Genomic DNA, 57,671 nt, shown 5'->3' with positions numbered 1-57,671 from the left:
ACCGACACCGGCGCCTCGAAGGGCCGGGCCACCACCCGGGCGAGCACGTCCGCGCCGGTCAGCACGGCGGCGCCGAACAGCGCGGCGAGCAGGGTGAGCCGCCCGACCCGGGGGCCGGCGACGGCGCGGGCGAGGAAGCCGGAGAGCAGTCCGAGGAAGGCGACCGGCCCGGCCAGTGCGACCGCGGAGGCGGTCAGCAGGGTGACGGCGACGGCGACGGCGGCCCGGATGGCGCCTGGCCGGTGGCCGAGGCCGCGGGCGAGGTCGTCGCCGAGGGCGAGTGCGGTCAGCGGCCGGGTGGTGAGGGCGGCGAGCAGGAACCCGGCGCCGAGCACCGGGGCGAGCTGGCGCAGCGTCGTCCAGCCCTCCACCCCGGCCAGCGAGCCGAGCACCCATACCCGGTACCGCTCGTACGCCTCGGGGGAGTTGACGATCAGCACGTCGGTGAGCCCGCGGAAGACCGCCGCGACGGCGGAGCCGGCGAGCACCAGCCGCATCGGCGAGCCGCCGCCCCGGGTGCTGGCGACCAGCAGCACCACGGTGCTGGCGAGCACCGCGCCGCCGAAGGCGAAGGCGAGGTAGCCGAAGGAGGTCTGCACGCCGAGCACGGCGATGCCGAGCACGACGCCCAGCGAGGCGCCGGCGTTGACGCCGAGCAGCCCGGTCTCGGCCAGCGGGTTGCGGGTGACGGACTGCAGCTGCGCCCCGGCGACGCCGAGCGCGGCGCCGACCAGTAGGGCGGTGAGGGTGCGCGGCAGTCGAAGGTCGCCGACGACCAGGGCGAGCCGGCCGTCGGCGCGGGCGCCGTCGCGGTTCAGCAGGTAGTCCAGCACCCGGCCGGGGCCGACCTCGCCGGCGCCGACCGACAGCGAGAGCGCGGCCAGGGCGAGCAGCAGCACCACCACCGCTGTGACGGCCGGCCAGGTGGGGCGGGGGCCCTCCGTGCGCTGCCCGGACTGCCCGGACTGTCGGGGCCGCCCGGGCCGCCCGGGCCGCCCGGGCCGTCGGGGCTTCGGCGCGGTGGCGGGGGGCGCCGGGGGCGCCGGGTGGACGCCGACTTGCGACAATGTCATAAGGTAAGGCTAACCTAACGATCGAGCCTGTCTGTGGGGCACCCCCGCTCCGTCGAGCTGCCCGGACCTCGCTCAACTCCCTTACCAGCATTGCCCCGGAGGCCCCCATGTCGTTCGCCCGTCGCCCGCTCAGCCCCGTCCGCCGCCGTGCGGCCCAGGCGCTGGCCGTCACCGGGGCGGCCGCGCTCCTGCTCGCCGGCTGCGGCTCCTCCGGGTCCTCCTCCTCGGGCTCGTCCACGGCCGCCTCCCCGGCGGCGGACGCGGCCGGCGGCGGCAAGGGCGGCAGCGGTGACAAGCGGACCGTCAAGGACGCCACCGGCAAGGCGGTCGAGGTCCCCGCCGAGCCCAAGCGGATCGTCACCCTCACTCAGGAGGACCTGGACGCGGTGCTCGCCCTGGGCGTCAAGCCGGTCGGCATCACCAACGGCCAGGGCCTGGCCGAGCCGCCCGCGTACCTCAAGGACAAGGTGCAGGGCGTCCCGGTGGTCGGCAACCTCCTCCAGCCCGTGATGGACAAGGTGATCGCCGCCAAGCCGGACCTGATCCTGGCCGGCGACATGCAGGACGAGCAGGTGCTCAAGCAGCTGCGCGAGATCACCCCCGCCACGCTGGTCACCATGGCGCCCACCGACGACTGGAAGCTCGCCTTCCGCGGCATCGGCAACGCCGTCAACAAGCTGGACCAGGCCAACAAGGTGATCGGCGACTACGAGGCCAAGGCCGCCAGGGCGGGCGGTGAGCTCACCAGGAACAAGGGCGCCGCCGTGTCCATCGTGCGCTGGAACCCCACCGGCCCGAGCTGGATGGAGAAGAAGCAGTTCGCCAGTGGCGTCGCCCTCGACATGGGCCTGACCCGCCCGGCCGCCCAGGACAAGGACGGCAACGCGCACAGCCCGGCGCTCAGCCTGGAGAAGCTGGGCGAGATCGACGGCGACTGGCTGTTCCTCTCCACCCTCACCGACGACGGCAAGGCCGCGCTCAAGGACGTCCAGTCCAAGCCCGCCTACCAGGAACTGGGCGCGGTGAAGAACAACCACACCGTCACCGTGGACGGTTCGGTCTGGTCCACCCGGGGCGGCCCGCTCGCCGCCGACGTCGTCATCGGCGACTTCTCCAAGGCGCTGGGCGGCAACTGAGCGCGCGCCGGGCGAGGGGGAGACTGCCATGGAGTTGACGATCGAGGGTCTCAGCGCCGGCTACGGGCCGGGGCGCCCGGTGCTCGGCGGCGTCGACCTCACCGTACCGGCCGGGCAGGTGGTGGCGGTGGTCGGCCCGAACGGCTGCGGGAAGTCCACCCTGCTGCGGTCCGTCGCGAGACTGCACCGGCCGGACGGCGGACGGGTCCTGGTCGGCGGCGAGGACGTGTGGCGGCTGCGCCCGCGCCAGGCCGCCCACCGGGTCGCGCTGCTGCCGCAGAGCCCGCAGGCCCCGGAGGCGGTCACCGTGGCCGGGCTCGTCCGCTACGGCCGCCACCCGCACCAGGGACTGTTCCGCCAGTGGTCGGAGCAGGACGAGCGGCTGACCGCCGAGGCCCTGCGCGCCACCGGCGTCGAGGACCTCGCCGACCGCCGCCTCGACCGGCTCTCCGGCGGCCAGCGCCAGCGCTGCTGGCTCGCCATGGTGCTCGCCCAGGACACCCCGGTGGTGCTGCTCGACGAGCCGACCAGCGCGCTCGACCTCGGCCACGCGGTGGAGGTGCTGGAACTGGTCCGCCGGGTCGCGGCGGGCGGGCGGACGGTGGTCATGGTGCTGCACGACCTCGCGGCGGCCGCCCGCTACGCGGACCTGCTGGTCGCGCTGCGGGACGGCGCGGTGGTGGCCTGCGGGCCGCCGCGGGAGGTGGTGGACGCGCCGCTGGTGCGCGCGCTGTACGACATCGACAGCCATGTGCTCGCGGCGCCGGGCGACGGTGCGCCGGTGATCGTGCCCCGGGCGCCGCTGGGTTGAGGGGCCGGGGGCCAGGGGAGCGGGGGCCGAGGGGCCGGGGCCGGGGGCTGAAGGACGGGCGGGGCGGCTGCGTGGGGGCAGCAGCCCCGCCTTTCTCCGCTTCTTCGATCACTCGTTCGAGTGGTTTGAATTCACCATGTCAGGGCCCGGGTCACCCCGCCCGTCGCGTTGTCAGTACCCCTCGCTACGTTCCTCGCATCGCTGGTCAGCAAGGCGATCGACAGGTGTTTCCCGGTGGGAGGAGTACGGCCGTGGCATGGGTGGAGACGGGCGCGGGAGGGTACCGCGTCGCGCTCGACGGGGACGGCAGGGTGGTGTGCCGCAACGCGGCGGGCCGCGACCTCAAGTCGCTACCGTCGAAGCTCGGTGACGACCCGGTGGTCACCCAGCTCAAGCAGCTCGCGGAGTGGCTGGCCGCGCACGAGCGCGGCTGCCTGGAGGCCGTCGAGCGCTGGATGGTCCGCTCGCTGCCGGTGCCCGCCGCCGTGCTCACCGCCGTGTGGCCGGACGACGCCTGGCAGGGCGTCCTGAAGGACCTCGTGGTCACCGCCACGGACGGCTCCGTCGCCGGCTTCCTGCGCGGCGCCGACGCCGAGCGCGGCCTCGGCCTGGTCGACCTGGACGGCGACACCGTGCGCCTCACCGACGGCGAGGTCCTGATACCGCACCCCGTCCTGCTCCAGGACCTCGACGAGCTGCGCGAGTTCGCCGTCGAACTCGGCGTCTCCCAGCGCGTCCAGCAGCTCTACCGCGAGGTCTGGCACCGGCCCGCGCAGGTGCCGGCCGGCACCGAGGTCACCACCTACGCCGGCGGGCGGTACCGGGAACTGCGCGAGCTGGTCGGGCGCAGCAACCGGCTCGGCTGCCGAATCCGCGGCGGCTGCGCCGTCCAGCCGGTCACCGAGGGCGGCCGCACCGTCGAGGCCCGGGTCTGGGTCGGCGACTACTACGAGTACGACGAGTGCGAGACCGGCGCGCTCAGCTGGGCCGGCCCCGACGGCCGCGCCCTGCCGCTCACCGAGGTCGGACCGGTCGCCTGGTCCGAGGGCATGCGGATGGCCGCGGCCCTGTACGCCGGCCGCACGATCCAGGGGGACGAGACCGCATGACCACCACCGTGAACCCGACCGCCGCCACGCCCGAGGAGCTGCTCGACGCCGGGGCCGTGCTCCCGCCCGGCACGCTGCCCGACGCCGGCCGCCCCGACAGCGCCGCCGACGTGCTCACCGCCCGCACCTACACCCACCCGGCGCTCGACGGGCGCCGGATCGTCCGGCTCGTCCCCGGCTCCCTCGGGCAGGCCGAGGACCTCGCCCTCGACTTCCTCGGCCTGGCCCCCGAGGCCGCGCCCGCCGAGGTCGGCCAGGTCCGCCAGGAGGCGCTCGGCTTCCCCGCCTGGGCCCTGGTCCACGACCCGGCCAACGGCCACCACGCGCTCGCCCTGGTCAAGGAGATGGAGCGGCTCGCCCGCCAGGCCGCCGCCAAGCCCGGCGCCGCCAAGGACGGCTTCGACGAACTGGCAGTGCGCCTCGGCCGGGCCGTCCCGCACTTCCTGCCCACCTTCTGCGAGGAGGTCGGCCGGATCTTCCTCCGCCACGAGAACCGGACCTACGCCGCCGCCTGGTTCGGCAAGGCCCGCGAGGCCGAGCGCACCCACGGCCTCACCGTGGACGAGGAGCGGCTGCGCGCCGTCTTCCTGGAGTTCGCCCTCGCCGGTGCGCTCACCGTCAAGTCCCTGCGCCAGTACGTCAAGGAACTCGCCCAGCGGCTCGACCCGCTGACCGCCTGGCAGCGCTTCCGCCAGCTGTGCACCGAGCGCTCCGCGGCCGGCATGGCCCCGTACGCCGGGGTCGCCGAGGACGCCCGCGCCCTGATCAAGGCCGCCGGACTGGACCGTGCCGAGCACGAACGCGCGCTGCTCGCCGAGCTGCTGGACTCCCCGGCGGTCAACCGGGCGCCCGGCGCGTTCTGGAAGTCCTGGCACGGCGCGCTGGTCGAACTCGGCCGCGGCGACGCGGCGGTCCGCACCCGCCTGCTGGAACTGCTGCCCGACCCGGCCTCCACCGACCCGGCCCCGCACGACACCGCCTGGCTGGAGCTGCTCGCCGAGACCGGCGCCGAGGAACTGCTCACCGGCCCCCGCCCCGAGGGCGCCGAACCCGCCGCCGCCTGGCTCCAGCGCTGGTGCAACCACCACGGCCGCGGCTGGCGCAGCCGGCCCAGCTGCCCGGCCACCCTCGCGCTGGCCGGCCGGATGGCCGAGCGGCTGAAGGCCGACGCCGTCCCGGTCGACCTCCACACCGGCATCCGCGGCAGCCACACCCGGATCGACCTGCTGGACCAGCTGCTGGCCGCGGGCGTCCCGGTCGCCGACCCGCCGTCCGGCTTCGGCCTCGACCTGCGCGAGTGGGTCGCGCAGTGCGGCCCCGACAGTCCCGCCCTCACCGCCGTCGCCGCCGACGAGCGGTACCGGCCGCTGCTGCGCACCGCCACCCCGGGCGCCTGGGAGACGGCCGTCAAGCGGCGGGCACCCGCCCTGCCGGTGCTCAACGAGCTGTTCGCCGAATGGGCCGAGCAGCGCGCCGACGAACTGTCCGCCGCCCGCGGCCTGGCCGGCGCCGCCGACCTGGTCCGCTCGATCGACCAGTACCGCACGGCCGTCCGGACGGTCGCCCCGGCCGTCGCCGAGCGGATCGCCGCCCTCGACGTCACCACGCTGCTCACCGACGCCCTCCGGGCCGGCATCCTGGACGAACTCGGCTGGCCCGCCCTGGAGGAGGCGCTCGCCAAGCTCGCCGACCCGCCCGCCGCCGACGCCCCGCAGCACCCCGTCCCCAGCCTGGGCGTCGCCGGCCTGGACGAGCTGGTCATCGAGGACGCCTGGCCGCAGCTGATCCTCTCCCGCCGCGACCAGGCCGTCGTGGTCGGCCCGGAGGGCATCCTGCTGGAGCACACCCTGCGCACGCCCGGCCCGGCCGCCCGCACCAGGCTGCGCCTGGTGGACGGCGAGCTGCTGGTCGCCTGGCGGCACGAGGGCAAGCAGCTCGCCTACTGGTCCAGCCGCCCGGACGAGCAGTTCGAGCTCGAGGGCCAGACCATCACCGGCTACTACTACGGCAACCGGGATCCCCAGGCGCCGTCCCTCCAACTGCCCGGCGGCGGCCGCACCACCGGCGAGCGCCCGCTGCACGCCGGCGACACCCGGATGCCCCAGGAACACCGCGTCCTCGGCGACGGCACCGGCTACTGGACGCAGCGCCGCACCTCCGAGGGCGACGCCGTCCTGCGCGAACTCGACCCGGCCACGGGCACCCTGGGGCGCACCGCCGAACCACCGGTGATCGCCGCCACCGCCCCGGCCGGCCGACTGGTCCACCGCAGCACCTGGCTGCTGCCGCTCCAGCCCGGCCTGGAGCGGACCCCGCTCGGCACCGACGGCACCGTGCTCGGCAGCTGGGCCCGGGTCGAGCCCGGCAAGGCCGTCACCACCTTCACCGCCGACGGGCAGCACATCGTGGTGCCGCTGGGCGGCCAGCGCACGGACACCGTCCCGGTCGGCCGGCTCAGCCTGCCCGGCGGGGCCGCGCCGGTGGTCAGCCACGTCTCCGGCGACCACTTCGCGCTCAACCTGCCCGACCTCACCGGCCGCGCCGACCGCACCACCGACCTGCGCCCCTGCCGCTCCGGAGAGCTCTCCGCCGCCGGCACCCCGCTGATCCCGCCCTACCCGCACTGGCACGCCCTGCGCCCGCGCGACGAGGCGGGCTCCGAGGTGCTGCGCGCCGTCACCGCCGAACAGGCCGTCCGGCTGATCGACGCCGCCTGGCCGGTCGACGCCGAGCCGGGCCCGGAGGACGAGCGGCGCTGGCTCACCGTCCAGGGCGTGCGCCGCCCGCTCGCCCGCAACGGCGAGGCCCTGCGCTCCCTGCCCGTCCAGGCGGTCGGCGCCGCCCTGCCCGGCATCGCCCACCCGCGGCTGCTGGCCGGCGTCGCCGGGCTCGCCCGCACCGCGGCCAACCTCCTCGACCAGGTCGCCCGGTTCCTCCCGCAGCCGGAGGCCGAGCGCCCGAGCACGGCGAAGGACACCGAGTGGCGGCCCGACCACGGCCGCGACCACGAACTGCGCGACGCCGTGCGGGCCGTGCTGCCCGGGATCGACGGCCTCGGCAGCAACTGGGGCGAGTCCGAGCAGTGGGCGGTGCTCAACAACCTGCGCACCGTCAGCGCCGTGCTGGCCGCCCCGCCCGCCGCGGCCGGGGAGGGCTGGACCACCCCCGCCACCGTCACTCTGCGCAGCGCCGACGCCCACCACGGCTGGCTGGACCTGCTCGGCCGGCTGCACGCCCTCGCCTACGCGGTGGCCGCGCCGTTCACCCGGCCCGCCCACCGCTCCTCGCTGGTCCTGCTGCTCGGCGAACTGACCAGGGGCCCGCTGGCCGACCGCGGCGCCACCCTGCGCGAGATCGTCCTCGCCGAGCCGGTCCCGGCGGCCGCGAACGGTACCGGCAACCGCCAGGTCACCCGCCGCCAGGGCGAGGTGCTGCGGCACGGAGAGCGCACCGTCGTCATCCTCGGCCACCGGCGGCAGTACAACGACGGCACGGTCCACTGGCTCGCCGTCGACCACGACCCGAGCGGGGAGTTCGGCCCCGTCGCGCACTTCACCACCGTCGCGGAGCGCGGCACCGAGGAACTGGTCTCCGCCGCCTGGGCCGCCAAGTTCTGGCGGGTCGCCGCGCTGCGCCGCACCATCCCGGTGGACCCCGCCCGGGCCGAGGCCTTCAGCGCGCTCACCGGCATCGGCGCCGCCCGCGCCGCCCTGCTGCTCAGCCCGCCGTCCGGCCTGCTGCACTGGGGTTCCGTCGCAGTGCCCGCCGAACTCGGCCTCAAGACCGGCGAGTTCAAGGCCGCCAGGGCCTGGCTGTGCGGCCACGACCACGCCGGCCTGGCCGCGGTCTGGGGCGCTCTGCTGCCCGCCGACCCGAAGACCCTGTGGACGGACGGCCCCGACCTCGCCGCCGGAGCCGAGGAGTGGATCCGGCGCTTCGGACGGCTCGTCACCCTCCCGGAGGAGGCGCTGGCCACCGTCCAGGGCGTGTCCATCGACACCGTCGAGGCGGTGCTCAACCCCTCCCGCACCCCGTGGCTCACCCGACGCACCGGCTACCGGATCACCGAGGAAGGCGGGTCCGGCCCCCGGCTGGTCCCCGAGGACGCCTCCGCCCTCCCCGACAACGGCGCGTTGCGCGACACCGTCGAGGCGCTGCGCTGGCTCGCCTACCACCTGCCCGCCGACAGCCCGCTGCGCCCGCTGCTGCCCACCGCCGCCACCGCGCTGCGCGACCGGCTGGCCGACCCGGAGCTGCTGCTCGACCTCCACCTGATCAGCACCGTCAAGGGCGCCCCGCTGTCCGCCGTCCTGCGCACCCACTTCGGGCTGCCCGCCGAGGGCGGCGCCGACCAGGACGGCCTGGTCCGCTGCGGTCCTGCGCTCGTCCTGGCGCCGCACCACGAGAAGTACGAGCGGGTCTGGCTGCGCCCGGCCGCCCTCACCGGCCCGGACGACCCGCTGCTCGAACTGCTCGACGGGCTCACCGACAGCTACTGGTACTCCGTCGAGCGGCGTGCCATCGAGTCCCTGCTGCGCGGCGAGCCGGAGCAACTGGCTTCCGCCGCCACCGTGCCGGCCGACGGCGAGGGCCCGGCCTGGCTGCAGAACCCCCAGCTGTCCGTCCCCGGGCTGGTCACCGAGGTGTCCCGCACCCACGGCCTGGGCGAGGACGCGGCCACGCTCTACCTCCAGCTGCTCGCCCTGCCCGACCCGACCGACCGCAACGCCGCCCGCTGGACGGGCTGGAAGCCCGCCAGGCTGAAGAAGGCCCGCGCCGAACTCGCCGCCACCGGCCTGGTGCTGGAGGCCAAGCGCGCCCGGGCCGGCCGCAGCCTCTTCCTGCCCGGCGGCTGGCAGGAGGCCAAGGCACCCGCGCTGCCGGCCGAGACCTGGAAGGCCGCCCTGTACGACCTGCCCACCCACCGGCCCGCGCTGGTCACCCTGCCCGTCCCCGAGCTGTTCGCCCGGGCCTGGCAGCGGACCGTCGACGGCGACACCCCCGGTTACGAAGAGCTCCAGACCAGCAAGCGCAGGAAGGCCCGCCGATGAGCACGACCACCACCACCGCCCCCGCCGCCGCGGACCGGCAGACCGTTCCGCCCGAGGAGAAGTACGCCGCCGAACTGGAGTTCCTGGCCGCCCACGACAGCGGCCCGCGCCCGCCCGGCTGGCGCCTGACCCCGCGCGCCGTGGTCACCTTCGTGATGGGCAGCGGCGGCGAGAAGCTCAAGGCCGGGCGCAAGGGCCTCGTCATCGAGCCGAAGTTCGTCGGCGAGCGCGCCCTGGTCGAGCGCTGCGTCGTCACCCTCGCCGGGGAACGCGGCCTGCTCCTCGTCGGCGAGCCCGGTACCGCCAAGTCCATGCTCTCCGAACTGCTCGCCGCCGCCGTCTGCGGCACCAGCGCGCTCACCGTCCAGGGCACCGCCGGCACCACCGAGGACCAGCTCAAGTACGGCTGGAACTACGCCCTGCTGCTGGCCAAGGGGCCCAGCCGCGAGGCCCTCGTCCCCTCGCCGGTGCTCACCGCGATGACCACCGGCGCGGTCGCCCGGGTCGAGGAGGTCACCCGCTGCCTGCCCGAGGTGCAGGACGCCCTGGTCTCGCTGCTCTCGGAACGGCGCATCGCCGTCCCCGAGCTGGCCGGCACCCCGGACGGGCAGCTGCACGCCGCAGCCGGCTTCACCCTGATCGCCACCGCCAACCTGCGGGACAAGGGCGTCAGCGAGATGTCCGCGGCGCTCAAGCGGCGGTTCAACTTCGAGACGGTCGGCCCGATCGGCAGCCTCGCCGCCGAGGTCGACCTGGTCCGCCGCCAGTCCACCGCCGCCGTGGCCCGGGCCGGCGCCGCCTACGCGGTGGACGACGCCGTCCTGGAGGCCCTGGTCACCGCCTTCCGCGACCTGCGCACCGGCCGCTCCACCGAGGGCTGGGACGTCGAACGCCCGTCCACCGTGATGAGCACCGCCGAGGCGGTCTCCGTCGCCACCTCGCTCGGCGTCAGCGCCGCCTACCTGCCCGACGGAGGGGACCTGCTCGGCCGGCTGCCCGGCCAGCTCCTCGGCGTCGTCCGCAAGGACGAACCGTCCGACGCGGGCCGGCTGCTCGGCTACTGGGACGGCCCGGTCCGCCGCCGCGCCGAACAGGGCGCCGCCACCTGGCGCACCCTGTGGGACCTCCGCTCGGTGCTGGAGGCCTGATCCGATGAGCAGCGCGGAGATCCACCGCCCGGAGGACACGGACCGCGAGGTCCGGGCCGAGGCCGACCGGCTGGCCGCCTCCGGCACCGGCCGCCCCGGGCCCTACCTGATCGGCGTGCGCCACCACGCGCCGTCCCTCAGCGCGGTCGTCCCCGCGCTGCTCGACGCCGCACGGCCGCAGGCCGTCCTGGTCGAGCTGCCCGCCGAGTTCCAGCCGTGGCTCGACTGGCTCGCCGACGAGGCCACCCAGGCCCCGGTCGCCCTCGCCGCGGCCCCGGCCGGGGCCGAGTCCGGGCTCGGGGAGGTGGCCGGGCCCGCCTTCTACCCGTTCGCCGACTTCTCCCCGGAACTCGCCGCCCTGCGCTGGGCCCGGCGCAACGGAGTGGAGGCCATCGCCTGCGACCTCCCGCTCGCCCACCGCGCCGCCCGCACGGCCGAACGGCGACCCGCCGACCCCACCCCCGACGCGCCCGGAGTCGCCGACGCGCTGCGTCACCGCCTCACCGGACGGGACTCCGACGGGGACCTGTGGGACCGCCTGGTCGAGACGGCCGCCCCGGGCTCCACCCCGGAGGCCGTCCGGCGCGCCGCCCTGCTGGTCGGCTGGGCGCTGCGCCGCGACGCCGAGACCGGCCCCGGCGTCGACCCGTACGACCTGCGCCGCGAGGCCTGGATGCGAGCCCGCATCCAGGCCGCCTCGGCCGACGGGCGTCGGATCGCCGCCGTGATCGGCGCCTTCCACGCCCCCGCCCTGCTCGACGGCCCGCTCGCCACCGAGGAGCCGCCGCACCCGGACGACCCCGGGCACGTCCTGTCCCTGATCCCGTACACCTACCCGCTGCTCGACGCCCGCTCCGGCTACCCGGCGGGCATCCGCGACCCGGAGTGGCAGCACACCGTCCTGGACGCCGGCGGCGACCCGGAACGCCTCGCCCAGGCAATCACCACCACCGCCGTCCGGATCTGCGCCGCCCTGCGCACCCAGGACCACCCCAGCGGCCCGGCGGACGCCCGCGAGATCGTCCGCCTGGCCGGGGACCTCGCCCGACTGCGCGGCCACGCCGCCCCCAGCCGCGGCGAACTCGTCGAAGCGGTGCAGACCGTCCTCGCCCAGGGCGAACCCCTCGGCCGCGGCCGGGCCGTCGCCCGCGCCCTCGAGCAGGTCCTGGTCGGCACCCGCACCGGCCGTCCCACCCCCGCCGCCCCGCGCAGCGGACTCGGTCCGGCCGTCGAGACCCTCCTCGGCGACCTCGGCCTCCCGGGCCCCGCCGACCCAGGTCCGCGCGAACTGCGCCTCGACCCGCTGCGCAGCGCCCTCGACCGCCGCCGAGAGGTCCTCCTGCACCGCCTCACCGCCTGCGAGGTCCCCTACGCCGAGGCCGTCGCCACCACCGGCGCCGGCGGCACCGAGACCCTCGGCACCCGCTGGCGCCTGCACTGGACGCCCGCCACCGCCGCCATGCTCACCGTGGCCGGCACCCGCGGCGTCACCCCCGCCCAGGCCGCCGAAGGCGCCCTGCGCGCCCGGCTCAGCGACCAGCCGACCCCGCGCGAGATCATCGACGGCCTCACCGCCGCCGCCTCCTGCGCCCTCCCCACCCTCGCCGAGACCCGCCTCACCCAGCTCACCACCGTCCTCCCCACCTCCGCCACCCTCCCCGACCTCCTCGACGCCCTGGCACTCGTCGACCGCCTGACGGCGGGCCACTTCCCGGGTTGCACCCCGCGGGGAGGGGAGGTGGTGGCCGCCGCCAACGGCGGTGCCGTCGCGGCCGCAGACGGCGGGACGGCTTCGGCGCCCGCCGCCCCTGCCCGCCCCGCCCTCCGGGAGCAGCCCGGCCGCGCCCCGGTCGACGGGGGCGCCACGGACGGGAACGGCACGGTGGTTGGTGCACCCGGCCCCGGTGGCACCGAACCGGCGGGCAGTGCTGGGAAGGCCGCCGGAGGTGGTGGCGACACCGCTCTTCGCGGCTCCGCCCCGGCCCCTGCCGGAACGGGCGCGACCACTGCCGGCGGCCGTCACGCCCCTGCGGGAGACGCTCACCCGGGCACCGGGCCCGGCGCGCCGTCCGCACCGACGGGCCGGCCCGTGCTCGCCGCGGCCGGAGAGGTGCTCACCGTCGCCGCCATCCGGCAGTTGGAGGGGCTGGGCGGGTCGGACGACCCACTGGACGCTCGGGCGCTGGTGGAACTGGTGCGGCGGGCGGACCGACTCGGTGGGGTGCGGCTGGCGTACGTGCTGGCCGAACTCGCCGAGCGGGGGAGCCCGTTGGTGCGGGCTGCGGCCGGTGCGGTGCGGGTGCTGCTCGGGCAGGAGCCGGCCGAGGCCCTGGGCGGCCGGGCCGCCTCCTGGGTGGACGGTGCGACCGGTCCGGAGGCACGCCACGCGCTCGGGCGGTCACTGGTCGGTCTGCTGACGGCTGCGGAGAGCCTGTTCGACTCCGCGCCGCAGGCGCTGGAACCGGTGCTGGAGCGGGTCACCTCGCTGCCCGACGAGGCCTTCCTGGACCGGCTGCCCGCACTGCGCGGCGGGTTCGACACCCTCAGCCCGGCCGCCCGAGACCGGCTGCTGGCCCTGGTCGAGGAGCGCCTGGGCACCCGGCTCGCCGCTCTCCCCGAGGAGGCCGGCCCCGCCGTGCTCGCCGGCTGGGTACGCGCGGACCTCGCGGCGCGTGCGGCACTCGCCCGTCGCGGCCTCCTGCCCCCGACACCCGTGGAGCCCCCGACGTCCGCGGAGCCTCCGGTCGCTGCGCCGCCGCCCCCGGCCACGCCGCCCCCGGCCACGGAGCTGCCGGCCACCCGGCCTCCTGCCGTGACCACCCCGCCGCGCACCCTCGCCCCCGCCGAGCGCTGGCGGCTGCTCCTCGGCCGCCCGGGCAGCGGCGGCCTGACCGGCCGTGGCGCCCGACTCGCCACCGCCCTGGACGAGTTGTACGGCAGCGGCCACGGCGAGGGTTCCGGCCCGGGCGTGGACAGCCGGGGCGGCAAGGGCGGCCGCGAGGCCCCGTACCCCGGTGTGCGGGAGTGGGCCGAGGAGTTGGAGTCCCTGTTCGGCCCCGGCGTGCGGGAGGAGGTGCTGGCGGCCGCCGTCGCGCAGGGTCGTACCGACGTCCTGGAGGCGATCGACCCGTCCGCCGTCCGCCCGTCCGTCGACCTGCTGCGCACCGTGCTGGACCACGCGGGCGGTCTGCCCGAGGCCCGGGTGGCCCGGCTGCGCCCGCTGGTGCGGCGCCTGGTGGACGAGTTGAGCCGGGAGCTGGCCACCAGGCTGCGCCCGGCCCTGACCGGGATCGCCGTGCCGCGCCCGTCCCGCCGCCCGGGCGGCGGGCTGGACCTGGACCGGACCATCCGGGCCAACCTCGCCACCGCCCGTCCCGCGCCGGACGGCGGCACCCTGATCGTGCCCGAGCGCCCGGTCTTCCGGACCAGGGCGCGGCAGGCCAACGACTGGCGGCTGATCCTGGTCGTGGACGTCTCCGGGTCGATGGAGGCCTCCACGGTGTGGGCCGCGCTGACGGCCTCGATCCTGGCCGGGGTGCCCTCGCTGAGCACCCACTTCGTGGCGTTCTCCACCGAGGTCCTGGACCTCACGGAGCGGGTGGACGATCCGCTGAGCCTGCTGCTGGAGGTGAGGGTCGGCGGCGGCACCAGCATCGCGAAGGGGCTGCGCTACGCGCGGGAGCTGGTGACGGTGCCGTCCCGCACGCTGATCGCGGTGGTCAGCGACTTCGAGGAGGGCGGCCCGGTCGGCGGGCTGCTGGCCCAGACCCGGGCGCTGGTGGACTCCGGCGTGCACCTTCTCGGCTGCGCGGCGCTGGACGACACCGGGACGGCCCGTTACTCGAAGGCGGTCGCGGGCCAACTGGTCGCGGCCGGAATGCCCGTGGCGGCGTTGAGCCCGCTGGAACTGGCCCGCTGGGTGGGGGAGAAGGTGCGATGAGTGTGACGGCACGGACGAGCGACTGGCCGGGCGTGCGGCCCGAGGTGGTCGCCGAGGTGGTGGCCGGGCTGAGCGCCCGGCTGCAGAAGCGGCTGGACGGCGCGGCGGCGAAGCTGGCGGAGCGGCCGGTGGTCCGAGAGGGCGACGAGTGGCGGGTGGAGGTGGACGAGGAGACGGTGCTCGTGCTGCACGCCCCGGGCGGGGTGGTCACCGGGGAAGCCGGCGTCCGCTGCGGCTGCCTGCTCGCCCCGGCCTGCGTGCACCGGGCCGCCGCGGTCACCCTCTGCCCGCTTGCCGAGGCCGAGCCCGAGCCGGCGCCCGGGCCCGCCTCCGAGTCCGGGGCCGAAACCGGGTCCGAGCCCGGGCCGGCGCCCGAGCCCGGGGGCGGCACTGCGACGGCACCCACGGCGGCGGCCGCCGAGTCGGCCGACCGGCCGGCCCCCACCCCGCTCACCGCCGTCGAGCTCGAAGCCGTCCACCACCTCCACCGGGCCGCGGCCGCCGTGCTGGCCGCCGGGGTCAGCGGGGCGGGCGCTGTCGCCCAGGCCGAACTGCTGCGCGCGGCCCACCGGGTGCGGCTGGTGGGCCTGCACCGCCCGGCAGCGGCCGCCGTCACCGTCGTGACCCGGGTCCGGGCGGCGCGTTCCGGCGCGCCCGACCACCGGCTGGTCGACCTGGTGGCAGGTCTGCGCGAACTGCTCGGCCTCACCACCGCCCTGGCCGCCGGTGCCGCCCCGGTCGTCGAGCTGCGCGGCACCGCGCGCCAGGCCTACCGGGAGGAGGGCGGGCTGCGGCTCTACGGCCTGTTCGCCGAGCCGGTGCTGACGGCCACCCATGCGGGCGCGGTCAGCTGGGCGGTGGACGCCAACGGGCGTCTCAGCACGATCGCCGAGGTGATGCCGCATGACGACGCGGCGGCCGCCGCCCCGCAGGCGGTCGGGGCCGGCAACCGGACGGTCCGGCTGGGCGACGCCGCGCTGAGCCACCGCGAGTTCAGCCGCGCCGGGCTGGCCGTCCAGGGCGCGACCAGGTCCACCGGCGGACGGCTGGGCGCCGGCGCCTCGGTCCGGGCGGTCCGGGCGGCGGGCACGGCGTGGACGGCGGAGCCGGCCGCCCGGCTCTGGGCCGAACCGGTGCCCGCTCAGGTGGCCCGGGCGCTCGCGGCGCAGGAGCTGCCGTACGAGAGCCGCCCGGCCGGGAGCGACCTGCTCTTCCTGGACGTCACCCTGCTGGGCACCGCCCCCACCGGTCCGGGCGGGACGTCGCAGCTGCTGGCGCGCTGCACGACGGGGGCGCCGGCGGGCGGGCCGGCGGACGGGCCGCTGGGTGGCCCGGTGGTCGTCCTGCGCCCGGCGCACGAGCACCCCGACCTCCCCTTCCGGGCGAACCTCGCGCTGCTCGCCACCACGCCCGGCCTGCGGCTGCGGGTGATCGGCCGTCTGGAGCGCGCGGACCGTCCCGAGCTGCGCCTGCTCGCGATCGGCACGCCCCCGGACGACCCCGGCCCGCTCTCCCGGCCCGTGGAGCGGGCGGGCCGGGTCAACCTCGGCCTCGAACGCCTCCAGACCGCCGACCTCGCCGCGCCCGCGAAGGCCTCCGCCACTCAGGCCGACCCGACAGCCGACGACCGGGTGGACGCATCGACGGCTCAGCGGACGGCCCAGCCGACGGCCCCGGCAGCGGGCCCGGCGCCGTACGGCCCGCCCGTGCATGTGCTCGCCCGACGGGTCGAGCAGACGGTCACCACGGGGCGGCACGCCCTCGCGCCGAGCGAGGCCTCGGCAGCGGCCGACCGCGCACTGCTGCGCGCCGCCGGGCTGGCCACCGCCGCCGAACTCCTCGACGGCCTCCGGGCCGGCGCGGCCCACCGGCAGCGCGACGTCTTCGGCCGGATCGTCACGGACGACCACGGGGCCTTCGCCATCGCCTGGTTGACGGCGGCTTCCTACACCGAGGAACTGGCCACGGCGCTGTGTGCGGCGGCCTGGTCCGGGGAGGAGGCGGCCGGGGTATAAGCCGAACTATTTGCACAGAACGGTATTCCGCGCCAACTGGCATACTTGTCAGCGGAAGACGAGGAGACGCGGAACGAGACCTCGTACGACACCGCGCACGGGCCTCGTCGGGCACAGGGTACGAGCAGCGCGACGGAAGGGTAGGCGAGTCATGGGAATCCGCGACGATGCGGCCGAGATCCGGGCCCGCGGCTGGCGGACGCTCGCCGCGCTGCACGGCATGATCGACACCGCGCTGGAGAAGGCGCTCCAGGCCGAGTTCAAGCTCTCGGTGGTCGAGTACACGGTGCTGGAGGCGCTCTCCCGCCAGGACGGCTGGCACATGCGGATGCAGCAGCTGGCCCGCGCGGCGGCGCTCAGCAGCAGCGCGACCACCCGACTCGTCAGCCGCCTGGAGGACCGGGGCCTGCTCGGCCGTTACCTCTGCGCGGACGACCGGCGCGGCATCTACACCGAGTTGACGCCCGAGGGGCGCGACCTGCTGACGGCCGCCCGCCCGGTGCACGACGCCGCGCTGGAGGCGACGCTGGCCGAGGCCACCGAGGTCCCCGAACTGGCGCCGCTGGTCGAGTCGCTCGCCGACCTGCACCCGCTCCACGCCGACGCCTGAGCCCGGCGCGGGCCGCCCGTAGAGACGGCCCGTCCCGCCCAGACCGTCCCGCCCGGCGGTACCCGGACCGCGCTCATCGGCAGGGCCGGGGCGGCCACGGTCCGCCGGGGCGTCACTGCGGGCCCTCGGACTCCCGGACGGCGGGGGCTTCCCCGAAGGCTTCCCCGGGGGCTCGCGGCGGGGTCGAAGGTGCGGGGAGCGCCCCGTGCACCGGCGCGGTGGCGCCGTGGCCCACGGTGGGGCCGCCCGACAGGTCGTACATGCGGGGCGGCACGGGCCGGGGAACGACCACGGCGCCGGGCAGTCCGGGGATCTCGGCGCCGACCGGCAGGCCCCCGTTGTCGGGTGCATCGGCCCGCACGACGTCGACAGCGCCGGTCCCGCCGCCGTCCGTGGCGTACGGGACGGCGGGAGCCCCCGGGGCGCCGAAGGGCCCCGGAGCTGCCTGGCCCCCGTCCCGCCTTCCGCCCGTTCCCACGGCCGTCGCGCCCGACGGATCCCGCCCGAGGCCGTCGTGCCCCGAACCCGACCCCGCCTCCGAACCAGACCCCGTACCCGACCCCGCCCCCGAACTCGAACCGGAAGCCGACCCCCAACCGGAACCCGAACCGACACCAGCCCCGGCTCCAGGACCGGCCCCGGACCCGACTCCAGGCCGGAAGCCGCCTCCCGCACTGGCGTCCCCCGCACTGGCGTCCCCCACATTGGCGTCCCCCGCACTGCCACCCCCAGCACTGCCACCCCCCGCCCCCGGACGCGCGTCGGACGCCGGGACCCGGGTGATCCGGGCCCCCGACGGCAGCCCCGGCACCGCGGCCGACTGCGGCGGCTGCCCGGCCCGCTCCAGCAGCGCCGAGGGCACCAGCACCACGGCCCGGGTGCCGCCGTACGGGGACGGCCGCAGGGAGACCCGGACGTCGTGCCGGGCGGCCAGGCGCGCGACGACGAACAGGCCGAGCCGCAGGTCGTCGCCGAGCGCGGAGACGTCCAGCTCGGGAGGGGCGGCCAGGTAATCGTTGAGCCGCCGGTGCTCCTCCTCGGTCATGCCGAGCCCGCGGTCCTCGACCTCGACGGCCAGGCCCGTGGGAACCTCCTGCGCGGAGACCTGCACCTGGGTGTACGGCGGGGAGAAGGTGGTGCCGTTCTCGATCAGCTCGGCGACCAGGTGGATGACGTCGGCGACGGCCTGCCCGTCGAGCGAGACGCGCGGCACGCCCTGGACGACGACCCGGGAGTAGCTCTCGGTCTCCGAGACGGCGCTGCGCAGCACGTTGACCACGGGCACGGCGGTCCGCCAGCGTCGGGCGGGCAGGGCGCCGCCGAGGATGACCAGGTTCTCGGCGTTGCGCCGCATCCTGGTGGCCAGGTGGTCGACGGCGAACAGTTCGCGCAGCAGTTCCGGGTCCTCGTGCTCGCGTTCCAGCGCGTCCAGCATGCTGATCTGCCGGTGGATCAGGATCTGGGTGCGCCGGGCGATGTTGAGGAAGACCTTCTTCGTCCCCTCGCGGCCCTGGGCCTGATGGATGATGGCGGCGACCGCGGCCTGCCGGGCGGTGGCCAGGCCCTCCGAGGCCTGCTGGAGGTCGTCGCCGCCGCGCCGGGAGGGTGCCCAGGCGGTCGGGGCGGCCACCTGCTCTCCGGCGCGCAGCCGTTCGACGACCTCGGGGATCTCCTGCCGGGCGAGCGCGACGGTGTCGGCCCGTAGGTCGGACAGCCGCGCCGACAGCGTCCAGGCGGTTCGGATGCCGCGGAACAGGCTGATCAGCACCACCGCGGCGACGGCCGCGCTGCCGGCCAGCAGCGCGGTGCGCTGTCCGGAGTCGCGCAGCAGGTGGACGGCGTAGCCCCAGGCGGCCGCGAGGCCCAGGCTGGGGACCAGCGCGAGGGAGAGGAGCCGGCCGCGGAGCGAGCCGGACCGGCCGGCGCGGTGGCCCGTGCGGCGGGCCGGTATGCCTGGCATCTGATTCCTTGCTGCAGGGCCGCGTCGCGGGAACCGGGACGCCGGTCCGGACCGGTGGGTCCGGGCGGCGGTTCGACCCCGCACGGAGCGGCCGGGCTTCGGGGCGTCGAGGCCTGGGCTGCCGGAGCCGGTGACGTGCTGTCACTGGCCCGGCGGGGTGCAGCGCGGCCGCCGACGGCACGGAACGCTATCAGCCCGAGTGTCGTCGATGAACATCAACTGGCCGGGTACGAGGGCCTGATGGCGCTGTGGCGGCGCTCGTGCCGCACGCTCCGCCGACGTGACGCCGCAGCTCACGGCCCTCGGCCGGGTCGAAGCGGCGGTCCCCGGAGGTCGGGTGAGGCCCCGGGGAGAGGCCGCCAGGAACAGGTCAAGTACCGCTCGTGGCGGGGCGGGCGGACGGGTCTCAGCCCGCGAGTGGCATCGGCAGCACCCGTCCGCCCCGTCCCGGCGGCTTCTCCGCCGGGGCGTCCCGCTGGGCGGCGAGTTCGCTCCAGGCCCAGCTGGTCAGGTCGGACAGCTCCGCCGACCACTGCTTGCCGTACGTGCCCGAGGCGAACTGCCCGAGCCGCAGCCGCTGGACGTCGGAGGTGCCGGCCGGCGGGTAGACGTGGGTGGCGTCCCTCAGGTAGCGCTCGATGCCGAACTCGGGCTGGAGTCCGCGGGCGGCGTGGATCTCCATGGCGTTGCGTGCGGAGTCCAGCGCGTACTCGGTGTTGATGAGCTTGGCGTTCATCAGCTCGGCGTCGCAGGCGCGGCCGTGGTCGAGCAGGTGGGAGGCGTGGTAGGCGGCGAGTCTGGCGGTCATCAGCCGGGACTGCATCTCGCCCAACTTGAGCATGATGTTGGGAAGTTGGTTGATCGGCCGACCGTACAGGACGCGCCCCTCGGCGAACCGGACGGTGTCCTCGACGACCGCGGTGTGGATGCCGAGCGCGACGGCGGCGAGGTTGATCCGGCCGTAGAGGGTGGAGGAGGAGTAGGCGACGTCCAGGCCCTGCCCCTCCCGGCCGAGCCGGTTGGCGGCCGGAACGCGGCAGTCCTCCAGGAGGATCTCGCCGAAGCTGAAGCCGTGCAGCCCGCTCTGCGACCCGGGGGAGCCGGTGCGGAACCCCACGCGGTCGCTCTCGACCAGGAAGGCGGACAGGCCCCGGCTGCCCCGGCCGGTGCGCAGGACCACGCCGTGCACGTCCCCGATGTGGGAGTTGCCGACGAAGCACTTGCGGCCGTTGAGCACGTACTCGTCGCCGTCGCGGACCGCGGTGCCGGTCATCCCGAGCACGTGCCCGCCGGACTCCGGCTCGGTGACGGCGATGGTCGGCAGGCACTCTCCGGAGGCGAACTTCGGCAGCCACTTGCGGCGTTGGGCCTGGGAGCCGTAGTGGAGGACCTTGGCCACGCCCAGCTGGGAGGCCTGCGCGATCGAGCCCGCGGCCCCGCTGACCCGGGCCAGCTCCTCGATGATCACGGTCTTGGCGACGTGCCCCAGGCCGAGGCCGCCGAACTCCCGCGGGATCGTCACGCCGATCCAGCCCTGGCGGGCGATCTCCCGGGCCAGCTCGAACTCGATCTTCCGTTCGGACTCCATCCCGGCCACCCTCGGCCGCACCTCCTTCTCCGCGAAGTCACGGACCTCGGCGCGAAGGTCCTCGTGACGGTCGTCGGTGAAGTAGTCCATCGCCATTGCTCCGGTCCTCTCGATGCGTGTGGTGCCGTGCCTCCGTCCGTGCCGTCGATGCCGCTCCGGCGACGCCCTCGGGGGGGCGGTGGGGGTGCGGGAGTTCCGGCCGGTCGCCCCGGTGCGATCGGCGCATGCGTCACGGGGCGGTGTCCCGGTGACGGGCGCCGTCCGTGTCTTCGGCAGGGCTCATTGTTGTATGGGGCACCGGGGCATCCCAGAGTCGATCTTGGATTGGCGCGATTCGGTCCATCCCCGCCGGGAGGGGTTTCGCCCGAGCCTCGGACGGGAATCGAACTTCGCTTCCGTGACGGTCCGTCGACCTGTCGTTCACATGCGGTTTTGACAAGCCATCGGCAATGCCGAGGAACGCCCGATCAAAGCGTTCCAGCGGTTCTGATGTCTGGTTACATGTGCGCCATGACTGATGTGATGAGCACTCAAGGCCAGTTCCCGGGTGCCTCCGGGGAGTCCGCGCGAACCCGCAGGCTGCGCGGCCTTGGGCTCAACGACCCGTCCGCGGACGAGGCCTTCGACCGCTTCGCCCACCTGGCAGCCAGTATCACGCGCGCTCCCATCGCGATGGTCAACTTCATCAACGACGAGCGCCAGATGTTCCGGGGGCTCTACATCCCGCCAAGTTCGGCCGACGCCCCGGCCGAGGACGGGTCGTCCTGGGCGGACCGCGGCATCGCCTTCGACCTCCCCACCCGCGAGATGCCGCTGAGTCACGGCTTCTGCCCGCACGTGGTCGCCCAGCGCTCCCCCCTCGCCCTCGACGACATCCTCGCCTACCCCCGGTTCGCCGGGAACCCGGTGGTGGACGAACTCGGCGTCCGCGCCTACCTCGGCGCCCCGCTCGTCGACGACACCAACACCGTCATCGGCACCGTCTGCGTCCTCGACCGGGAACCCCGGCAGTGGGGGCGCGAGCGGCTGCGCGACATCCAGCACCTCGCCGAGGCGCTGCTCTCCGAGATCCGGCTGCGCGACAGCCTGCTCGCCCAGCGCCAGGAGATGTTCGCCGCCTTCGACGGCTCGCCGTTCCCCATCATGCTCACCGAGGGCCCGGGCCAGGAGATCCGGTACGCCAACGCCCAGCACGCCGACACCTTCGGCGCGCCGACGGCCTACGGGACGATCGGCGCCGCGTACCCGCTGCTCGGCGCGGTAGGCCTCGAACAGACCGTCGCCGAGGCCTACCACACCGGTCGCACCGCCGTCCTCGACGACGTCCGGATCCAGTCCGCCCGCCCGGACGCCCAGCGCGGCCCACAGGTCTTCAGCTTCACCTGCACCCCGCTGCGGGCCGCGCTCACCGGCCGGATCAACGGCGTCCTCACCGTCGGCATGGACATCACCGCCCGCTCCCGCACCGAGGAGGAGCTCGGCACGCTGGCCGCCCTGCTCGTCGACCGGCTCCAGCAGAGCGGCGCCTCGGTGCCCGGCCGCTCGGCCATCGCCGGCGAGGCCGGAACCCGCCTGCCCGGCTGAACCCCGGCCGGTGCGGACCGTCCACCACCGTGGCGGGCGCCTCTCACCCCGTGGAGAGGACCCCGCCGCGGTGCGGCCCCGGTGCCGGCGCGGTGCCGCCACGGTGCCGTCCGGGGACGGGAGTTCACCGGGAGCCCGCCGGAGCCCGCCCGAGTCGGAGCCGAGCCCCGCCCGAGTCGGAGCCCGCCGGACCCGAACCCCGCCGGAGCCCGCCCGAGTCGGAGCCCGCCCGAGCCCGCCGGGCCCGCCGTCCGGGCCGAGCGGGTGAACCGACCCCGTACCACCGCCCCGACCGGCCCCGCGCCCGGGGTCCCGGGTGGTAGGCATGGGCCGCATGGACTGGTTCGCCGCCCCCGACTACTGGCTGAGCCGACTGCTCGTCCAACGCCTGCTCGCCGCGCTCTACCTGATCGGATTCCTGGCCGCCGCCGCGCAGTTCCGCGCCCTGATCGGCGCCGACGGCATGCTGCCCGTGCCCCGGTTCACCGCCCGCGTCCCGTTCCGACAGTCACCCGGCCTGTTTCACCTCCACTACAGCGACCGGTTCTTCGCCGCCGTCGCCTGGAGCGGCGCCGCCCTCGCCGCCGCCGTGGTGGCCGGGCTCGGCGACGCCGTCCCGCTCTGGGCGTCCGTCCTGCTGTGGATGGCGCTCTGGGGCCTCTACCTCTCCATCGTCAACGTCGGGCAGACCTGGTACTCCTTCGGCTGGGAGTCCCTGCTGCTCGAAGCCGGCTTCCTCGCTGCGTTCCTCGGCAACGCCGACACCGCCCCGCCCGCCCCGGTGCTCTGGCTGATGCGATGGCTGGTCTTCCGGGTCGAGTTCGGCGCCGGACTGATCAAGCTGCGCGGCGACAGCTGCTGGCGTGACCTGACCTGCCTCCAGTACCACCACGAGACCCAGCCGATGCCCGGACCGCTCAGCTGGTTCTTCCACCACCTGCCCGCCCCGCTGCACCGGGTCGAGGCCGCCGCCAACCACGTCGTCCAACTCGTCGTACCGGTCTGCCTGCTGCTGCCGCAGCCGGTCGCGAGCTACGCGGCCTGCGCCGTCCTCGCCACCCAGCTCTGGCTGGTCGCCTCCGGCAACTTCGCCTGGCTCAACTGGCTGACCATCGCCCTCGCCATCGCCGCCGTGCAGCCCGCCCGCCTCGGCCTGCCCGTCCACGCCCGCGCGTACCCCGGCGCGCCGGCCTGGTACGAGGCGCTGGTGATCGCGCTGACCGCCGCCGTCGTCGTGCTCAGCTACTGGCCGGTGCGCAACATGCTGTCCCGCGGCCAGGCCATGAACCGCTCCTTCAACCGGCTGCACCTCGTCAACACCTACGGCGCCTTCGGCAGCGTCAACCGGCTCCGCCAGGAGGTGGTGGTCGAGGGCACCGACGAGGCGGTGCTCACCCCGCACACCGTCTGGCGCGAGTACGGCTTCAAGGGCAAGCCCGGTGACGTCCGCCGACTCCCGCGCCAGTTCGCGCCCTACCACCTGCGGCTCGACTGGCTGATGTGGTTCGCTGGCATCTCGCCCGCCTACGCCCGCCCCTGGTTCCTGCCCTTCGTCGCCCGCCTGCTCGCCGGCGACCGGGCCACCCTGCGCCTGCTGCGCCACAACCCCTTCCCGGACGCCCCGCCGACCCACGTCCGGGCGACCCTCTACCTGTACCGGTTCACCGATTGGCGCGAACTGCGGGAAACCGGCGCGTGGTGGCACCGAACCGCGCTCAGCGAGTACCTCGCGCCGGTCGATCTGCGGGCCCTCGGCCGCGCCGGGTACCGGCCGCCGCTCGGCCGGCGGGGCCCGGCGGGAGGCCGGGGCGTCCGGGAGGTGCCGCTGGGAGGGTTCCAGCGGCCCGGCCGCCAGTCCGGCCGCCGGTCCGGTCCGTCAGGGCCGTCCGGGCCGTCCGACGGGGGACGGCGCGGGCCCCGCGGAGAGGAGCCGTGAGCAGCACGGACACCCGTCCGGAGCAATGACGGACCAATGACGGACCAAGGACGGACCGCCGTGCGGACCACCCGTGCGGACCGCCCGAGTGGCGGCCAGGCGGGCGGTATGGCATACGACACCCGCCCATCCGGACGGTGGGTGCGTGCAAGGCTCGAACGGGCACCCGTATTCTGGGCGTCCACAACCGGCAGCCCGACCGCGCGCCCCCTTGCCCCCCAGGGGCGACCTCGCGCACCCGGTCCGCCGCCCCCTCGCCGCCAGCCCCGCCGTCGTCGCCCAGAACCGGACCTCACATGACAGTGCTTCACTCGCGCAACGCCGACGCAGCCGACCCGGCGGACGTCGCCGACGCCGCAGACGTCAAGGACCCCCAGGACGCCGCCGCGGAGCCCGACCTCCGCGAGGACCTCGGCCGCTACGCGGAGCTCGGGGCCTTCACGCTCACCGCCGAGACCCACGCCTGGTACGCGGCCGTCGACACCGTCGCCACCCCCGAGGACGCCCGCGCCGCCTCCACGGCCCTCGCCGAGCTGCGCGGCAGCGACCTCCAGCAGACCCGGGAGGCCGTCGCCGCCCTCGCCGCCGACGCCAAGCTCGAAGAGCCCGACACCGTCGCCAAGACCGCGCTCCTGGTCGAGATGCTCCAGCGGGTGCACCGCACCTCCGCGACCCTCTTCCCCGCCGCGTACGACGCCGACCTCGGCGCCCTCGCCGCCGCCACCGCCGACAGCGCCTGGCGCCGCGAGAACGGCGTCAAGCTCTCCTGGCTGCGGGGCCGCTCGCTGCGCAAGCAGGCCGTCGCGCTCGCCATCGACCGGCGCATCCGCCGGGAGGACCTGCACGAGGCTCTCACCTCCGCGGAGATCGAGCGCCGCGCCTGGGCCGCGCTCGCCCCGGTCGGCACCCTCCCGCGGGTGCCCACCGACGGCGCCCTGGTCGACCGCACCGCCCAGGCCTTCGAGGCGATCAACACCGGCCTGCGCGGCCTCGCCCGCCTGCTGCCCGACCACGACCTGGACGGGCTGCCCTTCGCCGAGCTGATCGACCTGGTCGAGCGGCTCGCCGCGGACGAGGGCACCCTCTACCGCCTGCCCACCATCCGCGGCCTGCGCGCCGGCCTGGAGGAGGCCGGCCTCGCCGACCTGCTCGCCGAACTCGCCGCCGCCAAGGCCGACCGCCGCGCCGCCGAGGCCGCTTACACGGCCCGCCAGGCGCTCGCCGGCGGGCAGCGGGACGGGCTGGCGGAGCAGGCGGCCGCTGTCGCGGTCGAGGAGACGGTGGTCGAGGAGCAGCCGGGTACCGAGGAGACCGCGGAGGCGGCGGCCGAGACCGCGGTCGAGGTCGGCGCCGAGGTCGACGGTGGGACCGGTGCAGAGGAGGCTGCGGCCGAGCAGTCCGGGACCGACGAGCCGGGGACCGAGGAGTCGGTCGACCGGGCTGACGCCGAGGCGGCTGCCCTGCAGGCGCTGGCCGCCGGGCAGCGGGACGGCCTCGTGGAGGAGGTCCCGGTCCTGGTGACGCCTGTGGCGGAGTCGGCCGACGACGCTGCTGCGGCGACTGTGACCGAGGCTGACGAGGTCGAGGCCGACGTCGTGACGGAGGTCGAGGTAGAGGTAGGGGCGGAGGCAGAGACGGCGTCGGACGCGGGTGCCGCTGACGACGAGCCGCCGGCGGCGCAGGCCGAGGAGGAGACGCCGGTTGCCGTGGTCTCCCTCCCGGCGCCTTCCCCGGCGGCCGACGACCTGGTGGCCGCCGCGACCGCCGCTCTGGCCGAGGCCGCGGACGAGCCGACGGCGGAGGTGGAGCCGGAGGACGCCCCGGTCACCGAGAGCGCCGAGGTCATTGAGGTCGTTGAGGCCGTAGGGGCCGAGGAGACCGCTGCCGAGGTCACGGTCGAGGAGCCGGCCGTCGAGGACGCGGTCGCGCCGGTGGTCGAGAACGCGCCTGAGGCTGTCGTCGCAGAGCCCGAGCCTGAGGCTGTCGTCGCAGAGCCCGCCGTGGCCGAGCCCGCCGTCGCGGTCGAGGAACCGGCCGTTGAGGTCGAGGAGGCCGCTGCTGAGGTCGCGCCGGCGGCCGAGATCGAGTCCGAGTCCGAGCCTGAGGCCGTAGCGGCGGAGCCTGCCGCCGAGGAGTCGGCCGAGGTCGAGGGTGCCGATGCGGTTGTCGAAGCTGCTGAGGCTGAGGTTGAGCCGGTCGTCGAGTCCGAGTCCGAGTCCGAGACCGAGCCTGAGGCCGTAGCGGCGGAGCCTGCCGCCGAGGCCGCTGAGGTAGTCGCCGAGGTCGTCGTGGCGGAGCCTGCGGTCGAGGAACCGGCCGTTGAGGTCGAGGAGGCCGCTGCTGAGGTCGCGCCGGCGGCCGAGATCGAGACCGAGTCCGAGACCGAGCCTGAGGTCGTAGCGGCGGAGCCTGCCGCCGAGGAGTCGGCCGAGGTCGAGGGTGCCGATGCGGTTGTCGAAGCTGCTGAGGCTGAGGTTGAGCCGGTCGTCGAGTCCGAGTCCGAGACCGTTGTCGAGGAGCCCGTCGCCGAGACCGAGGCTGTTGCCGTCGAGGTGGCGGAGCCGGTCGTCGAGGCAGAGGAGCCGGTCATCGAGGCCGAGCCCGTCGTCGCCGAGGCTCCGGTCGCCGAGCCGGAGGCCGACGCCCGTCCCGCGAAGCCGGACTTCACGCCCGGTCGCCCCGTGACCGCCTACTCCGCCGAGGAACTGCTCGCCGTCGTGCGGTGGGTGGACGGTGACGGTGTCGAGCGGAGCGACGAGGAGCTGCTGCGGGCGGCCATGAAGGAGCTGGGCTTCGCCCGCCTCGGCCCCCGGATCAAGGAGGCGCTGGGCGCCGCCGTCGCCGCCGCGCGCGGCTGACGACGTACGGCCGCAGGGCCGGGGCCCGGGACGCGAGCACGCGTCCCGGGCCCCGTCGTGTTCCGGGGGTGAAACGGTGCCCTCCGTCAGCCGGCCTTGTTCCACGGCTGGCTGGACATCAGCGCCTTCACGTTGGCGACGTACGCCGGGTTGGGGATGGCCAGGCTGCCGACGGCCTCGCCGGTGGCCGGGTCGATGACGACGCTGTAGTGCACGTTGCCCGCGCCCGCGTTGTACGCGGAGACGACCAGGTCGAGCAGCGGCGTCTTGCCGGTGACCGGGTCGGGGGAGAGGTCGTACTTGCCGCCGAACGAGGAGTCGCCGTAGTAGGCGACGAGCCAGTCGAGCAGCTGGGTGCCGAGCTGGACGTTCCCGGCGAGGGTGGCGGGGTCGGAGGTGGTGCCGAACTTGCCGTTCATCCAGCTGACGGTGTTCGGCATGACCTGCATGGTGCCGATTCCGCCGTCGCAGGCGACGATGCCGGACTGCCAGCCGCTCTCCTGCCAGGCGATCGCCCTGACGAGGTTGACGGGCAGCGGCGGGAGCTGGTCGGTGCCGCCGCTGCCGAGCCTGAGCGTCCGGGTCTGGCCGGCCGCCGCCCCGAGCGCCGCGCCGACGGCCTCCTTGGCCTCGTCCGGCCGGGGCTTGCCGGGCGCGCAGCCGCTCTGCGCCGGGGGCACGTGCGGGGTCGAGAGCGCCGGCGGTGGAGGCGCGACCGGGCCGGGCTTGGCGCTCGGCACCGGCGCCGCGACGACGGGCTTGGCGACGGGCGGCTGGGTCGTCACCCCGGCGGGCAGGCTGCCGGCTCCGGCCTTGGCGGTGCTGCCCGGCTGTGTGCTCGGGGAGGGCTTTCCGAAGGTGCCCGGGCCGGTGCTCTGTCCGGTGGCCAGGCCCTGGGTGGCGGCGGGGCTCGTGCTCGCCGGTGCGGTCGGGCTCGGCGCGGTGCTCGCGGACGGGCTCTCGCTCGGTGTCGCGACGGGCGAGGCGCTCGCGGCCACCGGGGTGCCGCCGGACGACGCGTCCCGGTGACTGTCGGCGTGCTCGGTGCCGCAGCCGGCCAGGACGGCGGCCGAGACGGCGGCGGCGGACATCAGGCCCAGGGTCCGCCCGGTCGTGCTCACTCTCATGTGTGGTCCCCCCACTGGTCACCGGCGGCCGCCGGTGAGTGGCGGTCATCCTACGAGGTGCCCCTGCCACCAGGACCGAGCGGATGGTCGAGGGCCCGCCGAAGCACGGCCGGGGCCGTCACCAGCGACGGCCCGTACCAGGTCAGGTGCCGTCCGCTGACCAGCGCCGCCGGTGTCTCCGGGAATGCCTCCGGGCCGTCCTCGGCCGTGAACCGGTACGGCTCGTCCGGTAGGACCACCAATTCCGGCCGACAGGCGATCAGTTCGGTAAGCGGGACGGCGGGGTAGCGCTCGGGGTGGTCGGCGTGGACGAGCCGCAGGCCCAGCCGGCGCAGCAGGTCCCCGGCGAAGGTGTCGCTCCCGAGGACCATCCACGGTCGGCGCCAGATCGGCACGACGGTCCGCGGGCCGTCGACGTCCGGAGGAGTGCCGCCGCTGCAGACGGGGGCCCAGGCCGCCTCCGCCTCGTCCAGCCAGGCCGGGCGGGGCAGCCCGCAGGCGGTGGTCAACAGCCGGTCCAGGGAGCGGAAGGCGTCGTCCAGGGTGCGGATGTCGGTGACCCAGACCGGGACGCCGGCCGCCCGCAGCGCGTCCAGGTCGGGGCGCCGGTTCTCCTCGTCGTTCGCGAGGACGAGGTCGGGTGCGAGCGCGAGGACGCGCGGGACGTCCGGGTTCTTGGTGCCGCCGATCCGGGTGACGGACAGGTCGGCGGGGTGGCTGCACCAGTTCGTGGCGCCGACCAGCAGCCCGGGCGCGGTGGCGGCGACCGCCTCGGTCAGTGAGGGCACCAGCGAGACCACCCGGCGGGGCGGGCGCGGCCCGAGCCGGACGGGAAGGTCGAGGTCGTCGCGCGGGGCGGTGGGGGCGGCCATCCGGCCAGCCTACGTCCGGCTTCCCGGCGAGGGGGCGCGCCGCAGGCGACCGGTCGCGAATCGCGGGGAACCGGCCGCCCGGGCCGTCCGACTACCTGGTCCGGGTCCGCAGCACGGGCCCTCGGCACGCACGAGCGCCGAGTGCCAACGCCGAGCACCGAGCACCGAACGCAAGCACCAAGCACCGAACACGATCGCCGAGCGCGATCACCGACCAGGAGAGAGTTGTCATGCGCCCTCGCGTCGTCTGCGGAATCGCGGCCGCCGTCGCCCTGTTCGCCACGGCCTGCGGAAGCGGGACCGGGGGCGGGCAGAGCGCCTCCGTCACCGTCCAGCCCGCCCCCGGTGGTGGATTCCCCGTCAAGGTCGCCGACTGCGCGGGCAAGGAGACCACCATCGCCAAGGCGCCCGCCAGGATCGTCACCAGCAACGCCTCCAGCCTGGAGCTGCTGCTCCGACTCGGCGCGGGGGAGCGGGTGATCGGCACCGGCTTCCCGCCCGGCAAGGGCACCCTGCCCGCCGACCTCGCCGAGCAGGGCGCCAAGGTGCCGGCGCTCGGGGACAAGGGCATAGCCAAGGAGAAGCTGCTCGGCTCCGGAGCCGACCTCTACGTGGACACCTTCGGCGCGATGCCGATGATGGGCGGCGGCGCCACCGGGCCGAGCGAGGAGGAGTACGCGGCGGCCGGCATCCAGCACGTCTACCTGCTCTCCACCGCCTGCGCCGGGACACCGAAGGCCGCCAAGGCGCCGCGCACCGACCTCGCCGGGATCGAGGAGGACGTCCGCCGGCTCGGCGCCGTCACCGGAACCGCGGCGCGCGCGGAGGAACTGGTCGCCGGGATGGAGAAGCAACTCGGCGAGGTCCGCACCGCGCTCGCCGCCGTGCCGGAGGCACAGCGGCCGAGCTACTTCGTCTTCGACTTCGACGCCGGCACCAAGCAGCCGGTGGCGGTCTGCGGCCGACAGGTCGCCAACGCCGTGATCAGCCAGGCCGGGGCGCGCAACGTGTTCGCCGACTGCGACGCCGACTTCAAGCCCGGCTCCTGGGAGGACGTGGTCGCCAAGAACCCGGACTGGATCCAGCTGGCCGTGCGCAACCGGGGCAGCGAGGAGGCCACCCGCAAGGCCTTCGACGAGGCCGAGGCCTTCCTGAAGGACTTTCCCGCGACCCAGGGCCTGAAGGCCGTCCAGGAGGGGCACTTCGTCCGGCTCGGCTCCGAGGTGACCACCATCGCGGGGGTCCGCAACGCCGACGCCGTCCGGCAGATCGCCGCCACCATCCACCCGGACCTGGTCAAGAGCCCCGACCTCGCCAAGAACGGGCAGTAGCCGGTGACTTCGGCCACCTCCCGGAAGGAGCGCGGCGACGCCCGCCCGGCCCGCACCCTGCGGGCCGGGCCGCTGGCCGCCGCCCTCACCGCCGCCCTGGTACTCGCGCTGACCGCCGCCGTCTCACTCGGCTCGGTGGACGTCCCGCCCGGCGAGGTCTGGTCGGTGGTCGCCCGCCGACTCGCCGGCCGGGCCCCCGAACCCGGCACCCGCGACCTCATCGTCTGGCAACTGCGCGTCCCACGCGCCCTGTTGGCCGCCGTGGTCGGCGCCGGACTCGGCCTGGTCGGCACCGCCGTACAGGCCCTGGTCCGCAACCCGCTCGCCGACCCCTACCTGCTCGGCATCTCCTCCGGCGCCTCGCTCGGCGCGGTCGCCGCCATCGTCCTCGGCACCACCCTCGGTCTCCAGCTCTCCTTCGGCAGCGCGCTCGGCCTCACCGTCTCCCTGGCGGCGTTCGCCGGCGCGCTCGCCGCGTTCTCACTGGTCTGGCTGATGGCCCGCCGCGGTGGCGGCTTCTCCCCGCTGCGCCTGGTCCTCGCGGGCATCGGCATCGCCCAGTTCCTCGGCGGCATCACCAGCTACCTCGTCCTGCAGACCCGCGACGAGCAGCAGACCAGAGGCGTGCTGTTCTGGCTGATGGGCAGCCTCGGCGGCGCCGTCTGGGCCCAACTCGCCCTCCCCGCCGTCGCTGTGGCGGTGGGACTGGCGCTGCTCCAGGCCCGCGCCCGGGGGCTCAACGCGATGCTGATGGGCGACGAGACGGCCGCCGGGCTCGGCGTGGACGTCACCCGGCTGCGCCGCGAGGTCTTCGTCGTCACCAGCGTGCTCACCGGGGTGCTGGTCGCGGTCTCCGGGGCGATCGGCTTCGTCGGACTGATGGTGCCGCACGTGTGCCGACTGCTGCTCGGCGGCGACCACCGGCGGCTGCTCCCGCTGTCCGCGCTGACCGGGGCGCTGCTGCTGGTCGTCGTCGACACCGTGGCCCGCACCGCCCTGGACGGCCAGGAACTGCCGATCGGCGTGGTCACCGCCGTCCTCGGCGCCCCCACCCTGCTCTACCTGCTGGACCGACGACTGGAGCGCAGTTGAGGATCGCCGTCGAGGACCTGAGCGTCGCCCTGGCCGGCCGGACGGTGCTGGCCGGGGCCAACCTGATCGCCGAGGAGGGAGAGATCGCCGGACTGGTCGGGCCCAACGGCAGCGGCAAGTCCAGCCTGCTGCGCACCGTCTACCGGCACCTGCGGCCCAGCGCGGGCCGAGTGCTGCTGGCCGGGCGGGACCTGGCGGAGCTGCGGCCCGCGCAGTCCGCCCGGCACATCGGGGCGCTGCCCCAGGAGCGCGGCGGGGACTTCGAGTTGAGCGTCCGCGAGGTGGTCGCGATGGGCCGCACGCCCTACAAGCGGGCCTTCGCGGCGGACGGCGCCGAGGACCACCGGATCACCGCCGAGGCGCTCGACCGGGTCGGCATGGCCGAGGCCGGCGACCGCCGCTTCGCCCAACTGTCCGGCGGCGAGAGGCAACGGGTGCTGCTCGCCCGGGCGCTCGCGCAGCAGCCGGACGTCCTGGTGCTGGACGAGCCGACCAACCACCTGGACGTCCGGCACCAGGTCGAACTGCTGGCGCTGCTCCGGGAGCAGCGCCGCACGACCCTGGTGGCCCTGCACGACCTCAACGCCGCCGCCTCGGTCTGCGACCGGCTGCACGTCCTGCACCGCGGCGCCCTGGTGGCCTCCGGGGCGCCGCGCGAGGTGCTGACCGCCGGGCTGCTGGCCGAGGTCTTCGGGGTACGGGCGGCGGTGGTGGAACACCCGCTCACCGGCGACCCGTTGATCGCCTTCGACCACCGTGCCCCGGCGGCGGACCCGGCCATCGCTCCCACGCGCTGCGGGGTCGACGGCAGGGCCGGGTAGCGCAGGGGCCGGCCGCCCCCGGTGCCACCCGGCCCGCGCGGGCCGGCGAGGCGTGCCTCAGCAGCCCTCGTAGTGGCTCGGCCTGCCGTCCCGCAGCACCAGCCGGCCAAGTCTGGCGGCCTCGTCGTTGCGCAGCAACTCCCGCTTGCCGCCGGTGCGGTGGAGCACCGCCGAGTGCCAGGGCGTGGTCCAGGCATCGGCGGACGCCAGCAGTCGGATGCCGAACTTGGACGCCCCGGCCGGCTGCGGGTGGATGGAGAGCCGGACGGCGCGCGGGTGGTGCTCGGCGATCAACTCGCCCCAGGCACGGCTGCGTTGGATCACCCCGTAGGCGCGGCGGCGGCACTCCCGCTGGAGGGCGGAACGGGTGCCGGTGAAGCCGATGGTGTCCTCGGTGAGGAAGCGGGTGATGCCCCGGTAGAGCCGCAGGGTCTCCTCCTCGGTCAGCACCTGCTCGCGCAACTCCTCGACGCTCGGCGCGTACTGGGCGTGCACCCGGGCGCGTTTCTCGTCGTACGGGAGGTCGCCGAGGACGGCCCGCAGGTCGAAGGTGTCGAGGTGGGAGAGGCCCTCGTGGGCGATCATCGCGGTCAGGGCGTCCGAGTAGGCGTCTATGTGATCGTCCGGGACGTTGATCAGATCGCCGAAGATGTGGCCGTCCGAGCAGATCAGGATGCGGGCGCCGGGCGCGTGCAGGCGGCCGATCTCGGCGCAGAGCCCGTCGAGGAAGGTCAGCGACAGCCGTTCGCCCTCGTCCGGCAGGTGGCCGAGCACCTTCGCCGGGTTCGGCGACTTGCAGGGGAAGCCGGGCAGGGTGAGGACGATCGGCTCGCCGGCGGTGATGAAGTCCGCCAACTGCGCCAGCTGGAGCGGGAAGTGCTCCGGGCCGGCGTCGAACTCCGGGTCCGAGGCGCGACGGTGTGGCAGCAGCAGGCCGAGGACGCGGGCGGCGAGGGCGGTGGCGCCGGCGCGGGTTCCGGGGCCGTCGGGGGCGTCGGGGGCGTCGGGCGCGTGGGGGGTGATGACGGCAGGGGCGGTGCCGACGGGCGGCATGGCGGGTCCTCCAGGGAAGGTCGTGCGGGGCGCGGGGTGCGGGGTGCGGGGTGCGGGGTGCGGGGCGCGGCTCCGGGCGGGTGGAGCCGGGTGGCGGGACGCGTCCGGGGTCAGCGGCGGTGGTCGTAGGCGACCGGCAGCCGGCTCACGCCGCGCGCCAGGACGGCGGGGACCCAGGTCAGGTCCGCCAGACCGTCGCCGGGCGCCTCGGCCGGGCGCAGGCCGGGCAGTCGGGTGAGCAGGGTGGCGAGGGCGATCTGGAGTTCTGCCCGGGCCAGCGCGGCGCCCGGGCAGAAGTGGATGCCGTGGCCGAAGGCCAGGTGGGCGTTGGGCGTGCGGTCGAGGTCGAGGCGGTCGGGCTCGGGGAACTGTGCCTCGTCGCGGTTGGCGGCGCAGAGCGAGACGATCACCGAGTCGCCCGCCGGGACGGCGGTGCCGAACAGGTCGCTGTCCTCGGCGAAGAACCGCCAGGTGGTGAGCTCGAACGCGGCGTCGTGGCGCAGCAGTTCCTCCACCGCCCGGGCGAGTCGGCCGGGCTCGTCGACGCCCTCGCGCAGCCGGGCGAGCTGCTCGGGGTGGCGCAGCAGGGTGACCAGCATGGTGGTGATCTGGTTGGTCACCGGCTCCTGCCCGGCGACGAGCAGCTGGAACACCATGGAGTCGAGCTCGGCGCGGCTCAACTCGCCCGCGTCATGGGCGGCGACGAGCCGGCCCAGCAGGTCCTCCTGCGCCGCCCAGCCGGGCTCCCGGCAGTCGGCGCGCTTGCGGGCGACGACGTCGGCGATGTACGTCTGGAGGCCGCGCAGCCGCGCCTCGTACGCCGGACGGCCGGGGTCCTGCGGGCCGACCGGCGCGACCACCTTGCCCCAGTCCCGGTCGAAGCGCTCCGCCAACTCGGTTGGCAGTCCGATGACTTCGGCGAGCACCCGGAAGGGGTAGTGGGCCGCGAAGCCGGCCACCAGGTCCGCGCCGCCGGACTCCGGCAGCTCGTCCACCAGCGCGTCGGCCAGCTCCCGGAACCGGGGGCGCAGCGACTCCACCCGGCGCGGGGCGAAGGCGTCCAGCACGAGCCGGCGCATCGAGGTGTGCTTGGGCGGGTCCTGGTGGAGCAGGTGGACCTGGAGCTGGGAGTGCTGCGGCTCGGGCATGATCGACGCGAGTCGGCGCCAGTTGTCGTTGCCCAGTGCGTGGTTCTTGCCGAGGCGGGGGTCGTTGAGGGCCGCGTGGGCGGCCCGGTAGCCGGTGACCAGCCAGGCGTGGATGCCGCTCGGGAACTCCACCCGGTGCACCGGCCCGGCCTCGCGCATCCGCTGGTAGAGGGGGTACGGGTCGCGCTTGTACGCCGGGCCGTACAGCGGGACGGGGGAGGGGAGCCGGTCGTACCCGTACGGGCAGCCCGGGACGTCGTCGTCGGCGGAGGCCGGGCCGGGGATCGTTTCGGTCATCGGGGATCCTTCGGTGCGGTGTGGTGCGGGTCGGGGGTGGTGCGGGGGTTCGGGGAGCTGTGTCGCGGTGCGGGTCGGGGTGGTGTGGCGTGGGGCGGTCAGGGCGTGGGGCGGCGGTGCAGCGCGAGCAGGGCGACGGCGGTGGCCGCGACGAGTGCGGCCAGCGCGATCCCGGCGCGGGTCCCGGTGACGGTGCGGCCGCCGGCCAGGGCGGCGGCGGTGGCGAGGGCCGGGCCGAGGGCGAAGCCGAGGCTGCGGGCGAGCTGGACGGCGGAGCCGGCGGTGGCGAGCTTTCCGGGCGGGGAGGCGGACATCACCAGGGCCTGGGTGGGGCCGCCGTTGAGGCCCATCCCGGCACCGGCGAGCGCGAGTCGCGCTGCTATCTCGGCGGCGGACCAACCGGCGTCCAGCGGGACGAGCAGGGCCAGGCCGAGGGCCGTGACGGCGGCGCCGGTGAGCGCGGTCGGTCGGGCGCCCCAGCGGTCGGCCAGCCGGCCGCCGACCCGGCCGGCCAGCACCATGCCGAGCGGGAACGCCAGCATGGTGAGCGCGGTGGCGGTGGCGCTCTCGCCCCGGGGGCCGCGCAGGTGCTGGGCGAGCAGGTAGTGGCAGGCCGCGAAGCCGGCGGCGAGCGCCAGCACCGAGGCGTTGACCCCGGCGGTCCCGGCGGCCCGCAGCACCTCGGCCACCGGCCGCCCGCCCGGGCGGCGCAGCCAGAGCAGCACCAGCGGCACGGCGGGCAGGGCGAGCAGCAGCCACCCCGGTGCCTGTGGGGCCAGGGTGAGCCCGAGCAGGACGGCGGCCACGGCGGCGCCGATCAGCCCGGCGTCGCCGAGCGAGGACCGGTCGGGCGGCCGCAGCCCGCCGCGACGCGGGGCGCGACGCCACACGACCAGGACGGCGGCCAGGCAGACCGGCAGCTTCACCAGGAAGATCGCCCGCCAGCCCAGGTGGTCCAGCAGCAGACCGCCGACCACCGGCCCGGTGACGGCGCCGAGCGGACCGAGTGTCGCGGGCACGCTCATCGCCCGGCCGCGCAGCTCGGGCCGGACGGAGGTCGCGGCGAGCACCGGCATCAGGACGAAGAGCACGGCTCCGAAGGCGCCTTGGAGCATCCGGGCCGCGATCAGCCAACCGGCCCACGGGGCGCAGGCGGCCAGCACGCTGCACAGGGCGAAGCAGCCGACGGCGAACAGCAGGGCCGAGCGGGTGCCGACCTGATCCAGCCACCGCCCGGCGGGCAACAGCAGGGCGACGAGCGGGAGCTGATACCCGAGGACGGCCCACTGGGCGACCCCGGGGGAGACGTGCAGGCCGGCCGAGATGTCGGTGAGCGCGAGGTTGACCACGTTCATGTCGAGCATCGCGACGAACGACAGCAGGCCGGCGGCTACGACCAGGCTCCAGCGGTCGGCTGGCGGTTGACGCTCCGTCAGGGATGGGGCGGCCGGGGTTGGTTGTGCTGTCACGAAGTCCCTCCGTCTCCCGTGCTGCTGCAGCGGACACCGCCTCGGCGGCGGGGTCCGGTACAGCAGTCGGTGGCGCGGGGGCTCCGGTTCCGAACACTTGGGGGATTTCTTCCCGGGGGTCGACAGTCGACGGCTTTCAGCGAACAGATGACAGATAACAGATTTCGAAAGTTGTCATCTGTTATCTGTCGTCGGTCCCCGCTCAGCAGGCGGTCGCGAGCTCCCCGGCCTCGGCGGCGCGCAGGCGTGCCACCAGCTCCTCCCGCGCCCGGGCGACCCGGGAGCGGACGGTCCCGACGGGACAGCCGGCGACCTCGGCCGCCTCGGCGTAGCTCAGGCCGACCACCTGCGTCAGCACGAAGGCCTCCCGCCGTTGGGCGGGCACCCGGTCGAGCAGGTCGCCGAGCGCGATGCCGTCCTCGAACCCGGCCGTCGGCACGCCGATCTGTCGCTCCGCCGCCTCCTGCCAGTCCGGCAGTGCGGCGCAACGCGGCCGGGCGGCGGCCATCCGATACCGGTCGATCACCGTGCGCCGGGCGATCGACAGCAGCCACGTACGGGCCGAGGACCGCCCCGCGAACGCGGGCAGGCCGCGCAGCGCGCGCAGGAAGGTCTCCTGCGCGAGGTCGTCGGCGGACTGCACGTCCGTCAGGTGGGCGACGAAGCGCCAGACGTCCCGCTGGGTCGCCCGGACGAAGGCCTCGACGTCCGCCGCCCGTCCGGAGCGGGCGGTCAGCGCCAGGGCGGTGAGCTGTTCGTCATCCACGGTGGCCCCCCGCCTGGCTGGTCCCGGCGCCACGGCCATGCGGGACGATGGTCCTATGAGATGCGCGCAGTTTCGTACGGCTCTGTCCGCCCGGCTCGACGGCGAACCGGGCGGGCTGCCGGAGATCCGGCTGGACAAGCACGTCGCGCGCTGTGCCGGCTGCCGGGAGTGGCTGGACCGGGCCGAACGGCTGCGTGGTCGGGTAAGGGCGGGCACCGGCGACGGCCCCTCGCCCGAGTGGTCGGCCCGGCTGCTGGCCCGGCTGGGCGAGGACCGGCCGGGAGGTAGCGCTCCGGACGACCCGCAGATCGCCGAGCAGTAGGCGCGGCCGGCGTGGCCGGGGGAGCGGGAAGGGCGGGACGGTGGCGCCGGCCGCAGCCGGTCCGCCGTGGAAGTCAGGCATGGGAAGGTCCCGAGGGGAAGGCGGGGAGCGGCGCCGCGCAGCGCGGCACCGTCGGCGTCCATGGGCAGCCGCGCGGCGCGCCGGGCCCCCTGGGGAGGCGCGGCGGCGGACGCGGGCCCGCACCCTGGCGGCACGACGGCACGAGGCGCGGCCGTACGGCAGGGCGACCTGCCCGTCGCGAGAGTTCCCCGGCGACCGGAAGCGGCCGGGAGCGGGAAGACGGAGCGGCGGGCGCGTCAGCAGGCGAGGGCGAACGCCGGCGGCCCGCGCCGGACCAGGGCATGCGTCAGCAGCACCGAGCGGGGTGGCCGGGCCCGGTCGTCGGCCGGGCGCGGCGGAGCCGGGACCCGGTAGCCGAAGGGGCGCGCGAAGAGCGCCAGCAGCGGGGGCAGCAGAGCCCCCGCGACCACGGCGCCGAGCGCGCCGAGCAGCTCGAAGAGCCGGACCAGCGCCGCGTCACCGCGCCAGAGCAGGAGCGCACACGCCAGCGCGGCGAGCACGTGGGCGGCGGTCATTCCCGGCGACATGCCGTGGGACATCCCGTGCGCCATGTCGTGCGCCGGTCCGTGCGCGGGCGCGCTCACCAGGTCCTGCGCCGGGCCGTACGACGCGGCGCCTTGGAACGTGCCGTCGGGCATCATGTGCTGCCCGGCGGGCATCCCCGGCATCCCGGCCATCCCGGTCATCCCTGGCAGGTCCGTGTCCGTGCCCGTGACCCCGGGGGCTCCGTGGCGCGGCACCGCCGTCGGCCGCAGGCTGCCGGCGGCCGGTGGGACGTCCGGGTCGATGCCCGCCATCCGCGCCAGTTCGACCGGGGAGAGCCCGCCGGGTGCCCGGTCGGGATTGCAGAGCAGGAGCGCGGCCCAGTCCGTGGTGGCGAGCCGGCCCAGACCGCCGCCTCCTCGGGAGATCGCCCCGGCCTGTTCGAACAGCTGGTGCAGCGCGGTTTGCGCCACGACCATCCAGAGGCTGATCGCCCCGAGCCCGCGCCGCTTCCCGGCGAGCAGCCAGGTCAGTCCGAGGACCGTCCCGAAGCCGCCGGCCAGGGCCGTCGGCGAGACGCCGGGTCCGGCCATGGCGACGTGCGCGGTGGCGGCCATCGCCACGCACAGCGCGGCGAAGACCGCGGCGCGCAGCAGGCGGATCCGGTCGGTCATCACGATGGCACTCATCGTCGCACCCGCCCTGCCCGGTCCGTACCGCACCCTCCGGTGATGGCTGGTTCTATGCCGTGAGACCATGCCCGGCCGCCGCCCCGCGACCCCGTCCAGGACCCGTCCAGGACCCCGTTCGCGACGGCGCCCGACCACGGCCAGGCCCGGCCTGTCGGTTCGGCAGGCTGAACGAACAGCTGCTCGTACGACCATCGGGGCGGTTTGACAGCACGTATCCCCATGCTCACTTAATGTGCTCAGTCCAGCACGGTGTGTATGTGAACGATGCCGTCCAGCAAGCAGGGAGGTCCGGTCTTGGAGACCCCGACGGATACAACGGATGCCTCGGCGCCCATTGCCGACAGTGCCGAGTCCGCTGCCCCCGCGGAGCCGACCGTCCCGCAGCGGGCGAAGGTCCCGGAACAGGCGAAGGCCCCGGTCGAAGCGGCGGACCGCGGGGAGCGGGCCGTGGCCGCCGAACCGGCCGCAGCTGTCGAGGCCGCCGGGTCGGCCGGCCCTGTCGGGGCGACCGAGGCCGCCGGGACGACCGACGCCCCGGAGACGGTCGAAGCCGCGGAACCGGCCGCAGCCAAGAAGTCGGCCGAGCCCGCAGAGCAGGCCGACTCACCCGAGTCCACCGTGCCCGCCGGCGCGGCTGCCCCTGCCGACGCGGCCGAGTCCACCGATCCTGCCGACGCGGCCGAGTCCACCGATCCTGCCGACGCGGCCGAGCCAACCGCCGACGCGGCTGCCCCCGCCGACACGTCCGCCCCCGCCGACACGCCCGCCGCGCCCGCGTCCGCGACCCCGGAGGAGGCCCCCGCCCCGCCCGAGGGCGCCGACCTCGCCGACCCCCGTTTCTGGCAGCTGCCCGCCCCAGCGCGTGCCGCCGCCTTCGCCGAGCTGCGCAGCCGCCCCGCCCCGGTGTTCTTCGGCGACCGCGCCACCGGCCGGGGCTTCCACGCACTGGTCCGCCACGCCGACGTGGTCGAGGCCAGCCGCACCCCCGCGGTCTTCCTCAGCGGCCCCGGCGTGACCACCCCGGTCCCTGCGCGCTGGGTCCGGCTGCTGTTCGGCGACTCGATGGTCAACCTGGACGACCCCCGTCACGCCCAGCTGCGCCGGATCGTCTCGCGCGCGTTCACCCCGCGGCTGCTCGACCGGGTCGAGGAGGACGTCCGACGGATCAGCACCGAGCTGGTCGACCGGATCGAGCGGGAACGGCCGGAGGACTTCGTGGCCGCGGTCGCCGCCGAGCTCCCGTTCCAGGTGATCTGCACCATGATGGGCATCCCGGAGCGGCAGCGCCGCGTCATCCTCGACCTGGTCAACCGCAGCTCCGAGGACATCGGTGTGGCCCGCCCGCTGCGCCGTCGGCTCCGGGTGCCCGGGCGCGGGCTGCGGGCGCTCGCCCGGATGCAGGGCATCGTCGCCCGGATCGGCCGTCGGCGCCGCCGCCGGCCGGAGGACGACCTGATCTCCGCGCTGGTCACGGCGGACGTGGACGGCCGCCGGCTCACCGGTCGGGAGCTGGGCGCCTTCTTCAGCCTGCTGCTGGTCGCCGGGGTCGAGACCACCCGCAACGCGCTGGCCCACGGCCTGCACCTGCTGACCGTCCATCCCGAGCAGCGCGCCCTGCTGCTCGAGGACCTCGACGGGCGGCTCGAAGGCGCGGTGGACGAGATCGTCCGCCACGCCACGCCGATCATCCAGTTCAACCGGACCCTCGCCGTCGACCACGAGCTGGGCGGCCCCGGCGGCCCGCTGCTGCGCGCGGGCGAGAAGGTCGCGCTGTTCTACGGCTCGGCCAACCGTGACGAGGAGGTGTTCCCCGAGCCGGACGCCTTCGACGTCACCCGCACGCCCAACCCCCACCTCGGCTTCGGCGGCGGGGGCCCGCACTACTGCCTCGGCGCGCACCTGGCCCGGCAGGAGATGACGGCGCTGTTCCGCGAGCTCTTCACCCGCCTGCCCGAGGTGCGGTCGGTCGGCGAGCCGCAGATCGTCCCGTCCAGCTTCGACCACCGGGTCCGCTCGCTGCGCTTCACCTTCTGAGGTTCGGCGGGCGGGACGGAGCCGCCCCGGGCCCCGAGCAGGACGAAGCCGTTCGGAGCGCCGAGCAGCACGACGTCGTTCCGAACCCCGGCCGGAGGAAGCCGCCGCTAGTCGGTCGGCTCGAAGACGGCGTGGTCGTGCGCGAACAGCACCCGGTGCGGCGCGTGCTCCGCCATCCGGTCGAGCCAGGCCCGGTACCCGGGCAGCGGCGCGGCCACGCCGTCGCGCGCCGCCCGCCGGGCCAGCACCGCCTGCCCGTACTCGGAGGCGAAGTCGTACGCCTGCCCGGCCAGCAGGACCGGCCCGCTGCCCGGACGGTCGACCAGCAGCGACTGGTGGCCCCCGGTGTGGCCGGGGGTGGGCAGCACCCGGACGCCGGGCCAGACCTCGGCCTCGCCGTCGAGCTCGCGGTACTCGGCACCGGGGAAGTCGACCAGCGCGTCGATCGTGTACCCGCCGCGCCGGGCGGCGGCCAGCTCTCCCGCCTGGACCAGGACGGGCGTGCCGGCGAACAGCGGGTTCCCGCCGCAGTGGTCGAAGTGCAGGTGGCAGTTGACCACCAGGTCGATGTCGGCGACGGAGACCCCGGCCGCGGCGAGCGCCTCCGGCAGCGGTCGGCGGACCGGGCGGTAGTGCGCCTCGGTCTCCGGCTCGCCGCCGCCGATCCCGGTGTCGAACAGCAGCAGCCCCTCCGGGCGCTGGACCAGGTACGCGAGCACCGGCTCCACGCGCGGCTCCGGGCCGCCCACCTCGGAAGCCGGCCGGACGATGTACCCCAGGTCGAGACGGCGGATCACGCGCAATTCAGCCCCCCATGTCGCAGTGCGTCGCTCTGGCCCCGTACGTGCGCCGCACGGGCCCCGGTTCGCACCCTACCCGCCGCTCGGCAGCCCCCGGTCGGCCTTCACCTGCTTCATCGTCAAGTGGGAGTTGACCTGCGCGATGCCCGGCAGACCGGACAGCACGTCGGTGATGAAGCGCTCGTACGAGGCTATGTCGGCCACCGCGATCCGCAGCAGGTAGTCCGGCTCGCCGAAGAGCCGGTGCGCCTCCACCACCTCCGGCAGCTCGGCCACCCGGCGCTCGAACTCGGCGACCGTCACCTGATCCTCGTGACGCATGGTGATCGTGACGAAGGGCTGGAAGCCGCGTCCGACCGCCGCGCCGTCCAGCACCGCCCGGTACCCGCGAATCACGCCGTCCTGCTCCAGCTGGCGGACCCTGCGCAGGCAGGGGGAGGGGGTGAGGTCCACCCGGGAGGCCAGCTCGGCGTTGGTCAGGCGCCCGTCTTGCTGGAGCTCGCGGAGGATTCTGCGGTCGATTCGGTCCATGGCGCAACATTCTGCCAAAACACCGCTCCGACCAGCGTGAAGTTGCCATCGCGTGCCAGCCCGATCCGGCTACCTTCAGTGACCGCACCGGCCGACCGCCGGGCCGAACCGCGACGAGCACGACAGGCCACGCCCACGCCCATGGACACCCACGCCCTCCTCCTCTTCCTCGGAGTCGACCTCCTGCTGGTCTGCACCCCGGGCCCCGACTGGCTCTACATCGCCGCCCGCGGCCTCGGCCAGGGACGCCGCGCCGCACTGACCGCGGTCGGCGGGGTCTGCGCCGGGTACGCCGTCCACACCCTGCTGTCCAGCGCCGGCCTCGCAGCCGCGCTGCGCGCCGTCCCGGCCGCCCTGCCCGTGCTGCGCCTCACCGGCGCCGCGTACCTGCTGGTGCTGGCCGTCATGATGCTGCTGGCGCTGCGCAAGGGCGGGGGCTCCTCCGCCCTGGCCGAGCCCAAGCCACAGCCCACCGCGACGGTGCTGCGCCAGAGCATGCTGACCGCGCTGCTCAACCCCAAGGGCCTGCTGCTCTACCTCTCCCTGGTGCCGCAGTTCGTCGACCCGGACGCCGCGCTGCCGGTCGGCGGGCAGGTGCTCGCGCTCGGCTCGCTCAACGTGCTGGCCTGCGCCGTGGTGTACGGGCTGGTCGCGCACGCCAGCGGGCGGCTCGGCGGCCGCTTCGGCGGCAGCCCGCGGGCGGCCCGCCGGATGACCGTGGTCTCGGCGGTGCTGCTGATGCTGGTGGCGGGCGTCACGGCGACCGCCTGAGAACGGGAGCACAATTCCCGGCATGACTGATCGTCCGTTGCCAGAGGGAACCGCCGGAGTGCCTGGAACCACCGGAACGACCGGACCTGCCGGAACGACCGGAGCCGCCGGAGCCGCCGGGTCCGTCGACCGCCCGACCGCCCACGCCTGGGCGGCTCTCGGTGGACCGCCCGAGCTGTTGGAGCGGGTGGCCTTCCACGGACCGGAGGACGTCCTGCCCTCCGGTCTCCCGGTGCGCCGGCTCGCCCGCGCCACCGTGGCCGTCTGCTCGCTGGCCGCCGCCGAACTCGCGGCCCACCGCACCGGCGCACCCGTCCCCGCCGTCCGGGTGGACCAGGGGGCGGTCGCCACGGCCTTCGTCAGCGAGCGGCACCTGACGGTCGACGGCCGCACGCCCGTCACCTTCGCCCCGCACTCCGGCTTCTGGCGCACCGCCGACGGCTGGGTGCGCACCCACGCCAACTACCCGCACCACCGCACCCGGCTGCTCTCCGCCCTCGGCCTCGCCGCCGACGCCGGGCCCGAGCAGCTCGCCGAGGTGCTCGGCAGGCTGCCGGCCGAGCGGATCCAGGAGCGCGCGTACGAGGCGGGGGCGCTCGCTGTGGCCGTCGCACCGGTGAGCCCGACCGTGCACCCCCTCGTGGAGCACCTGGAGGTCGAAGCCACCGCCGAGGTCGGGACCACGGCAGGGCCCGCACCGGCCCGCCCGCTCGGCGCGGCCCCGCTGGACCGGCCCGCCGCCGGGATCCGGGTCCTCGACCTCACCCGGGTGATCGCCGGACCGGTCGCCACCCGCACCCTCGCCCTGCTCGGCGCCGACGTCCTGCGCGTCGACTCGCCACGGCTGCCCGAGGCCGATGACGCCCACGCCGACACCGGCTTCGGCAAGCGCTCCACCCGCCTCGACCTCACCACGCCGGCCGACCGCGCCGTCTTCGAGGACCTGCTCGCCACCGCCGACGTCGTCGTCACCGGCTACCGCCCCGGCGCCCTCGACGCCCACGGCCTCAGCCCCGAGGCGCTGTTCGCCCGCCGCCCTGACCTGGTCCTCGCCCAGCTCTGCGCCTGGGGCTGGACCGGCCCCTGGGCGGGACGGCGTGGCTTCGACAGCCTGGTCCAGGTGGGCGTCGGCATCGCCGCCCACGAGGCCGTCGATGATGCCGCCGGACCCGACCCCGACGGCCGTCCCGGCGTGCTGCCGGCCCAGGCCCTCGACCACGGCACCGGCTACCTCATCGCCGCCGGCGTCCTGCGCTCCCTCGTCGAGCAGCGCACCCGCCGCCACGGCGGCCGCCACCTGCGCTTCTCCCTCGCCGGTACGGCCTCCTGGCTGCTCCACGGCATCGAACCGGAAGCACCGCACGCCGCCTCGCCCGAGCCGTACGACCCCTCCCGGTGGCTCGTCGAGACCGACTCCGCGTACGGGCGGCTGTGCCACGCCCTGCCGCCGATCGGGTACGAGGGGGCTCCCGCCGACTGGTCGCGCCCGCCCGGGCGCTGGGGGACGGACGAGCCGGTCTGGCTCTGACGGCCGCGGGCGAACACTGTCCGAGGCGTCTGGCAGCATCGCCGTCATGACCGCACACGCCACCGACTACACCTGGTTCGGGCAGCACTATCCCGTCCTGCGGGAGGCCTACTGCCTCACCGAGGTCCAGGGAATTTCCGCCGAGGAACTGCTGCGCCGCCTCGACGCGGTGCCCGGCGGGGAGGTGACCGGGCTGGACGCGGCGATCGAGGCCTGGTGCGCCTTCGAGGACGGCGAGGGCGAGGGCGAGGAGGACGGCGAGGGCGAGGAGGACGGTGAGGACGAGGAGGACGGTGGGGGTGAAGACGAGGACGACCGGCTGTTCGTCGCCGTCACCGAACTCGACGGCTGGGCCGTCGCCATCGAGCCGAACGGCTACCTCGGCTGCCTGCACGAGGTGATCGCCCGGCTCGGCGGGGACGTCCGGCTGGTCTCGCACTTCCGCAACGTCAACGCAGTGGACAAGTTCCACTGGTGGGAGCACGGCGTTCAGCGCCTCCACTTCGAGCCGCTCTTCCCCGACCAGCGGAACGGCTCGGACGCCGAGGCCCCGGGCATCCCCCAGCTGCTGGCCGACTGCGGCTTCCAGCTGGAGTCGCAGGAGTTCAAACTGCACACCGAGGCCGCGTTCGCGCTCGCCGAGCGGCTCACCGACGTCCGGCTCGACCCGCACCGGCTGGAGGCCGCGACCTTCCGGATCGGCTACGCCCCGCACCCGCACCCCTGAGCCGCTCCGCCCGCTGAGCCGCTCCGCCCGGCACCGGGGCCGTGCCCCCCGTGGGACACGGCCCCGGCGCACCGGCTCGTGCGGTCAGACCCCCGACGGGATCTCCTTGGCCCGGTGGCGGACCTGGAACGCCGTCACGATCTCGATCAGGCCGAGGACCACCAGCCAGCACCCGGCCAGTACGGCCAGCGCGGTGATCGACCCGGTGGGCCACACCATCAGCAGCACGCCGGCCAGGGTGTTGGCCACGCCCGCGAAGGCCTGCCAGCCGCGGGCGGGCATCAGCGGGTCGGAGATCGCGGCGGCGATCTGGGTGATGCCGCGGAACAGCCAGCCGATCCCGATCCAGAGCGCGAGCAGCAGCAGCGACTGCGCCGCGCTGCGGAAGCAGAGCAGCCCCAGCAGGACGCAGATCGCACCGCTGATGAAGGCCAGCACCCGTAGCGCGGTGGTGGTGTGGGTGCCGAAGGCGGCGACCAGCTGCACGATGCCGATCACCAGCAGGTAGATGCCGAACAGCACGCCCACCACCAGGAGCGTCTCCCGGGGCCAGGCGAAGACCACGATCCCGAGGGCGAGGGAGGCGAGCCCGGCGACCAGCAGGACCTGCCAGGCGGCCTTGGCGAGTAGTCCGAGCGGACCCTGGGCCGGGGTGCCGTCGGGGGTGATGATCGGAGAGGCCACGGTGGTGTCCTCCTCGGGCTGACGCCGGGCGACGGGTGACGCGTGACGGGCACCGTGCTGGTCGGGTGACACGTTGGTCGGGTGACGCAGGGCGGGTCGGGTCGGGTCGGCCGGCTGGCGGGCAGGGAACGTACCCCAGCCTCTCCGCCGCCACGGTCGGACCGCGCGCCGGATACGGCCGTTCGGGGGATCCGCCTCGGTCGCCGGAGTGTCATCCCCCGGACACTTTCCGTAGCTATCGTCTGTCGGTATGACTTCTGAAGGGTGGGGGACCCCTCCGGTCGAGCCGATCGGTCAGCACTACATCGTCTGCGGGGGCAACGCGCTGGCACACCGGCTGGTCCTGGAACTCGTCGAGCACTACGAGGTCCCGGTCGTCGTCCTGGTCGCCGACCGAACCCGCGACCACGCGCCGCAGATCGAGCAACTCTCGGGCGTCGCCGCGGTCGTGGAGTACGCCAGCGTCACCGAAGAGGCACTGCGCGCGGTGTCCATCGGCACCGCGCGCGGTCTCGCCCTGGTCGAAGGGAGCGACCAGGAGAACATCCACGCCGCGCTCAGCGCCCAGAACCACAACCCGGACATCCGCATCGTGTTCCGGATGTTCAACCAGCGCCTCGGGGAGAACATCGAACGGCTGCTCAAGAACGGTGCCGCGCTCTCCGGTTCCGCCACCGCGGCTCCGGCCTTCGCCTCCGCGGCGCTCGACCGGCCCAACTCGGTGGAGATCGAAGGGCGTTACCTGCACATCGCGTTCGACGACGACATCACCTCCGACCGGATCTGCGTGGTCGCCGACCAGATCGACCGGCAGGACCTCGGCAGGATCCGGCTGCTGCCCGAACAGCAGGGCGACTCGGCCGAGTTCGTCCGTCTCGCCAGCGAGTTCGGAGACGACGGGCCGATCCGGCCCGGTGGCGTACGGCGCGAACCGGCCCCGACGGACGACCCCGCCGTGGCGCGGGAACCGGGCAGCCGGGCGGCGCTCCAGGTGCTGCGGATCGAACCCCGGGAGCCGATCGACTGGATGCGACGGCTGCGCTGGCGACTGCTCGACACCATGCGCTTCTTCACCAGCGCCCGGATGCGGCTGGTGCTGCTCACCGCCCTCGCGGCGGTGCTGTTGGCCTTCGGCGTGCTCTGGTACCTCAACCGGAACTTCGGCTGGACCGTCTACATCGCGCTGCTCGACCTGGCCGGCGCCGCCCAGCCGGACCAGCTCGCCGACATCTCCGCCGGGACGGGCACCGGCGGGTTCTGGCAGCGGGTCGCCCAGGTGGTGATCACCATCTGCGGGATCACCTTCGCGCCGGTCGCCACCGCCATCGCGGTCGAGGTGCTGGGCTCCGGGCGGCGCGGACAGCCGCGCAACCCCGGGGCGGGCACCCGGGACCACGTGATCGTCGTCGGCCTCGGCAACGTCGGCACCCGGGTCGCGGCCCAACTGCACGACATGGGCGTGCCGGTGGTCTGCATGGAACGGGACCCGCAGGCGCGCGGCATCGCCGCCGTACGGGCGCTCGGCATCCCGGTGGTGATGGGCGACGGGCCGTTCGAGCAGCAGCTGCGCCGGGCCCGGTTGAAGCACAGCCGGGCGCTGGTCGCGGTCAGCGGGGACGACGCCACCAACCTGGAGGCGGCCCTGGAGGCGCGCCACGGCAACCCCGAGATCCGGGTGGTGGTGCGGCTGTTCGAGGACGACTTCGCCGGCCACTTCTACAAGACGCTGGACAACGCGGCCTCCCGGTCGGTGTCCTACCTGGCCGCGCCCGCCTTCGCGGCGGCGCTGATGGGACGCGAGGTGCGCGGGACGCTGTCGGTGCTCCGGCACGTGCTGCTGATCGCCGAGCTGAAGGTGGAGGACGGCAGCGGGCTGATCGGACTCAACCGGCACGACCTGGAGGACCCGGGCGGCGTCCGGGTGATCGCCGTGCGCTTCGCCCACGGCGGGCAGCTGCAGTGGAACTTCCCCGACCGCACCCGGCGGCTCGCCCCGGGTGACCAGATCGTCGTCGCCGCCACCCGAAGCGGGCTGGCCCGGCTCAACACGGTGGCGGTGGAGGAGGACTGAGAAGACTGAGCGCGGCGACGGCGACGAAGGCCGGGCCGGCGGGCAGCTGGGGGCAGTCGGTCGGCTGACAACCGACAGCGGTCAGCGGACGGAGTTCAGCTGACAGATTTCAACATCTGAAATCTGTCAGCTGTCATCCGTCATCCGTCCGTCGCGCTCCCCGGCCGCTCCCCGTGGCCGCCCCTCGTGGTCAGCGGTTCTGGAACTCCGGCGGGCGCTTCTCGGCGAAGGCCGCCATGCCCTCCTTCTGGTCCGCCGTGGCGAAGGCCGCGTGGAAGAGCCGGCGCTCGAAGCGCACGCCCTCGGCGAGCGTGGTCTCGAAGGCGCGGTTGACGCTCTCCTTCATCATGATGGCCGCCGGGGCGGACATCGCCGCGACCGTCTCGGCGGTGGCCAGCGCCTCGGACAGCAGCTGGTCCGCCGGGACGATCCGGGAGACCAGGCCGGCCCGCTCGGCCTCCTCGGCGCCCATCATCCGGCCGGTCAGGCACAGCTCCATGGCCTTCGCCTTGCCGACCGCCCGGGTCAGCCGCTGCGAGCCGCCGATGCCCGGGATCACGCCGAGCTTGATCTCCGGCTGCCCGAACTTCGCGGTGTCCGCCGCCAGCAGGATGTCGCACAGCATCGCCAGCTCGCAGCCGCCGCCCAGCGCGAACCCGGCCACCGCCGCGATCACCGGCTTGCGCAGGGCACCGAGCCGGTCCCACGGGCCCAGCCAGTCGTCCAGGTAGACGTCCGGGAAGCGGTTGCCCTGCATCTCCTTGATGTCGGCGCCGGCCGCGAAGGCCTTCTCCGAGCCGGTGATCACCAGACAGCCGATCTCCGGGTCCCGGTCGAAGGCGGTCGCGGCGGCGACCACCTCGTTCATGAGTTGGGTGTTGAGCGCGTTGAGCGCCTTGGGCCGGTTGAGCGTGATCAGGCCCACCCGCCCCTTGCGCTCGACCAGGATCGTCTCGTAGGTCTCGGTCTCGGTCATCGCCGTCGACTCCCATTTCCGCTGCTCGGCGCCCGTGGGCGCGCCTGACCACCCAACGATCTACGACGCGCCCCGCCTCGCGCCAGTCTTGGTATGCGAGACGCCGGTCACCAGTCGGTGGAGGGGTGTGCGCGTGCCGGTCAGAAGCGGACGCCGTGGCGCTCCGCGGCCCGCCGTACGGGACACGGGCCGCCGCCCTCGATCAACACGGCCGGTGCTCGGAGGCGTTCTCGTGCGGTGCGGCTCTGGCCGGACGTGGTGCGGCGACGGCACCGTCCACACCTCGACCCCGAGGCCTTCCCGGCTCCGCAACAGCCTCCCGTCGCGATGGCGGGACCTGGTGGTCACGGCGGGCTCCAGGTGTGTGGGCAGCGGAGGGGCGGGGGTCAGGCCAGGCCCAGTTCGTCGCCCTCGCGCGGGGCGAGGATCCGGGCGACGTCCGCCTCCGTCACCTCGGCGAGCGTGCCGGGCCGCCAGCGGGGGTTGCGGTCCTTGTCGATCACCTGTGCCCGGATGCCCTCGACCATGTCGTGGCCCTCCAGCGCGGCGCAGGAGATCCGGTACTCCTGGTCGAGCACGGCCTCCAGCGAGGGGAGCGTGCGGGCGCGGCGCAGTGCGGCCAGGGTGGTCTTGACGGCGGTGGGGGAGTTCGACAGGACGGCTTCCGCGGCCTCCTTCGCCTCCGGGACACCGGAGTTCAGCAGCCGCTCGACGATCTCCTCGACCGTGTCGGCCGCGTAGCAGGCGTCGATCCAGGCGCGCTGGTCGGCCAGTGCGGCGGGCGGAGCGGGCTCGGCGTGCGCGGCGACGACGGCCGCCACCTCGGCGGTGCCGCTCCCGGTCGCCGCGGCGGTGCTCCGGCCCAGGGCGTCCAGCAGGTCCGCGACGCGCGACGAGGGCACGAAGTGGTCCGCGAACCCGCACAGCAGGGCGTCGCCCGGGCCCATCGCGGCCGCGGTGAGACCGAGGTGGGTGCCCAACTCGCCCGGGGCGTGGGCCAGCAGCCGACTGCCGCCGACGTCCGGGGCGATGCCGATCCGGGTCTCGGGCATCGCGACGGTGGAACGCTCGGTGACGATCCGCACCGCGCCGTGGGCGGACACGCCGACGCCCCCGCCCATGGTGATGCCGTCCATCACCGCGACGTACGGCTTCGGGTAGCGGGCGATCAGCGCGTTCAGCCGGTACTCGTCGCGGAAGAACACCCGGGTGCCGGCCCCGCCCGCCTTGGCGTCGTCGTGCATCGCGCGGATGTCGCCGCCCGCGCACAGGCCGCGCTCGCCCGCGCCGGTCAGCACGACGGCGCGTATCCGGTCGTCCGCGGCCCAGTCGTCCAGGGTGGCACGCAGGGCGGTGACCATGCCGTGGGTCAGCGAGTTGAGCGCCCGTGGACGGTTCAGCACCAGCCGTCCGACGCCCCCGTCCAGGAACGCCCGGACCTCCGCCGTCTCCGCCACCTCTGTGTCCATCGGGTCCGCTCCCGTCCCTCGGCGATGCCGACCTGGTCCCTGCCGGAATCCTGGAGTCCACCGTACCGGGGGCGGTGGGGAGCCCTGATCACCGGGCAGCGTGGGCCGGGGCGGGTGTGCGGTCGCGGCTCAGGGCCAGGCGCGCAGGGCGAGTTCGGCGGTGCGGGCCAGGTCGGCGGCGGTGGCGCCGTCCCTGGCCTGCTGGGACATGCCCTGGAGGACCGCGCCGAAGTAGCCGGCCAGGGCCTTCGGGTCGGCCCCGGGCGGCAGTTCGCCGTCCTGCCGCGCCCGGCGCAGCCGCTCCTCGAAGGTCCGCAGGTTCCCGTTGCGCCACTCGCGCAGCTGCTCCTGGATGCCGGCGTCCTGCGGGGCGACGTTGGTGGCCGCGGAGATCACCAGGCAGCCCGCCGGATGCGACGGGTCGGCGTAGACGGCGGCGGCCTCGCGCAGGATGCGGGCGAAGGCGCCGTACGCGGTGGGCTCCTCCGCGAGGGCGACGGTCGCGAACGCGCCGACGGGGGAGTGCCCGTACTGGCGGACCACCTCCTCGAACAGCGACCGCTTGTCGCCGAAGGCCGCGTAGAGGCTGCCGGGGCGGATGCCCATGGCGGTGGTGAGGTCGCTGACCGAGGTGGCTGCGCGACGGCGGCCGGATCATCAACGTCTCCAGCGGCCTGGCCCGGCTCGCCATGCCGGAGATCATGGCCTACGGCGCCACCAAGGGGGCGCTGGACACCTTCTCGCTCAACCTCGCCCAGCAGCTCGGGCCGCGCGGGATCACCGTCAACTCCGTGGCGCCCGGGATCATCGACACCGACCTCAACGCGGACTGGCTGCGTGACCCGGAGGCGAGGGCCCAGGCGGCCTCGCTCGCCGCGCTCGGCCGGGTCGGGGCGCCGGAGGACATCGCGGACATCGTCGCGTTCATCGCCTCGGACGACGCGCGGTGGATGACCGGGCGGGTGGTCGACGCCACCGGCGGCTCGCGACTGTAGGCGGGGCAGGGCGGGGCGCGGACGGGGCGGACCGTCCGGTCGGAGACGGGCGAGCGACTGACAGCTGACAGATGATGAAATCTGTCAGCTGTCAGTCGTCGGCTGTTATCCGTTATCCGTTATCCGTTATCTGTTGCCCGTCAGCTGTGCCCCGGCGGCCGCAGCCCCGGCGGACTCTCAGCCCCGGACCCGCCCCGTGACCTCGCCGAAGCCGATCACGGCGCCGTCCGGCCCCGGCGCGGTGGCGGTGATGGTCACCTCGTCGCCGTCCTCCAGGAACGTGCGGGTCGTCCCGTCCGGGAGCTTCAGCGGCTCCTCGCCGTTCCAGGTCAGCTCGATCAGCGCGCCCCGGGTGTCCCGCTCGGGCCCGCTGACCGTCCCCGAAGCGAACAGGTCGCCGGTGCGCAGCGAAGCGCCGTTGACGGTCATGTGGGCCAGCTGCTGCTGCGCCGTCCAGTACATGGTGGCGAACGGCGGCCGGGAGACCGGGTGCCCGTTCAGCCGGACCTCCATCGCCAGGTCCAGGCCCCACGGCTCGCCGTCCCGGTCGTCCAGGTACGGCAGCGGCTCGACGTCGCGCTCCGGCGGCGTGACCCGGGCGTGCTCCAGCGCGTCCAGCGGCACGATCCACGGCGAGACCGAGGTCGCGAAGGACTTGCCGAGGAACGGGCCGAGCGGCACGTACTCCCAGGCCTGGATGTCGCGCGCCGACCAGTCGTTGAGCAGGCAGACGCCGAACACGTGCTCGCGGAAGTCGTCCAGCGCGACCGGCCGGCCCAGCTCGGACGGCGCGCCGACGACGAAGCCGACCTCGGCCTCGATGTCCAGCCGCCGCGACGGACCGAAGGCCGGTGCGGCGTCGGCGGGCGCCTTGCGCTGCCCGTGCGGTCGCACCACCGGCGTGCCGGAGACCACGACCGTGCCCGCCCGCCCGTGGTAACCGATCGGCAGGTGCTTCCAGTTGGGGGTGAGCGGCTCCGAGCCCGGGCGGAAGATCCGGCCCAGGTTGGTGGCGTGGTGCTCCGAGGCGTAGAAGTCGACGTAGTCGGCGACCTCGAACGGCAGGTGCAGCTCCACCTCGTCGGCCGCCAGCAGTGCCGGCGACAGCGCCTCGCGGAAGGACTCGTCCGTGAGCCAGGTGGTGAGGTCCGCCCGCACCCGGGTCCAGACCGGACGCCCCGCCGCCATCAGCGGGTTGAGCGAGTCCGCGTCCAGCAGCTCCGACGGCGCCCCGGCCGCCCGGGCGGCCGCCCCGGCGTCCAGCACGAAGTCCCCGACGCGCACACCGATCCGGCGCCGCCCGGGCCGGTCGGCCGCGGTGAAGACACCGTACGGCAGGTTGTGCACGCCGAACGGCGAGTCCTGGGCGCTGGTGAGCCAGCTGCCGGTGCTGCTGGGGGTGGTGCTCAACGGTCCTCCTGGTGCAGTGGACTGGGCGAGGACAGCAGGCCGAGCGCGGCCAGGTCGCCCAGGGGCTCGGCGATGCTACACGTGCCGAACGCGGTGAACGAGTTGCGGATCACCGTGATCTGATGCTCCGTCAGTTGGCGCACCGCCTTGGCCAGCACCTCGCCGTCGCGCTCCGCCAGCACCGCGGCGGCCGCGGCCCGGTCGGTCTCCTGCGCGGCCAGCAGCACGTTCAGGAAGCCGTGGTGCTCGAAGCCGGTCTCCGGGTCGGTGTGCCGGACGGCGTTGTGCAGCCCGGCCGTGCACTTGTACGGCAGCCCCCGCCGCGCGCAGCCGGTGAGGAAGGCGGCCAGCTCGTCCTCGTCCGGGAACGCCTCGGCGACCAGCCCCCCGGTGCGGAACTTCGCCCGGTACGGGCTGTCCACCAGCGCGTCCAGGACGGCGTCCAGCCCGTCCCCGCGCAGGAGCTCGCGCGGCAGCTCGACGGCGGCCGGGACGTGCGGCGGCAGCAGCCGGTCCAGCGCGGCCACCGCCTCGGCGGCGTCCCGGACGGCCAGCTCGACGCCGGCCAGTTCGAACGACGCGGCGGCGGCGAGCGCCGGGGCGAGCTCGGCGCTGCCCCCCGGCAGCACCAGCCCGACCTTGAGCGGCCGGTCGCCCGCCGCCGCCGCGTCGTCCGCCCCCGCCGCGCCCCCCGCCGCCCCGGTGGGCGCACCCACCGCGGCAGCCGTATCCGCGACCACCGCGGCCAGTTCGCCCAGCCGGCCAGCCCCGCAGAGGAACGGCCCGACCGCCTCCGCGTACCAGGCCGCGCGGTGCGCCCGGTGCGCGGGCACCGCCTCTGCGACCGGCAGGTTCCCCGGGGGGAACACCGCCGCGTCGTCGAACAGCCCGCGGAACAGCTCGGGGATCGCTGTGGGACCCGGTGCGGAAACCGGTTCGGGCAGCGCGCCCCCCGTGGCCGGCGCGCTCATCGGCCCGGCCCCCGACCGGCCCAGGTCCAGGCGTAGTCGGCGTCCTCGCCGGCCCGGCCGCCCTCGCCGAGCTCCAGCGGGCGGAAGGTGTCCACCATGACGGCCAACTCGTCGAAGAACTCCGCGCCGATGCTGCGCTCGTACGCCCCCGGCTGCGGCCCGTGGGTGTGCCCGCCCGGGTGCAGCGAGATCGAGCCCTGGCCGATGCCGGAGCCCTTGCGGGCCGCGTAGTCGCCGCCGCAGTAGAACATGACCTCGTCGCTGTCCACGTTGGCGTGGTAGTAGGGCACCGGGATCGCCAGCGGGTGGTAGTCCACCTTGCGCGGAACGAAGTTGCAGATCACGAAGCCGTTGCCCTCGAAGACCTGGTGGGCCGGCGGGGGCTGGTGGATCCGGCCGGTGATCGGCTCGAAGTCCTTGATGTTGAAGGCGTACGGGTACAGGCAGCCGTCCCAGCCGACCACGTCGAACGGGTGGTGCGGCACGGTGTAGCGGGTGCCCGCGATCCCGTTCGGGCCGCGGTGCTTGACCAGCACGTCGACGTCCCCGGGGGCGTCGACGACCAGCGGGCCGACCGGTCCGCGGAAGTCCCGCTCGCAGTACGGCGCGTGCTCCAGCAGCTGCCCGTACTTGGACAGGTAGCGCTTGACCGGGGTGATGTGGCTGTTCGCCTCGATGCAGTACGCGCGCAGCGGCTCGTCGCCCGCCGGCACCCAGCGGTGGGTGGTGGCGCGCGGGATGATCACGTAGTCGCCCTGGCCGACCTCGATCGAGCCGAACACCGTCTCGACCGTGCCGGAGCCGGACTCCACGTACACGCACTCGTCGCCGAGCCCGTTGCGGTAGAGCTCGCTCGGGGCCCCGGCGGCGACGTACGAGATCCGCACGTCGCCGTTGCCGAGGACCAGCCGGCGGCTGCCGACGACGTCCGCGGACTTCCAGTCCTGGTCCGCGAACAGCTCGTGCAGCTTGAAGTGGCGGGGGAGGAGCGGGTGGTTGGGCACCGTGGACTGGTCCGGCAGCTCCCAGGGCACAGCGTTGACCACCGCCGAGGGGATGCCCCGGTGGTAGAGCAGCGAGGAGTCCGAGGAGAACCCCTCCTCGCCCATCAACTCCTCGTAGTAGAGCCCGCCTTCGGGGGTGCGGTGCTGGGTGTGCCGCTTGGGCGGGATGCTGCCCAGCTGCCGGTAGTACGCCATCTCCGTGGTCCTCCTCGACCGTTCGTCAGAGCTCTCCGACGCTCAAGACGCTCACAGGTTGCCGCGGCGGTCCTGCTCGCGCTCGATCGACTCGAAGAGCGCCTTGAAGTTGCCCTTGCCGAAGCCGAGCGAACCGTGCCGCTCGATGAACTCGTAGAAGACGGTGGGACGGTCGCCGATCGGCTTGGTGAAGATCTGCAGCAGGTAACCGTCCTCGTCGCGGTCGACCAGGATGCCGCGCTTCTTCAGCTCCTCGATCGGCACCCGGACCTTGCCGATCCGCTCGCGCAGCTCCGGGTCGTCGTAGTAGGCGTCCGGGGTGTTGAGGAACTCCACGCCGCGCGCCCGCAGCACGTCCACGGTGGTGAGGATGTCGTTGGTGGCGAGTGCCATGTGCTGGCAGCCGGGGCCGGTGTAGAACTCCAGGTACTCGTCGATCTGGGACTTCTTCTTGGCGATGGCCGGCTCGTTGAGCGGGAACTTCACCCGGTGGTTGCCGCTGGCGACGACCTTGGACATCAGCGCGGAGTACTCGGTGGCGATGTCGTCGCCGACGAACTCGGCCATGTTCACGAAGCCCATGACGCGGTTGTAGAACGACACCCACTCGTCCATCCGGCCCAGCTCGACGTTGCCGACGGCGTGGTCGAGGGCCTGGAAGAGGCGCTTGGGCGAGCCCTCCGGGTGGGTGACCCTGCTCTCCGCGACGACGTAGCCCGGCAGGTACGGGCCGTGGTAGCGGGAGCGGTCGATCAGGGTGTGGCGGGTCTCGCCGTAGGTGGCGATGGCCGCGCGGCGCACGGTGCCGTTCTCGTCCGAGATGTCGTTCGGCTCCTCCAGGACGGTGGCGCCGGACGCGCGGGCGTGCTCGATGCACTTGTCGACGTCCGGGACCTCCAGGGCGAGGTCGACGACGCCGTCGCCGTGGCGGCGGTGGTGGTCCAGCAGCGGGCTGTCCGGCTGGACGCCGCCCTTGATCACGAAGCGGCAGGAGCCGGAGCGGAGCACGTACGACTTGCGGTCCCGGCGGCCGGTCTCCGGGCCGGAGTAGGCGACCAGCTCCATGCCGAAGACGACCTGGTAGAACTGGGCCGTCTGGGTGGCGTTGCCGACCACGAAGACGACCGCGTCTTGGGCGGTCACCGGGAACGGGTCGGCGGCGGCGTCGTGCTCGACGAGGCCGACGAGGCGGCGCAGCTGGTCGGCGTCAAGACCGGCCTCGCGCTCCTCGGGGGTCAGCTCAAGGGCGTGGGTCTGCGGGGTCATCGCTCGTTCCTCCACTTCGGGCCTCGCCGTCGAGGCTTCCGCTGGATCGCGACCGCACCGCGAACGGGTGGGCGGTGTGGTTGCGGAGAGCTTGCTACTGTCGGGGGCCTTGGGCAACAGGTCGGATTTTGACTGCTCAATGTGTACAAGCTGATCAGAAAATCCCGCTGTCCGCTGCGCAAAATGTGCTGCTGACCGGCGATGATGCCCGAAGTCTGTGCAATGGGGCGTTCACGTACTTCCGGGGCCGACGGGGCGCGGGAGGTGCCGGAGGAACCAGTCCGCGGCCAGCTCGGCGACCCTGTCCAGCGTCCCCGGCTCCTCGAACAGGTGGCTCGCGTGCGGCACCACCGCGAGCCCGGTCTCGCAGCGCAGACGGCTGCGGGCCTGCCGGTTGAGGTCGAGCACGGTCGGGTCCAGGGAGCCCACGACGAGCAGCGTCGGGGCGCGGACCCGGGCCAGCGCGTCGGGCCCGGCGAGGTCGGGGCGACCGCCCCGGGAGACCACGGCGCGCACCGCCGGGCCCAGCTCGGCGGCGGTGTGCAGCGCGGCCGCGGCGCCGGTGCTGGCGCCGAACAGGCCGAGCGGCAGCGACCGGGTCTCGGGCATGACGGCTCCCGGGCCGGCTCGTTCGGCGCCGTGCTCCCCGCCGGCTCGTTCCGGGCCCTCGTGCTCCGGGCCGTTGTGCTCCGGGCCGTCGTGCTCCGGGCCCTCGTGCCCCGCGCGGTCGCGCTCCGCGCCCAGCTGCCGGGCGACGGCCGTCAGCCGGCCGCCCAGCAGCGCCACGTCGAACACGTTCCGACGGTCGGCCTCCTCGGCCTCGGTGAGCAGGTCGAACAGCAGCGTGGCCAGCCCGGTCCGGTTCAGGTACTCGGCGACGTGCCGGTTGCGCGGGCTGTGCCGGCCGCTTCCGCTGCCGTGCGCGAACAGGACGACCCCGCGCGCTCCGGCCGGGACGGTCAGCCGGCCCGCGAGGCGGGCCCCGGCGACGGGCAGCTGCAGCTCGCGGTCGACCCCGGCGGAGGCCGCGGGCCGGTCACCACCGGCCGCGGCCAGCAACCGCAGCACCTCCTCGTCCTCGGTCTGCGAGAAGTCGGCGTAGAACTCGCCGATCGCGTAGAACGGGGACGGCGTGTCGACGCAGACCAGCTCGTCGGCGACCTCGCCGAGCCGCTCGGCCCAGTCCACGGGCGCGACGGGCACCGCGAGCACCACCCGGCCCGCGCCACGCTCGCGGACGATCCGGCAGGCCGCCCGGGCGGTGGACCCGGTGGCGATGCCGTCGTCCACCACGACCACCGTTCGTCCGCGCAGGTCGGCGGGCGGCCGGTCGCCCCGGTAGCGACGGGCGCGGCGCGCCAGCTCGGCGCGCTCACGCCGCTCCACCTCGGCCAGCTGCCCGTCCGTGACCGACGAGAACCGGATGACCTGGTCGTTCAGCACCCGGACCCCGTCCTCGCCGATCGCCCCCATGCCGAGCTCGGGCTGGTACGGCACGCCGAGCTTGCGGATCACGCAGATGTCCAGCGGGGCGCCGAGCGCCGCGGCGACCTCGGCGGCCACCGGCACACCGCCCCTCGGCAGCGCCACGACCACGGTGTCGGGGCCGGCCAGGTGGCCCAGGCGGGCGGCCAGCCGACGGCCCGCCTCGGTCCGGTCGGCGAAGCGGGTGAAGTGGGTTCCGGTGACGTGCATGACACGGCCTCCGGTTCCACCGTACGTCGTTCCGCTCGGCTCGGGGCGGTCGCGGGCGGGGGGCTTGCGAGGTGCGCGCGAGGGGGAAACCGGTCCGGACCGGGGCGGCGCTCCTGGCGGGGGTCCGCGGCGCTCACGGGGTGGTCCGGGGCGGCAGTGGCGGTCACGGGG

41 protein-coding genes and 1 pseudogene (1 of these 42 running past the window's edge) are annotated in these 57,671 nt (G+C 75.1%); 21 read left to right on the top strand and 21 right to left on the bottom strand.

What is annotated here, in order from left to right; translation table 11 throughout:
* On the bottom strand, window positions 1–1,073 hold the start of the coding sequence (fhuB, locus tag ACWDBB_RS06975; RefSeq protein ID WP_449788568.1) for a Fe(3+)-hydroxamate ABC transporter permease FhuB. The gene continues 1,153 nt to the left of window position 1, outside the view; the window shows 1,073 of its 2,226 coding nt (coding positions 1–1,073); its start codon is at window positions 1,071–1,073; its stop codon lies off the left edge, out of view.
* A gap of 107 nt (window positions 1,074–1,180) precedes the next feature.
* Between fhuB and ACWDBB_RS06970 the strand changes: the two genes are divergently transcribed.
* The 8 genes from ACWDBB_RS06970 (at window position 1,181) to ACWDBB_RS06935 (ending at window position 16,893) form a co-directional block, all read left to right on the top strand.
* Window positions 1,181–2,209 (top strand): ABC transporter substrate-binding protein, encoded by a 1,029-nt coding sequence (locus ACWDBB_RS06970; RefSeq protein ID WP_449788567.1) that lies wholly within the window; start codon window positions 1,181–1,183, stop codon window positions 2,207–2,209.
* A gap of 28 nt (window positions 2,210–2,237) precedes the next feature.
* Window positions 2,238–3,020, top strand: coding sequence for an ABC transporter ATP-binding protein (locus ACWDBB_RS06965; RefSeq protein WP_392872176.1), 783 nt, complete (start codon window positions 2,238–2,240; stop codon window positions 3,018–3,020).
* Window positions 3,021–3,271: 251 nt separating this feature from the next.
* Window positions 3,272–4,129, top strand: a complete 858-nt coding sequence (locus tag ACWDBB_RS06960) for a DUF4132 domain-containing protein (protein ID WP_449788566.1) — start codon at window positions 3,272–3,274, stop codon at window positions 4,127–4,129.
* A complete protein-coding gene (locus ACWDBB_RS06955; protein WP_449788565.1) occupies window positions 4,126–9,180 on the top strand; it encodes a hypothetical protein in 5,055 nt (1,684 codons plus the stop codon). Before ACWDBB_RS06960 ends, ACWDBB_RS06955 begins: the two co-directional genes overlap by 4 nt.
* On the top strand, window positions 9,177–10,328 hold the full coding sequence (locus tag ACWDBB_RS06950) for an ATP-binding protein (protein WP_402400381.1): 1,152 nt from the start codon (window positions 9,177–9,179) through the stop codon (window positions 10,326–10,328). Before ACWDBB_RS06955 ends, ACWDBB_RS06950 begins: the two co-directional genes overlap by 4 nt.
* A gap of 4 nt (window positions 10,329–10,332) precedes the next feature.
* The gene (locus ACWDBB_RS06945; RefSeq protein ID WP_449788564.1) at window positions 10,333–14,268 is read left to right on the top strand and encodes a vWA domain-containing protein; all 3,936 of its coding nucleotides are present in this window, start codon (window positions 10,333–10,335) and stop codon (window positions 14,266–14,268) included.
* Window positions 14,265–16,283 carry a hypothetical protein gene (locus ACWDBB_RS06940; RefSeq protein WP_449788563.1) on the top strand — a complete coding sequence of 673 codons (2,019 nt, stop codon included), beginning with the start codon at window positions 14,265–14,267 and terminating at the stop codon, window positions 16,281–16,283. Before ACWDBB_RS06945 ends, ACWDBB_RS06940 begins: the two co-directional genes overlap by 4 nt.
* A 151-nt stretch (window positions 16,284–16,434) precedes the next feature.
* Window positions 16,435–16,893 (top strand): MarR family winged helix-turn-helix transcriptional regulator, encoded by a 459-nt coding sequence (locus ACWDBB_RS06935; protein ID WP_392872158.1) that lies wholly within the window; start codon window positions 16,435–16,437, stop codon window positions 16,891–16,893.
* A 112-nt stretch (window positions 16,894–17,005) separates the two neighbouring features.
* On the opposite strand, the gene ACWDBB_RS06930 is transcribed toward ACWDBB_RS06935, so the two are convergent.
* Both ACWDBB_RS06930 and ACWDBB_RS06925 read right to left on the bottom strand, forming a co-directional pair.
* Window positions 17,006–18,853, bottom strand: coding sequence for a sensor histidine kinase (locus ACWDBB_RS06930; RefSeq protein ID WP_449788562.1), 1,848 nt, complete (start codon window positions 18,851–18,853; stop codon window positions 17,006–17,008).
* 406 nt (window positions 18,854–19,259) lie between these two features.
* A complete protein-coding gene (locus tag ACWDBB_RS06925) occupies window positions 19,260–20,537 on the bottom strand; it encodes an acyl-CoA dehydrogenase family protein (RefSeq protein WP_449788561.1) in 1,278 nt (425 codons plus the stop codon).
* A gap of 414 nt (window positions 20,538–20,951) precedes the next feature.
* Between ACWDBB_RS06925 and ACWDBB_RS06920 the strand changes: the two genes are divergently transcribed.
* From ACWDBB_RS06920 to ACWDBB_RS06910, 3 genes are all read left to right on the top strand, one after another.
* On the top strand, window positions 20,952–22,025 hold the full coding sequence (locus ACWDBB_RS06920) for a GAF domain-containing protein (RefSeq protein ID WP_449788560.1): 1,074 nt from the start codon (window positions 20,952–20,954) through the stop codon (window positions 22,023–22,025).
* Between the two features lie 334 nt (window positions 22,026–22,359).
* Window positions 22,360–23,961, top strand: a complete 1,602-nt coding sequence (locus tag ACWDBB_RS06915; RefSeq protein ID WP_449788699.1) for a lipase maturation factor family protein — start codon at window positions 22,360–22,362, stop codon at window positions 23,959–23,961.
* Window positions 23,962–24,257: 296 nt separating this feature from the next.
* Window positions 24,258–26,819: a hypothetical protein gene (locus ACWDBB_RS06910; protein ID WP_449788559.1), complete on the top strand. Its 2,562-nt coding sequence runs from the start codon at window positions 24,258–24,260 to the stop codon at window positions 26,817–26,819.
* Window positions 26,820–26,905: 86 nt separating this feature from the next.
* Here ACWDBB_RS06910 and ACWDBB_RS06905 read toward each other — a convergent pair whose 3' ends face one another.
* Both ACWDBB_RS06905 and ACWDBB_RS06900 read right to left on the bottom strand, forming a co-directional pair.
* On the bottom strand, window positions 26,906–27,946 hold the full coding sequence (locus ACWDBB_RS06905; RefSeq protein ID WP_449788558.1) for a transglycosylase SLT domain-containing protein: 1,041 nt from the start codon (window positions 27,944–27,946) through the stop codon (window positions 26,906–26,908).
* Between the two features lie 50 nt (window positions 27,947–27,996).
* Window positions 27,997–28,818 (bottom strand): helical backbone metal receptor, encoded by an 822-nt coding sequence (locus ACWDBB_RS06900; protein ID WP_449788557.1) that lies wholly within the window; start codon window positions 28,816–28,818, stop codon window positions 27,997–27,999.
* A gap of 230 nt (window positions 28,819–29,048) precedes the next feature.
* Here ACWDBB_RS06900 and ACWDBB_RS06895 point away from each other — a divergent pair, with 230 nt between their 5' ends.
* The 3 genes from ACWDBB_RS06895 to ACWDBB_RS06885 are packed head-to-tail and all read left to right on the top strand — an operon-like array spanning window position 29,049 to window position 32,062.
* Entirely contained in the window at window positions 29,049–30,149 is a 1,101-nt protein-coding gene (locus ACWDBB_RS06895; RefSeq protein ID WP_449788556.1) for an ABC transporter substrate-binding protein, read from the top strand.
* A 3-nt stretch (window positions 30,150–30,152) separates the two neighbouring features.
* Entirely contained in the window at window positions 30,153–31,241 is a 1,089-nt protein-coding gene (locus tag ACWDBB_RS06890) for a FecCD family ABC transporter permease (protein ID WP_449788555.1), read from the top strand.
* Complete coding sequence (locus tag ACWDBB_RS06885) at window positions 31,238–32,062, top strand: ABC transporter ATP-binding protein (protein ID WP_449788554.1); 825 nt, start codon at window positions 31,238–31,240, stop codon at window positions 32,060–32,062. Before ACWDBB_RS06890 ends, ACWDBB_RS06885 begins: the two co-directional genes overlap by 4 nt.
* Before the next feature lie 57 nt (window positions 32,063–32,119).
* Here ACWDBB_RS06885 and ACWDBB_RS06880 read toward each other — a convergent pair whose 3' ends face one another.
* The 4 genes from ACWDBB_RS06880 to ACWDBB_RS06865 all read right to left on the bottom strand — a co-directional run bounded on the left by ACWDBB_RS06880 (window position 32,120) and on the right by ACWDBB_RS06865 (window position 36,834).
* Entirely contained in the window at window positions 32,120–33,115 is a 996-nt protein-coding gene (locus ACWDBB_RS06880) for an L-tyrosine/L-tryptophan isonitrile synthase family protein (RefSeq protein WP_449788553.1), read from the bottom strand.
* A gap of 110 nt (window positions 33,116–33,225) precedes the next feature.
* Entirely contained in the window at window positions 33,226–34,560 is a 1,335-nt protein-coding gene (locus ACWDBB_RS06875; RefSeq protein WP_449788552.1) for a cytochrome P450 family protein, read from the bottom strand.
* A 98-nt stretch (window positions 34,561–34,658) separates the two neighbouring features.
* Window positions 34,659–36,029: an MFS transporter gene (locus ACWDBB_RS06870; RefSeq protein ID WP_449788551.1), complete on the bottom strand. Its 1,371-nt coding sequence runs from the start codon at window positions 36,027–36,029 to the stop codon at window positions 34,659–34,661.
* Between the two features lie 202 nt (window positions 36,030–36,231).
* Complete coding sequence (locus ACWDBB_RS06865; RefSeq protein ID WP_402400335.1) at window positions 36,232–36,834, bottom strand: sigma-70 family RNA polymerase sigma factor; 603 nt, start codon at window positions 36,832–36,834, stop codon at window positions 36,232–36,234.
* Window positions 36,835–36,850: 16 nt separating this feature from the next.
* On the opposite strand from ACWDBB_RS06865, the gene ACWDBB_RS06860 reads away from it, so the two are divergent.
* Window positions 36,851–37,117 (top strand): zf-HC2 domain-containing protein, encoded by a 267-nt coding sequence (locus ACWDBB_RS06860; RefSeq protein ID WP_449788550.1) that lies wholly within the window; start codon window positions 36,851–36,853, stop codon window positions 37,115–37,117.
* 317 nt (window positions 37,118–37,434) lie between these two features.
* On the opposite strand, the gene ACWDBB_RS06855 is transcribed toward ACWDBB_RS06860, so the two are convergent.
* On the bottom strand, window positions 37,435–38,370 hold the full coding sequence (locus ACWDBB_RS06855) for a hypothetical protein (RefSeq protein WP_449788549.1): 936 nt from the start codon (window positions 38,368–38,370) through the stop codon (window positions 37,435–37,437).
* An 849-nt stretch (window positions 38,371–39,219) separates the two neighbouring features.
* On the opposite strand from ACWDBB_RS06855, the gene ACWDBB_RS06850 reads away from it, so the two are divergent.
* Window positions 39,220–40,407, top strand: coding sequence for a cytochrome P450 (locus ACWDBB_RS06850; RefSeq protein ID WP_449788698.1), 1,188 nt, complete (start codon window positions 39,220–39,222; stop codon window positions 40,405–40,407).
* A 107-nt stretch (window positions 40,408–40,514) separates the two neighbouring features.
* Here the strand turns inward: ACWDBB_RS06850 and ACWDBB_RS06845 are convergent, their stop codons facing one another.
* Complete coding sequence (locus ACWDBB_RS06845) at window positions 40,515–41,201, bottom strand: N-acyl homoserine lactonase family protein (protein ID WP_449788697.1); 687 nt, start codon at window positions 41,199–41,201, stop codon at window positions 40,515–40,517.
* A gap of 78 nt (window positions 41,202–41,279) precedes the next feature.
* Window positions 41,280–41,738: an Lrp/AsnC family transcriptional regulator gene (locus ACWDBB_RS06840; RefSeq protein ID WP_449788548.1), complete on the bottom strand. Its 459-nt coding sequence runs from the start codon at window positions 41,736–41,738 to the stop codon at window positions 41,280–41,282.
* Between the two features lie 141 nt (window positions 41,739–41,879).
* Between ACWDBB_RS06840 and ACWDBB_RS06835 the strand changes: the two genes are divergently transcribed.
* From ACWDBB_RS06835 to ACWDBB_RS06825, 3 genes are read left to right on the top strand one after another with little or no spacing between them, the layout of a single operon-like run.
* Window positions 41,880–42,509 (top strand): LysE family translocator, encoded by a 630-nt coding sequence (locus ACWDBB_RS06835; RefSeq protein ID WP_449788547.1) that lies wholly within the window; start codon window positions 41,880–41,882, stop codon window positions 42,507–42,509.
* Between the two features lie 22 nt (window positions 42,510–42,531).
* Entirely contained in the window at window positions 42,532–44,037 is a 1,506-nt protein-coding gene (locus ACWDBB_RS06830; RefSeq protein WP_449788546.1) for a CoA transferase, read from the top strand.
* Between the two features lie 46 nt (window positions 44,038–44,083).
* Window positions 44,084–44,764, top strand: coding sequence for a DUF6461 domain-containing protein (locus tag ACWDBB_RS06825; RefSeq protein WP_449788545.1), 681 nt, complete (start codon window positions 44,084–44,086; stop codon window positions 44,762–44,764).
* A gap of 84 nt (window positions 44,765–44,848) precedes the next feature.
* Here ACWDBB_RS06825 and ACWDBB_RS06820 read toward each other — a convergent pair whose 3' ends face one another.
* Window positions 44,849–45,448 (bottom strand): HdeD family acid-resistance protein, encoded by a 600-nt coding sequence (locus ACWDBB_RS06820; RefSeq protein WP_449788544.1) that lies wholly within the window; start codon window positions 45,446–45,448, stop codon window positions 44,849–44,851.
* 250 nt (window positions 45,449–45,698) lie between these two features.
* On the opposite strand from ACWDBB_RS06820, the gene ACWDBB_RS06815 reads away from it, so the two are divergent.
* The gene (locus tag ACWDBB_RS06815; RefSeq protein WP_449788543.1) at window positions 45,699–47,519 is read left to right on the top strand and encodes an NAD-binding protein; all 1,821 of its coding nucleotides are present in this window, start codon (window positions 45,699–45,701) and stop codon (window positions 47,517–47,519) included.
* 190 nt (window positions 47,520–47,709) lie between these two features.
* On the opposite strand, the gene ACWDBB_RS06810 is transcribed toward ACWDBB_RS06815, so the two are convergent.
* The 3 genes from ACWDBB_RS06810 to ACWDBB_RS06800 form a co-directional block, all read right to left on the bottom strand.
* Window positions 47,710–48,495 (bottom strand): enoyl-CoA hydratase, encoded by a 786-nt coding sequence (locus ACWDBB_RS06810; protein WP_363384136.1) that lies wholly within the window; start codon window positions 48,493–48,495, stop codon window positions 47,710–47,712.
* A 386-nt stretch (window positions 48,496–48,881) separates the two neighbouring features.
* Window positions 48,882–49,964, bottom strand: a complete 1,083-nt coding sequence (locus tag ACWDBB_RS06805; RefSeq protein WP_449788542.1) for an enoyl-CoA hydratase/isomerase family protein — start codon at window positions 49,962–49,964, stop codon at window positions 48,882–48,884.
* 129 nt (window positions 49,965–50,093) lie between these two features.
* Entirely contained in the window at window positions 50,094–50,570 is a 477-nt protein-coding gene (locus ACWDBB_RS06800) for a TetR/AcrR family transcriptional regulator (RefSeq protein WP_449788541.1), read from the bottom strand.
* A gap of 29 nt (window positions 50,571–50,599) precedes the next feature.
* Here ACWDBB_RS06800 and ACWDBB_RS06795 point away from each other — a divergent pair.
* A pseudogene (locus ACWDBB_RS06795) lies at window positions 50,600–50,959 on the top strand (SDR family NAD(P)-dependent oxidoreductase); the annotation flags it as partial.
* A gap of 177 nt (window positions 50,960–51,136) precedes the next feature.
* Here the strand turns inward: ACWDBB_RS06795 and fahA are convergent.
* From fahA to ACWDBB_RS06770, 5 genes are all read right to left on the bottom strand, one after another.
* Window positions 51,137–52,369: a fumarylacetoacetase gene (gene fahA, locus ACWDBB_RS06790; protein WP_449788540.1), complete on the bottom strand. Its 1,233-nt coding sequence runs from the start codon at window positions 52,367–52,369 to the stop codon at window positions 51,137–51,139.
* Entirely contained in the window at window positions 52,366–53,340 is a 975-nt protein-coding gene (locus tag ACWDBB_RS06785) for a hypothetical protein (RefSeq protein ID WP_449788539.1), read from the bottom strand. The genes fahA and ACWDBB_RS06785 overlap by 4 nt, the downstream gene beginning before the upstream one ends.
* On the bottom strand, window positions 53,337–54,539 hold the full coding sequence (locus ACWDBB_RS06780) for a cupin domain-containing protein (RefSeq protein WP_449788538.1): 1,203 nt from the start codon (window positions 54,537–54,539) through the stop codon (window positions 53,337–53,339). The genes ACWDBB_RS06785 and ACWDBB_RS06780 overlap by 4 nt, the downstream gene beginning before the upstream one ends.
* Window positions 54,540–54,590: 51 nt before the next feature.
* Complete coding sequence (gene hppD / locus ACWDBB_RS06775) at window positions 54,591–55,805, bottom strand: 4-hydroxyphenylpyruvate dioxygenase (RefSeq protein ID WP_449788537.1); 1,215 nt, start codon at window positions 55,803–55,805, stop codon at window positions 54,591–54,593.
* Between the two features lie 231 nt (window positions 55,806–56,036).
* Window positions 56,037–57,500 carry a phosphoribosyltransferase family protein gene (locus ACWDBB_RS06770; protein WP_449788536.1) on the bottom strand — a complete coding sequence of 488 codons (1,464 nt, stop codon included), beginning with the start codon at window positions 57,498–57,500 and terminating at the stop codon, window positions 56,037–56,039.
* Between the last annotated feature and the right edge of the window lie 171 nt (window positions 57,501–57,671).

This window comes from Kitasatospora sp. NPDC001095, assembly GCF_053598615.1.
The sequence above is the reverse complement of the archived record's forward strand: the minus strand, read 5'-3'. Positions and strand labels throughout refer to the sequence as shown.

Coding starts and splice junctions, on each gene's coding strand:
- ACWDBB_RS06915 (WP_449788699.1), top strand. CDS start 22,360: ATGGACTGGTTCGCCGCCCCCGACTACTGGCTGAGCCGACTGCTCGTC.
- ACWDBB_RS06955 (WP_449788565.1), top strand. CDS start 4,126: ATGACCACCACCGTGAACCCGACCGCCGCCACGCCCGAGGAGCTGCTC.
- ACWDBB_RS06815 (WP_449788543.1), top strand. CDS start 45,699: ATGACTTCTGAAGGGTGGGGGACCCCTCCGGTCGAGCCGATCGGTCAG.
- ACWDBB_RS06810 (WP_363384136.1), bottom strand. CDS start 48,495: ATGACCGAGACCGAGACCTACGAGACGATCCTGGTCGAGCGCAAGGGG.
- ACWDBB_RS06920 (WP_449788560.1), top strand. CDS start 20,952: ATGACTGATGTGATGAGCACTCAAGGCCAGTTCCCGGGTGCCTCCGGG.
- ACWDBB_RS06805 (WP_449788542.1), bottom strand. CDS start 49,964: ATGGACACAGAGGTGGCGGAGACGGCGGAGGTCCGGGCGTTCCTGGAC.
- ACWDBB_RS06835 (WP_449788547.1), top strand. CDS start 41,880: ATGGACACCCACGCCCTCCTCCTCTTCCTCGGAGTCGACCTCCTGCTG.
- ACWDBB_RS06895 (WP_449788556.1), top strand. CDS start 29,049: ATGCGCCCTCGCGTCGTCTGCGGAATCGCGGCCGCCGTCGCCCTGTTC.
- ACWDBB_RS06900 (WP_449788557.1), bottom strand. CDS start 28,818: ATGGCCGCCCCCACCGCCCCGCGCGACGACCTCGACCTTCCCGTCCGG.
- ACWDBB_RS06855 (WP_449788549.1), bottom strand. CDS start 38,370: ATGAGTGCCATCGTGATGACCGACCGGATCCGCCTGCTGCGCGCCGCG.
- ACWDBB_RS06780 (WP_449788538.1), bottom strand. CDS start 54,539: ATGGCGTACTACCGGCAGCTGGGCAGCATCCCGCCCAAGCGGCACACC.
- ACWDBB_RS06925 (WP_449788561.1), bottom strand. CDS start 20,537: ATGGCGATGGACTACTTCACCGACGACCGTCACGAGGACCTTCGCGCC.
- ACWDBB_RS06945 (WP_449788564.1), top strand. CDS start 10,333: ATGAGCAGCGCGGAGATCCACCGCCCGGAGGACACGGACCGCGAGGTC.
- ACWDBB_RS06785 (WP_449788539.1), bottom strand. CDS start 53,340: ATGAGCGCGCCGGCCACGGGGGGCGCGCTGCCCGAACCGGTTTCCGCA.
- ACWDBB_RS06970 (WP_449788567.1), top strand. CDS start 1,181: ATGTCGTTCGCCCGTCGCCCGCTCAGCCCCGTCCGCCGCCGTGCGGCC.
- ACWDBB_RS06965 (WP_392872176.1), top strand. CDS start 2,238: ATGGAGTTGACGATCGAGGGTCTCAGCGCCGGCTACGGGCCGGGGCGC.
- ACWDBB_RS06875 (WP_449788552.1), bottom strand. CDS start 34,560: ATGACCGAAACGATCCCCGGCCCGGCCTCCGCCGACGACGACGTCCCG.
- ACWDBB_RS06910 (WP_449788559.1), top strand. CDS start 24,258: ATGACAGTGCTTCACTCGCGCAACGCCGACGCAGCCGACCCGGCGGAC.
- ACWDBB_RS06825 (WP_449788545.1), top strand. CDS start 44,084: ATGACCGCACACGCCACCGACTACACCTGGTTCGGGCAGCACTATCCC.
- ACWDBB_RS06905 (WP_449788558.1), bottom strand. CDS start 27,946: ATGAGAGTGAGCACGACCGGGCGGACCCTGGGCCTGATGTCCGCCGCC.
- ACWDBB_RS06840 (WP_449788548.1), bottom strand. CDS start 41,738: ATGGACCGAATCGACCGCAGAATCCTCCGCGAGCTCCAGCAAGACGGG.
- ACWDBB_RS06880 (WP_449788553.1), bottom strand. CDS start 33,115: ATGCCGCCCGTCGGCACCGCCCCTGCCGTCATCACCCCCCACGCGCCC.
- ACWDBB_RS06800 (WP_449788541.1), bottom strand. CDS start 50,570: ATGGGCATCCGCCCCGGCAGCCTCTACGCGGCCTTCGGCGACAAGCGG.
- ACWDBB_RS06935 (WP_392872158.1), top strand. CDS start 16,435: ATGGGAATCCGCGACGATGCGGCCGAGATCCGGGCCCGCGGCTGGCGG.
- ACWDBB_RS06865 (WP_402400335.1), bottom strand. CDS start 36,834: ATGGCCGTGGCGCCGGGACCAGCCAGGCGGGGGGCCACCGTGGATGAC.
- ACWDBB_RS06940 (WP_449788563.1), top strand. CDS start 14,265: ATGAGTGTGACGGCACGGACGAGCGACTGGCCGGGCGTGCGGCCCGAG.
- ACWDBB_RS06950 (WP_402400381.1), top strand. CDS start 9,177: ATGAGCACGACCACCACCACCGCCCCCGCCGCCGCGGACCGGCAGACC.
- ACWDBB_RS06930 (WP_449788562.1), bottom strand. CDS start 18,853: ATGCCAGGCATACCGGCCCGCCGCACGGGCCACCGCGCCGGCCGGTCC.
- ACWDBB_RS06770 (WP_449788536.1), bottom strand. CDS start 57,500: ATGCACGTCACCGGAACCCACTTCACCCGCTTCGCCGACCGGACCGAG.
- hppD (WP_449788537.1), bottom strand. CDS start 55,805: ATGACCCCGCAGACCCACGCCCTTGAGCTGACCCCCGAGGAGCGCGAG.
- ACWDBB_RS06830 (WP_449788546.1), top strand. CDS start 42,532: ATGACTGATCGTCCGTTGCCAGAGGGAACCGCCGGAGTGCCTGGAACC.
- ACWDBB_RS06860 (WP_449788550.1), top strand. CDS start 36,851: ATGAGATGCGCGCAGTTTCGTACGGCTCTGTCCGCCCGGCTCGACGGC.